Here is a 56,186-nt window from a genome sequence, read left to right on the forward strand (position 1 = left end):
GTGGACCGCTGCCGAAGGTCCCGTCCCGCGTTCCGTCCCATTCGTCGGGATACGCGAATCACCACAAAGGCCATCTGAGCCGCTTTACGCTCGGCAGACGCCGATCAACCGGCGGCACGGGAGGTCGGGAGGATGTGGGCAGCGCAGCAACCGGACACCGGACCGGCCGTCCCCGACGGTGCCCGGGACGACGCGTACGGGCTGCTCCGGGACGAGCGGGCGTGCATCGTCACCGCGCTACGGCTGGGCTGGTGGCTGGCCGACGCGTACCAGCACGCGCAGACCGCCGACCTGACCGTCGACGGGCGTCCCGCCACCGCACCGGCGAAGCTGTCCAACGTGACCGAGATGCCGGGCCGGGACCGGCTCCGGATGTATCTCGACGGGACCGAGGTGGCGCTCGGCCAGATCGCCGCGCTGACCGGCCCGGACCGGCCCGTACCGTCGACCGCCGGGGCGTGCGCCGCCACCGGCGGGGACCGGGAGCCGCTGCTGCTCGCCCTGGACGAGCTGAACGTCGACCTGCTCCGCTGGACGATGGCCACCAACCACCGGGTCGGGTTGGCCTACCGGCTCGGCCGGTCGCTCGCCGACACCGTCCGGCACGGCGACCCCGACCAGCTCCTCCGCCGCTTCGGCGGCCGAGAGATCCAGCTCAGCCGGTGGCTGGACGAGTTGGCCAGCGTGCTGCCCGCGTACTCAGCGGCGGTGGTGCGCCGGTCGCTGGCCGACTGGGCCGGCGCGGTCACCCGGGGAGGCGTCGGCGACCCGACCGAGGCGGCCCTGCCCGAACTCGCCCGGGAGCTGCGCAACCAGGGCGACCTGTGGCGCAGCGTGCTGACCGGCGGGCTGCACCCGGGCGACCTGCTCGACGAGGAGAACTGGGCGGTGGTCGCCCGGAACCTGATCATCCGGGACCGGAAGCTGGTGGTGCAGGCGGCCCGGGGGATCTTCTGGCCGGTGCTCGTACCCCTGCTGGTGGTGCTGTTGGCCGTGGTCGGGGTGAGCGCCGCCGCGGCGGCCGGCTCCCCCACCACCCGGGCGGCCGTGGCCCTGGTCGGCCTCGGCGCGGGACTGACCGCGATCTGGCGCTCCGTCTCCGGCCCGGCCCTGTCGGTGGCCGCCGAGGTGAACCGGCCGCTGCTGGAGAGCGAGCTGACCGTGCAGATGGCGGCCCGGATCAACCGCCCGCTGGCCGCCGCGCGGGCCGCCGGCCGGGCCCGCCGGCAGCGCCACCCGGTCCCCGGCGGATCGAAATCTGTTGCCGGCCTCACCGGCGCGGACCTACGGTGACCGGGCAAGGTCAACCACCGCTCCGGGAGCCGTCGATGTCGCTACCGCACGTCACCACCGTGCCGTCGTGGCTGCCCACCGACGGTTGCCGAGCCGAAGGTCCCGCCGTCGGGTGGCCCGACTGACGCGTGCGCCCGCACGCGTCCCCGCCGCCCGTCCGATCGCCGGACCGGGCGGCTTTTCGCTGTCCGGACCGCACCGCACGTGAGAAGGGAGTGCCCGGTGGACGCCGTCCTCGTCGTCAACGCCGACCTCGGCCCGCTGCACCGGGTCACCGTCCAGCACGCGATCCGGATGCTCTGCCGGCGGGTCGCCGAGATCCACGAGGCCGAGCCGGACCAGGTGATCGGCGTCTTCCCGATGCCACGGGTGGTCCGCCTCGTCCGCTACGTGGTGACCCGTTGGCGGTTCAACGCCGGACCGGCCTGGTCCCGGGCCGGGGTGCTGCGCCGCGACGGCCGGCGCTGCGCGTACTGCGACGCCCCGGCCAGCACCGTCGACCACGTCCTGCCCCGCTCCCGCGGCGGCCGGAACACCTGGAAGAACACCACCGCCGCCTGCTACGGGTGCAACCAGCGCAAGGGCGACCGGACCCCGGCCGAGGCGGGCATGCCGCTGCGGCGGGAGCCGGTGACGCCGAGCTGGGCCGCGCTCGCCGGGCGGTGACGGACCGGCCGGCGGGCACAGGGGGCCGCGTCGGAGGTACGCCTCCGGCGCGGCGCCCGCCGGCCCTCACCCCGTCCGACCACCGGGCCCGAGGCTCGGTCCTGCGATCGGCGCAGGTGCCGTCATGCCGTCGGGCCGGTGCCGGTCGGGGCGTCGTGGGCTGCGGGGGAATCGGCCGGGTGGGCCCGCAGGAACGCCTCACCCCGGCGGGCGTCACGCAGTAGCTGCCAGCAGGCGAGGACGAACAGGACGCCGGTCAGCACGAAGAGCGCCAGGAAGGCCGGCGAGAACTGGAGCAGCGCCTGCCCGAGGTGCATCGTCACCAGGCCGCCGAACAGCGGCACGACCCAGCGCTGCCGGGTCAGCTGCGCGGCGACGGCGCGCAGCGCCGGCAGGTCGTGGTCACTGGGCACCACCCCGTGCCGGACCGCCCGGAGCAGCTCGCGGCGGCGCGGCCCGGCCACCAGCAGCGGCGACTCCCGGGCGGCCCGGTAGCTGCCGTTGCGCGCGGCCCGGACCAGGGCGGCCACCTCGATGACCAGGCCGAGCACGGCGAGTACGCCACCGGTCACCGCGACCGGTGCGGGTGGGTCGCCGTGCCGCAGGAACGAGCGCGGAATGCCGTACGCGGCCAGGAGGCCGACCAGAAGGGAGAGTACGGCGAAGGCGGAGACGCCCACCAGGATCCGGCGCAGCAGGCGCCGGCGGTCGTTCCGGAACTGCCCGGCACCGTCCATCATGGTCCCCCGTCGGTCGTCGACGGGTTCGACGTACCCCGGAACGCGGCCGGGCACACGGCGGTCAGTGGGTGGCCGGCGGGGTCCAGCCGAAGCGCGGCGGGCGGCGCTCGTTGGCCGCCGCCACCCCCTCGCGGGCCTCGCCACTGGCCCGGACCTGCCCGTGCCACCAGGCGATCCGCTCCTCGTCGGCCCGGCCGTCGACGATCTCCTTGGCCGCCGCCACGGTCAACCGTGAGCGCTGCGCGATCGCGGCGGTGATCGCCCCGACCCGGTCCCGCACCGCGTCGCCGGGCAGCACCTCGTCGACCAGGCCGACCCGCAGGGCCCGCTCGGCGTCGATCAGCTCGCCGGTGAAGAGCAGGTGCTTGGCGGCCGACGGGCCGACCAGCCGGGCCAGCCGGTGGGTGGTCGGCGCGGGATAGACCAGACCCAACCGCGCCGGGGGTACGCCGAACCGGGCGTCCGCCGCGGCGATCCGCAGGTCGCAGGCGACGGCGAGCTGGCAGCCGCCGCCGACGCAGGCGCCCTGGATCTCGGCGACGGTCGGCTTGCCGAAGCCGGCCAGCCGCTCCTCGGCGGTGACCGCGATGCTGGCGTCCCCGGCGTCCAGCAGCTCGTCCAGGTCGCCCAGGTCGGCCCCGGCGCAGAAGGTGCCGTCGGCGCCGGTGAGCACCAGCGCATGCACCGCCGGGTCGGCCTCCAGCGCGTCGAGGAGCACCGGGAGCTGCCGCCACATGGCCGCGGTCATCGCGTTGCGGCGGGCCGGGTTCCGGATCACCACCGTCGCCACCGGGCCGGTCACCTCGACGGTCAGCTCCGCGTCCGACATGTCTCCCCCTCGCGCCGCCGGTCGGGCCGACCATAACGGCGGGGCCCGGTGGCCACCCGCGTGGGGTGGCCGCCGGGCCCCTGGTCGGGCGGCTACGTCAGGAGACGTTGACCGCGGTGTCGTCCACCACGAAGGAGGTCTGCAGCGAGACGTCCTCCGCACCGGTGAACTTCAGGGTGACGGTCTGGCCGGCGTACGGGGCCAGCGAGAAGGACTTCAGGCTGTAACCGGTGGCCTTGTTCAGGTTCGAGTACGTGGCCAGGGTCGCCAGCACCGTCCCGGCCGAGTTGACCACCTGCACCTTGAGCGTGTCGTACGCGGTGCCGGTGGTGGTCTCCGCGCTGTCGATGTGCAGCCAGAAGCTGAAGTTGTAGCTGGTGCAGCCGCTGGGCAGGCTCACCGACTGGGAGAGCGTGTCGGTGTGGGTGCTGCCGTAGCCGTTCAGCCAGGCGTTCCAGGTGCCACCGTGGGTCGGCTGGCTGGCCCCGTTCTGGCCGATGACGCCCGAGGTGGACGACCAGACGGTGTTGCCGGACTCGAAGCCGGGGTTGCCGAGCTTCTGGCCGGCGCCGGTGCAGCCGCCGCCGGTGCCGTTCACGGTCAGCGTGTAGCTGGCCGAGTGGCTGCCCGAGGTGGCGGCGCCGGTGACGGTCACCGTGTACGTGCCGGACGGGGTGCTCGCCGAGGTGGCGATGGTGAGGGTGGACGAGCCGCCCGAGGTCACCGAGGTCGGGTTGAACGACGCGGTGGCGCCGCTCGGCAGGCCGGTCGCGGAGAACGACACGGTCTGCGCGGTCCCGCTGGTGGTCGCGGTCGACACGGTGGTGGAGACGGAACCACCGGCGGTCACCGAGCCGGAGGTCGGCGAGAGCGCCACGGAGAAGTCGTTACCGGTCGACGAGCAGGGCGCGTCGTTGCCGGAGACGGCCACCGCGGTCCACGCCGCCTGGACGGCCTTGTACTCGGTGGAGCAGTTGCCGTACAGGTCGGTCGCCGCCTTCAGGGTGTACGCCCGGGCGGTGTTCGACGGGGTGGTGGTGTTGACGTACGAGGTGTTCGAGGTGAAGTACACGTCGAGCGCCCGGTACCAGATCTTCTCCGCCTTGGCGCGGCCGATGCCGGTCACCGCCGGGGCGGAGCCGCAGACCGGCGAGGTGCCGTACGACGTGGCGCCGGTGCCCTCGGCGAGGTCGAAGAAGAAGTGGTTCGCCACGCCGGAGGAGTAGTGCACGTCCTTGTTCTTCGTGCTGGTGGTCCAGCAGGAGTCGGACGAGCCGTCCAGCGACGGGTTGTACATGTAGCGCAGCGGCGTGCCGTTGCCGTTGATGTCGATCTTCTCACCGACCTGGTAGTCGCCCGGGTCGCTCGGCGCGTTGGAGTAGAACTCCACCATGTTGCCGAAGATGTCGCTGGTGGCCTCGTTGAGACCGCCGGACTCACCGGAGTAGGTCAGGCCGGCGAGCGCCTCGGTGACGCCGTGGCTCATCTCGTGGCCGGCCACGTCGAGCGAGACCAGCGGCTTGGCGTTGCCGGAGCCGTCGCCGTAGGTCATCTGGGAGCCGTCCCAGAAGGCGTTCACGTAGTTGCTGCCGTAGTGCACCCGGCTCGGCACGCCGGTGCCGTTGCCGAAGATGCCGTTGCGGCCGTGCACGTTCTTGTAGTAGTCGAAGGTCTCGGCGGCACCGAAGTGCGCGTCCACGGCGGCGGACTGCCGGTTGGAGTTCGACCCGTTGCCCCACGCGTTGTCCGCGTCGGTGAAGGTGGTGCAGGTGCCGCTGGTGGTGTTGTTCATGTCGCAGGTACGGCCGCTGCCGTGCGACGGGTCCACCATCGAGTAGGTGCTGCCGGAGAGCGTCGTGTCGATGCTGACCGTGCCCGTGTAGATGCCCTGGCCGCTGCCGACCACCGTCTCGATCTCGTCGTACGAGCCGATCACCTTGCCGGTGGTGGCGTCGGTGATGACGTGCAGCTTCGACGGCGTCTGCTTGTCCGCCTTCATGCCCGAGGCGACCGTCTCCCAGGCGAGCCGGCCTCGGCCCGAGCTGGCGTCCACGAAGAGCTCCGGGGTGCCCACGGCGGTGAGCGAACCGGAGAACGCCTTGCGCGCGCTCGCCTGCGCCGCCGACTTGCCGACCTTGGCGGTGGTGGCGAGGGTCAGCGGTGCGGCCAGACCGACCGAGGTGCCGGCCAGGTTGCCGTCGGGAGCGGTGTGGATGACGAAGTCACCGCCGTAGACCCGCAGACCGTGGTAGGTCCGGGAGTAGCGGGTGTGCGCCGCGCCGGTGGCGTCGACCTTCGTGCGGACGGCCTGGTACGCCTCACCGCTGACGCCCTGGACGGCGCCCGGGTGGGCACGGAGCAGGCTGTCCGCCCGAGCTGTGGCGGACGAGGGTGCGGGGGCGCTGGGGGTTGCCGCGTACGCCGTGGTGGTGACGCAGGTCAGCACGCCGCTGGTGAGCAGCGCTGCGCTGACGGCCGCGAGGGGTCTTTTCACGGGCCCTCCTGACGGGGGTAAGTTGTGACGGGGGTAGTCACGCATGTAGATATAGCGATACACGGAGAGGAGTGGAAGGGGGCAGCGCTTTCCTGCCGGAGACACTGGCCGAACGGATGAGGCGGCGCAGGTGTGGGAACCGGGCGGCACTGTCGTGCGTCCGATCCGGCATGAGACCGACCCCCGCCGTGGTGGCCACCGCCGCCGCTCTTCTCATCGCACTGACCGGTTGCGCCACGACCGATGCCACCCCCTCGGCCCCGATCGCCGCCTCGTCCACGGCCACCGCCGTCCGGGTGGTGCTGACGAAGTCCGGTGGCATCGCCGGCCTGCGCGACACGGTCACCGTCGAGCCGGACGGCCGCTGGACCGTGGCCGACAAGACCGGCGCCACCCGCTCCGGGCAGCTCTCCCCCACCGACCTCGACACGCTGCGCCGGCTCACCACCGACCCGAAGCTGGCCGCCGAGCCGACCGACACCGCCGCCCCGACCAACTGCGCCGACGCGTTCACCTACCAGCTCACGGCGGGCAGCCACACCACCGGCTACGTCGACTGCCCCACCGACCCCGACCGCCCGCCGACCACGGCCGCCGTGGCCGACCTGCTCACCCGCGCCACCTCGTGAAAGGAGGGGCCCCTCTCTAACGCCTCCGGTAGAGGAGGGGCCCCCTGTTAACAGCTCACCAGGCGTCGTCCGTCGCGGCGAGCAGGGCGCGGCGGACGGCCTGGACCTCCCGCCGGCCGGCCACCGCGGGACGAGCGGCGAGGAAGAGCGTGTTGAGCGGCGACACCGACGGCGTCAGCAGCGCGCGCAGCGCGCCGCCGGCCAGCTCACCCCGGCAGAGGTACGTCGGCAGCACGCTCACCCCGGCACCGGCCAGCACCGCCGCCCGTACCGCCCGCAGGTCGGCCACCACGAGACTCGGCGCGCGGGTGAGCCGGGTGTCGAAGACCGTCCGCCAGTACCGGCGCAGGATCGGCGCCTCCTCGGCGTACGCGATCAGCGGCACGTCCCGCAGCGCCTGCGGGGTCACCGGCGCGGGCAGCCGCTCCGCCCAGCTCGGCGCGGCGACCAGCACGAACTCCTCGTCGTAGAGCGGCTCGACGGTCAGCCCGCGCCGCCGCGGGCGGACGCTGGTGACCGCCAGGTCGAGCCGGCCGGCGACCAGGTCGTCCAGGAGCTGGTCCGGCAGCCCGGCCGAGACCCGCAGCTGAAGCCCGGCGCCCACCAGGCCCGCGACCGCGGGCACGGCCCGCTCGGCGAGGAACTCGGCCGGTCCGCCGAGGAACACCGTCCGGGGGTACGCCGAGGTGGTGTCGTCGGCGAGCACGACGGCCAGCCGGTCCAGCGGCTCGGCGACCCGGCGGGCCAGTTCGTCGCCGGCCGCCGTGGGGGTCACCCCGCGGGGCAGCCGGTCGAAGAGCGGCCGGCCGACGACCTCCTCCAGGGCACGCAGCTGGGCGGTGACCGTCGGCTGGGCCAGCCCGAGCAGCTCGGCGGCCCCGGTCACCGAGCCGGACCGGTACACGGCGAGGAAGCTGCGGAGCAGGTCCAGGGACGCCTTCACATCAGCAAACCTATCGCCGCTGTGTTGTTCGCCTATTGGTCAGCTATGGATCCGCGAGCCAGAGTAGAGGGCATGACTCGTGCACTCATCGCTCTGACCAGCCACTCCAAGCTCGGCGAGACCGGCCGCGAGACCGGTTTCTATGTGGGCGAGGCCGCCGAGCCGTGGGAGGTCTTCCGGGCCGCCGGCTATGACGTGGACCTCGTCTCGGTGGCCGGCGGACAGCCGCCCCAGGACGGCCGGGACGAGAACGACAAGACGCAGAACGACTTCCTCGCCACCGCCGACGTGGCGAACACGCCGAAGGCCGCGGAGGTCGACCCGGCCGGATACGACATCCTCGTCTTCGCCGGTGGCCACGGTGCCATGTGGGACTTCCCGGGCAACCCGGACCTGGCCCGGATCGCCCGCTCGATCTACGAGCGCGGCGGCGTGGTGGCCGCCGTCTGCCACGGCCCCGCCGCGCTGGTCGACCTGAAGCTCGCCGACGGCAGCAACCTGGTCGCCGGCAAGCGGGTGGCCGGCTTCACCAACGCCGAGGAGGCGGCCGTCGGCCTGACCGACCAGGTGCCGTTCCTGCTCGCCGACAAGCTCACCGAGGCCGGCGCCCAGCACGTCCCCGCCCCCGACTTCACCGAGCACGTGGTCGTGGACGGCCACCTCGTCACCGGCCAGAACCCCCAGTCCGCCCGCGCCCTCGCCAACGCCATCGTCAACCTCACCAACGCCTGACCCACCGTCCCCGCGCCCTGCGTGCTGGGCGCACATTCACGGAAAGAGTGGCCATTCCACGCCGGATGGCCACTCTTTCCGTGAAAGAGGGGCCGAGACGAGGGCGGTCAGAAGGTGTAGTCGGGGGGTAGGCCGGTGGCGCGCAGGTCCGGCGGGAGGTGGGCGGCGTCGTTGAGGGCGATCAGGGTCGGCGGGCCGCCGGAGCTGTAGCGGATCACCGTCAGGCCGCAGTGGTGGACGTTGAGGCCCAGCCAGCGCGCCTCCGGCGCGTCCAGCGCGTGCCGGACCAGCCAGGCGATCAGGAAGGCGTGCGTGACCACCAGCTCACGGACGTCACCGTCGGCCGGCGGACCGGCGAACCGGGCCACCGCCTCCGCCGTCCGGCGCGGCCCGTCGATCCGGGCGCGCTCGTCGAAACCGGCCAGCAGACCGGCGTACGCCGGGGGCAGGCCCGTCGGGTCCGTGTCGTGCGGCAGGTGGTCACCGACCGTCTCGTCGGCGTACACCGGGACACCGGGCAGTGCGGCGGTGACCAGCCCGGCGGTCTCCACGGCCCGGCGGAGCGGTCCGTGGTGGACGGCCGTGAGCGGCGTCCGGCGCAGCCGCTCGCCCAGCAGCGTCGCCTGCCGCCGGCCCCGGTCGGTGAGCCCGGTGTCGGCGCCGGCCTCCGGCCGGTCCTGCTCGCCGTGCCGGACCAGATATAGCACCCGCGTCGCCACTCGCCACCCCGCCTGATCGGTGGGCGCGAGCCTAGCCCGCGCCCACCGGTCGCGCCGCCCCGCCGGCTCAGGCGCTCGCGAACATCTGGCCGATGCGGATCTTGTTGCCGAACGGGTCGCGGATGCCGAAGTCGATCCCGTACGGGCGCTCGGTCGGCTCGTCGGTGATGTCGACGCCCTTCGCCACCAGCTCCTCGTACGTCTTGTGGGCGTCGTCCGTGGTCATGAAGAGGAAGCCGCCCAACGCCCCCTTGGTGAGCAGTTCCCGGACCTGCTCGGCGGTGGCCGGGTCGAGGGCCGGCGGGCCGGGCTTCTCCAGCAGGATCTCCCGGCTCGGGTCACCGGGGAGGTTGACGGTGAGCCAGCGCATGAAGCCGAGGTCCTGGTCGACGCTGACCTCCATGCCGAGCTTGCCGACATAGAAGTCGAGCGCCTCGTCCTGGTCGAGGACATAGATCTGGGAGCGGGAAATCGAGTTCATCGTCATGCCGAGAACGCTAGACCGGGGCCCTGAGCTGGTGCTTATCCAAAACTGACCAGTCAGCCGACGCTGCCGGGGCCGGCCACTCGGCGGGCGCTGGTGGGGCGCATCCAGGCCTTCGCGAAGCAGCTCGGCACCGCCGTGGCCGGTGCCCGGCGCCGCCGGTGCTCCGACGGCGACTCGCCGACGATGTCGCGGAACGTCCGGCTGAACGTGCCCAGGCTGCCGAAGCCCACCGCGTAGCAGATCTCGGTGACCGACTGCTCCGTCTGCACCAGCAGGTCCATCGCCCGCTCCACCCGGCGCCGCTGCAGATAGCGGTGCGGTGTCTCGCCGAAGGTGGCCCGGAAGGTGCGGATGAAGTGCGCCTCGGAGACGTGCGCGATGCGGGCCAGGGCCGGCACGTCCAGCGGCTCCGCGTACGACCGGTCCATGGCGTCGCGGGCACGCAGCATCGCCCGGTTGGACTCCTCCACGGCGCGGCTCATCGCCCGTCAGGTTACCGCCCGGCCGGGCCGGTGCCGGTCTCCACGACCAGGTCGAGGGCGGCGAGGCGGGCCGGGTCCCCGATCACCTCGATGGCGAGGATCCGGTCGGTGACGACGAAGCTGAGCGCGAAGCGGACCTGACCACCGAGGACCACCACCGCCCCCGGGGCGCCGTCCACGAACGCGGGCACGGCGGCCTGCGCCTGCCCGTTGAAGAACCGCGCCACCGCCGAGGAGCCGTGCAGCCGCTCCGGCGAGCCGGCCCGGGCGGCGACGGCGTCGGGGCGTACCACGACGTGCGGGTCGAGCAGGGTGAGCAGATCCTCGAAGCGCCCCTCGCGGGCGGCGGCGAGGAATGCCTCGACCACGCCCCGCTGCCGGACCGGGTCGGTCTCCGGCGCGGTCGGACCGTTCCGCACCCGGCGCCGGGCGCGGCTGGCGATCTGGCGTACGGCCTCGGTGCTGCGATCGACCACCGGGGCGATCTCGTCGAAGGAGACGGCGAACATGTCGTGCAGGACGAACACCAGCCGCTCGGTGGGGCCGAGCGAGGTGAGCACCACGTCGAGCGCCCGCCCGACCGACTCGGTGAGCAGTGCCTCCTGCTCCGGATCGCGTCCGCCGGGCCGGTCGGCGATCGACTCGTCGCCGGCCACCTGCGCCGGCTCCTCGTGCCGGACCCGGGCCGACCGCAGTCGGTCGAGGCAGACCCGCCCGACCGTCGTGGTGAGCCAGCCCGGCAGGTTGTCGAGGGTGTCCGCGTCGACGCGGCTGAGCCGCAGCCAGGTGTCCTGCACGGCGTCGTCGGCCTCGGCGGCGGAGCCGAGCATCCGGCTGGCCACCGCGTGCAGGCGCGGGCGCTCCTCCTCGAAGCGCCGGGCCAGCAGATCGGTGTCGCTCACGACCTCGCCATCCTGACCGCTCCCACGGTTCGAAGTGACCGTCGTCACGTCTGTCACGCCGCCCGTCCGGACCTCGACATCCGGGTGACGGCACACGAGCGGCGGCGCGAGACGGCGCCGACCACCCTAACAGGACAGGACGAACCAGAAATGACTCACGAAGCGCGCATCCAGAATCCCGCGGCCCTGCTCCCCGACGCCGTCAAGGCGATCAACCTGCTCTACCGGGCCGCGCACTCGGCGGGGGTGCCCGGTAACACGCTGGAACTGGTCCACCTGCGGGCCAGCCAGATCAACGGCTGCAGCGCCTGCGTCGACTCCGGGGCCCGCGGCGCCCGCAAGGCCGGGGAGACCGAGGAGCGACTGTTCGCGCTGGCCGCCTGGCGGGAGACGCCGTACTTCACCGACGCGGAGCGGGCGGCCCTCGCCCTGGCCGAGGCCGCGACCCGACTGGCCGACCGGAGTGACCCGGTGCCGGACGCGATCTGGGCCGAGGCGGCCAGCCACTTCGGCGAGCAGGAGCTGGCGGCACTGGTGCTCTGGATCGCCACCACCAACCTCTTCAACCGGATCAACGCCACCACCCGCCAGCCGGCTCCGCAGAACTGGGGCTGACCGGGACCGGCGCGGGTGGCGACCACCGCCACCCGCGCCGGCGTTCTGCCCACGGCCGATCCGGATGGTGCCGGCGGATCCGGCCGGTGAGACTCACCGCATGGGAGCAGACCAGATCGACCGCCGGCACCGCCTCCAGGGGCTCTACGCGGCCTTCAACCGGCGTGACCTGCCCAGCCTGCTGGCCGCGCTGGCACCGGACGTGACCTGGCCGAACGGCTGGGAGGGCGGCACCGTGCACGGGCGCCGGGAGGTCGCCGACTACTGGACCCGGCAGTGGGCCGAGATCGACCCGACGGTGTCACCGGTGGCATACGAGGCGGAGGACGACGGCCGGACCAGCGTCACCGTTCACCAGGTGGTCCGGGACAGCACCGGGGCGATCGTCGTGGACGAGAGGGTCCGGCACGTCTACCGCTTCAGCCACGACCTCGTAGCCGACATGGAGATCCGCCGCTGAGCACGGCACACGGGTCGACGTGGCGGCACCCGTCGGGAGCAACCTGATGGAATTGGAGCCCCCGGCCGGGATCGAACCGGCGACATCTCGCTTACAAGGCGAGTGCTCTGGCCAGCTGAGCTACAGGGGCGTGCGGCGTCGAGGTCAGCATAGCGACTGACGTCCGGATTTCCCGCTCGGCAGGGGTCCCGAGCACGGGAAACGTCAATTTACCGACCCCGTACAGCCCTTCCGGCGCCGGGAGCGGCGGGTGGGCGTGGGGATTGATGCCCGGGAGTGCCCGGCTGACCGAAATGCGTATGCCGTCCGTCCCACCCCATGCTCCCCGTCTTGGCAGGTACGCAAAACCCGTTTACCGTGCAGTGACACGGACGACACTCCGGCCGGCCTCGGCTGCCCGGGTGCCGCCCGCCTGGCCGGCACCACGGGTGCCGGTCGCTCCTTCACTCGGATCGTCCGGCACGTTCCTGCCGGTGAAAGGAAGCGCTCCAGCATGGCTACGGTCACCTACGCCAAGGCGTCCCGCATCTACGCGGGCACCGAGCGGCCCGCCGTCAACCAGCTCGACCTCGAGATCGGCGACGGCGAGTTCCTCGTCCTCGTCGGCCCCTCGGGTTGTGGCAAGTCCACCAGCCTGCGCATGCTCGCCGGCCTGGAGGACGTCGACGAGGGCGCGATCTACATCGACGACCGCGACGTCACCCACCTGCCCCCGAAGGCCCGCGACATCGCGATGGTCTTCCAGAACTACGCCCTCTACCCGCACATGACGGTGTACGAGAACATGGCGTTCGCGCTCAAGCTGCGCAAGACCTCGAAGTCGGAGATCGACCGGCGGGTCAAGGAAGCGGCCGGGCTGCTCCAGCTGGAGGAATACCTCAACCGCAAGCCGAAGGCGCTCTCCGGTGGTCAGCGCCAGCGGGTCGCGATGGGCCGGGCGATCGTCCGCGAGCCGCAGGTCTTCCTGATGGACGAGCCGCTGTCGAACCTCGACGCCAAGCTCCGCGTGCAGACCCGTACGCAGATCGCGTCGCTGCAGGCGAAGCTCGGCATCACCACCGTCTACGTCACCCACGACCAGGTCGAGGCCATGACCATGGGTCACCGGGTCGCGGTCATGCTGGACGGCGTGCTCCAGCAGGTGGACACCCCGCGGGCGCTCTACGACACCCCGGCCAACGTCTTCGTCGCCGGCTTCATCGGCTCCCCCGCGATGAACATCAAGACCGTGCCGCTGACCGAGCACGGCGCGGCCTTCGCCGAGATGTACATCCCGCTCACCCGGGAGCAGGTCGCCGCGGCCCAGGCCGAGGGCGGCAACGGCAAGGTGACCGTCGGCTTCCGCCCGGAGGACTGCGACATGGTCAGCCCGACCGAGGGCGGCATGCCGGTCGTGGTCGAGCTGGTCGAGGACCTGGGCTCCGACGCCAACGTCTACGGCCACGCCGCGCTGGAGGGCCACAACGAGCGCTTCGTGGTCCGCACCGACCGGCGCAGCATGCCGAACATGGGTGACACCGTGTTCGTCAAGCCGCGGGCCGGCCAGAGCCACATGTTCCACGCCACCACCGGCAGCCGGATCTGACGTACGCGAAAAGGGGCGGCCCGCTTCGGCGGACCGCCCCTTTTCGTGTCTGCCTGCGGGTCAGCCCTCGACGGCCCGGCGGCGGGCGACCTCCGCCAGGGTCACCGCGGCGGCGACGCTGGCGTTGAGCGACTCGACGTCGGAGACCATCGGGATGCTGACCGTGAGGTCACAGGTCTCCCCGACCAGGCGGGACAGGCCCCGCCCCTCGGAGCCGACCACCACGACCAGCGGCCCGACCGCGGCCTCCAGGTCGTAGAGGTCGGTGTCGCCGTCGGCGTCCAGCCCGACCACCATGAACCCGGCGTCCCGGCACGCCTTCAGCGACCGGGTCAGGTTGGTGACCTGGGCGACCGGCACCCGCGCGGCCGCGCCGGCGCTAGTCCGCCAGGCGGTCGCGGTGATCCCGGCGGCCCGCCGCTCGGGTACGAACACACCCTGCGCGCCGAACGCGGCGGCGGAGCGGATCACCGCGCCGAGGTTGCGCGGGTCGGTGACCCCGTCCAGCGCGACCAGCAGCGGGGCGGCCTGCTCCAGCGCGGCGGCCATCAGGTCCTCGAACGGCTCGTACGCGAACGGCGGCACCTGGAGGCCGACGCCCTGGTGCAGCACGCCACCGGTCATCCGGTCCAGCTCGGCGCGGCTGATCTCCAGGATCGCGATGCCCCGGTCGGCGGCGGTCCGGACGATCTCGTTGACCCGGTCGTCGGCGTCGATGCCCTGCGCGGTGTAGAGCGCCGTCGCCGGCACCTGCGCGCGCAGCGACTCCAGCACCGGGTTCCGACCGACCAGCAGCTCCGGGGTGTCCTTGGCCGGGTTGGACTTGCGTCCCGGCGCGACCCGCGGACCGGAGCGGCCGGTGGGCTTGCCACCACGGTTACCGGCGCCACCCCGGGTCGGGGCGACCCCCTTGGTGCCCTTGCCCCAGGTGGTGTCCTTGCTGCCCGGCTGCCCGATCTTGGGGGCGCGCCCCTCCTCGGCCGCCGCGCGGCGCTCCTTGTCCTGCTTCCAGGCGGTGCGCTGGGGCAGCTTCTCGGTGCCCGAGTACGCCTTGTGCCAGGGCCGCTCGTCGGCGGGCAGCGTCCTGCCGCGCCCGGCGAGCGAGTCCTTGTTCTTGCCTCCGGAGCCCTTCGGGGCACCCGCCTTCGGCGTCAGTCGCCGGCCACGGCGCTGCGAGTTGCCGGCCATCAGTCCTGCTCTCCAATAGTCCAACGGGGGCCCTGGGGGGTGTCCTCGACCACCACGCCGGCCTGCTTGAGCTGGTCACGCACGGCGTCCGCGGCGGCCCAGTCCTTGCGGCTGCGGGCCTGGGCGCGCTGCTCCAGGGCCAGCGCGATCAGGGAGTCCACCACGCCGCGCAGGTCGTCGGCGCGGCCGGCACCGGTCCACGCCGGGTCGAGGGGGTCGACACCGAGGATATCCAGCATCGCGCGGGCGGCGGCCAGAGTCGTGCGGACGGTCACATCGTCGCCGGTGGTCAGCGCGGTGTTGCCGTCCCGGATCACCTCGTGCAGCACGGCGAGCGCGGCGGAGGTGTTGAGGTCGTCCTCCATCGCTGCCACGAAGCCGCCCGGCAGCTCGCCGAGCTGTCCCGCGCCGACCCGTTCGGCGGCCCGCTGCACGAAGCCCTCGATCCGCCGGTACGCGACGGCGGACTCCCGCAGCGCGTCCTCCGAGTAGTCGATGCGGGACCGGTAGTGCGCGGCGGCGTAGTAGTAGCGCAGCTCCACCGGCCGCACCCCGAGCGAGGCGACGTACGTCAGGTCGAGGGCGTTCCCCAGCGACTTGCCCATCTTCGCCCCGCCGATGCTGAGCAGCCCGTGGTGCACCCACCAGCGGGCGAAGGGCAGGTCGGCCGCCTGCGACTGGGCCAGCTCGTTCTCGTGGTGCGGGAAGGTCAGGTCGAGCCCGCCGCCGTGGATGTCGAACTCGGCACCCAGGTAGCGCCAGCACATCGCCGAGCACTCGATGTGCCAGCCGGGCCGGCCCCGACCCCACGGCGACGGCCAGTAGGCGTCGGCCGGCTCGTCGGGCTTGGCGCCCTTCCACAGGGCGAAGTCCCGCGGGTCCCGCTTGCCCCGCTCGGGGGCGTCCCCGGCGGACTGCATGTCGTCGGGCGACTGCCCCGACAGCGAGCCGTAGGCCGGCCAGGAGGCCACGTCGAAGTAGACGTCGCCGGAGCCGTCGGTGGCCGGGTAGGCGTGCCCGGTCTCGATCAGCCGGGCGATCAGCTGGTGCATCTCCGGGATGTGCCCGGTGGCGCGCGGCTCGTACGTCGGCGGCAGCACGTTCAGCGCGCGGTAGGACTCGGCGAGGACCAGCTCGTTCGCGTAGGCGATCGACCAGAACGGCCGGCCCTGCTCCGTCGCCTTGACCAGGATCTTGTCGTCGATGTCGGTCAGGTTGCGGATGAAGGTGACCTCGAAGCCGGCGGCGAGCAGCCAGCGGCGCAGCACGTCGTAGTTGACCCCGGAACGAAGGTGACCGATGTGCGGCGGCGCCTGGAGGGTGAGACCACACAGGTAGACCCCCACCTTGCCGGCTTCCCGCGGGACGAAGTCCCGCACCGATCGGGTGGCGGTGTCATACAGGCGTAGCGTCACCGTACAAGGGTAGCCGTCCGTGCTTTTCGGGGTTGGCCGGAGCCGGGTCGTACGCTGCGTGCTGTGGACACGGCGGCGGGTGCGGGTGAGGCGGCGGTACGCGGCGGCGAGACGGCGCAGACGCTGGACCGGGGGCTGCGCCTGCTGCACCTGGTCGCCGACGCGCCCGGCGGACTGACCGTCACCGAGGCGGCGAACCGGCTGGGCATCGGGCGGGCCGCCGTCTACCGGCTGGTCGGCGCGCTGACCGGGCACGGGATGCTCCGCCGCGACGACGGCGGCCGGCTGCGCCTCGGTGCCGGGGTGCTGCACCTGGCCCGGCGCGCCCAGCCGCTGCTGGCCGAGGGGGCGCTGCCCGCCCTGCGGCGACTGGCCGAGCAGGCCGGGGCGACCGCGCACCTCACCGTCGTGGAGGGCGGCGAGGGGGTCGCGCTGGCGGTGGTGGAGCCGAGTTGGACGGCGTTCCACGTGGCGTACCGGACCGGGTCCCGGCACCCGCTGGAGCGCGGGGCGGCGGGGCGGGCCATCCTCGCCGGCCGGTCCGGCGTCGCCGGCCCGGTGGGCACCGCCGGGGAGCTGGAGTCCGGGGCGTACGGGGTGGCCGCGCCGGTGCTCGGGGTGCCCGGGTTGGAGGCGAGCGTCGGCGTGGTCTCCCTCTCCCCCCTCGACGTCGACCTGGTCGGCGCCCAGGTCACCACCGCCGCCGAGGCCATCGCCACCGCCCTTTCCTGACCGCAGGGCCCGTTGCCTTAGCACAGGAAACGGCCGTCGTGGCGGTTGTCCACAGGGGGCACCGCGGGGCGTGGCTCCGGTTTTCCACAGGGGTGTCGGTGCGGCGGCGACCGACGCCAGGCTGTTCGCATGCCTCCTCAACCGCATCGGCCGGCCGAGTTGGCCGGGCAGGTCTTCCGGGGTTCGGACGCGATCCGGCGTGGGCTGCTGACCCGGCACCAGCTACGCGGCGCGTCCTGGCTCCGGCTCCGCCAGGACGTCTACGCAGACGCCCGCCTCGACCGTGATCACCACCTCGCCTGTCGGGCCGCCCTGCTCCGACTGCCACCCGGGGCGCTGATCGCCGGGCCGTCGGCGGCCCACCTGCACGGCGTGGGCGACGCGGCCCGGTTCGACGATGAGGTGCACGTGCTGGTGAGCGGCTCGGCCCGGGTCGATCCGCAGACCGGGATCCGGGTGCACCGCTTCACTCCCGACCTGGTCGGTGGCCGCAACGGGCGATCGCCGGCTCGTCCTCCGGCCGACGGCGTGGGCGAATCCGGTCCGCTCCGGACGGGCCCGGCGGAATGCGCCTGGGAGACGGCGGTGTGGTCGGACCCCTTCCGGGCGGTCGCGATCGTCGACGCCCTCCTCGGTCGAGGACTGGTGCGGCGGGACGAGCTCGCCGAGGTGGCGGATCGGCGGGCCGGGCGGTCCGGAGGCCGACGCGCCGGGTGGATCTTCGGCCTGGCCGACCCCGCGTCCGGTTCGTCGGCCGAGTCGCACCTACGGGTCGGGCTGGTGCTCGCCGGGTTGCCCCGACCGGTCGCCCGCCACCCGGTACGACTCGGGCCCGACCTGGTGTTGCACCCGGAACTGGCCTGGCCGGAGTTCCACGTCGCGATCGAGTGCGGCGACCGCCGACGAGCGGTCGCCGACCACCCGGGGCTGGCCCGGCTGGCGGATGCGGGCTGGCTGGTGCTCTCCGTGGCGAGCCGGCGGCTGCACCGGGAGTTCCCCGCCGTCCAGGCCCAGGTGCTCGCCGCCCTCCGCGCCCGTGGCTGGCGTCGCCGCTGACCGGGGTGCTGAACACGGTGCGGGAGTTGCGGGCGCGAGGCTGCAGCCGGTGCGGGTCGTGGCGGCACCACCGCGCGGGCAGGACCGCGCGGCGGGACCGGCCCGCGGACGGGGCGGCCACCGGATACCGATGGCCGCCCCGGACCGCGAGGTGTCAGGCCGGCGTGGTGACGGCGATGATGTTGCTGTACGGGCCGGTCCCGACGGCGTTGTACGCCTGGATCCGGTAGTAGTAGGTGGTCGACCGGGCCCGGCCGGTGTCGCTGTAGCTGCGGGCCGTCCCGGGCAGCACCCGGATGGCGACGAGGTTGGCCGTGAACGTCGCGTTGGTGGCCCGCTGGAGCACGAAGCCCTCGACCACGCTGGCGGCGCTCTCCTGCCAGGTGAGGTTGACCGTGACGGTGCCCTGCGGCACCGGGGTCACCGTGGCCGCCAGATTGGTCGGTGCGGCCGGCGCGCCGTACACCGCCACGGAGGCCACGTTGGACCACGGTGACGAGCCGCCGTTGAACGTGGTCCGGACCCGGTAGTAGTACGTCGTCCCGGCGGGTATCGGCGTGTCGGTGTAGGTGGTGGCCCCGGCGGCCAGGGTGAACGTGACCACGCCGGTCGTGAAGGTGGCGTTGGTGGCCCGCTGCAGCTCGACGCTGGTCGAGTACGAGTGGAGCGTCCAGTTCAGGACCACCCGGATCGGGGTCGACGAGCCCTGCACCGCGGTCAGGCCGGTCGGCGCGGCCAGGTTGATCACGCCCGAGACCACGTTCGTCCAGGCGGAATAGGCTGCGGCGTTCTCCCGGCGGACCCGGTAGTAGTAGGTCACCCCGGGCACCGCGTTCGGGTCGGTGAAGCTGGTCAGGGTGGGTTGGATGACGTAGGTGGTCAGTCCGGTGGTGAAGGCCGCGTCGGTGGCCCGCTGCACGACGATCAGGGTGGCCGGCGGCGGACCGGTCGGGTTCGTCCAGTTCAGCACGATGGTGGGTTTCACCGTGAGCGACCCGGGATTGACCGTCAGGGTGAGGTTGGTGGGCGGTTGCGGGGACACCCGGATCACCACCGGCCGCATCATGTCGAAGTCCTCGTGGTCGACCATGTGGCAGTGCCAGACGTACTCCCAGCCGAAGTTGTAGGGCACGTTGGTGACCGTGGCCGGCTCGCCGGTGGCCGGGTCGATCTGGGCGAAGCCGTTGGTGGTGCCGGGGACCTGCGTCGGGTCGAGCAGCCGCACGCTGTCACCGATCTTGAACGGCAGGCTGGTCGGCAGGGCGGGCCGCATGGCGACGATGACGTCCTCCAGCGGGTTCATCCGGACGGTGTCCTTCCAACCCAGTTCGTTGGCGTCCGGCGGCTTGTAGGCGCCGTCCCAGCCCACCCGGTTGACCAACTGCACGTTGAAGTAGTGGAAGTGGACCGGGTGCGTGTCGACGCCGTTGTGCGTGATCTTCCACAGTTGGGTGCCGTCGCCGGTCGAGCCGACCGGGGTGGCCAGGTTGGACATGTAGAGGATCTCGGTCGGTGGGTTGATGTACGGCAGCGGAATGGACGTCTGGACGAAGGCGCTGGTCTTGGGCAGCTCCACCCCGAGGGTGGGCATCATCCGGCCGTAGACCGGGTCGAACTCCTCGACGATCGCCTTGGGCTGGAGGTCGAGGGTGACCGGGCCGGTGGCGTCCATCGGGGTGAAGGTGATCGTGGTGTCCTGGATGGCGACGTAGGTGTTCGGGAAGTCGGTGCCGAACGCGGTGTTGTACGCCTCCTCCGGCACGATCGGCTTGGGCTGGCTCTGCGCGTACGCCTGAGGAAGCCGGGTCTGCAGTTGCGCCAGGTTGAACGGCGCGGCCGGGGTGCCGTTCACCCGGATCTGCATGATGGTGCGGGTGTTGGGACCCCAGCCGGGTTGGGTGGTCGGGGCACCGCCGGTGTCGGTCTGGTCCGGGTCGCCGGTGTAGTAGTCGTACCGGGTGTCGTACGCGGGCATCGGGGCCGGGGCGTCGTTGTAGAGGATGAGGTTCGTGCCCGGCGGGACCGAGGAGAAGTCGACGATCACGTCGGCCCGCTCGGCCGGGCCGAGCAGCAGCGAGTGGTCGGAGACGTTCAGCACGGTGATCGAGCGGCGGTCGTACTCGTAGTTGATGGGCTGGGGCGGGATGACCGCAACGCCCGGCAGCAGGCCGCCCTCGTTGCCGATCTGGAGCCAGTCCGGCCCGACCGCGTCCGGGTCGGGCACCCCACCCTCGCGTCCGTCGGTCGGCCAGGTGGGTGGGAAGTCGGGGTTCGGGCAGGCCTCCACCATCGGCACCTCACCGGCGTCGCCGTCGGCCAGGCTGCCGTTCGGGTTCCACATGGTGCCGTTGGAGGCGGCGTAGTAGAGCTGGAGGTTGAGCATGCGGTCGTTGCACGCGTTGAGGATGCGGAACCGGTACGCCTTGGGTTGCACGTTGAGGACCGGATAGTCGCAGCCGTTGATCGCCGGGGTGTCCATGAACGCCTCGGGGGTGATCGTCGGCAGCGGTGTGCCCGGCTGCACCGGGGGCTCCCACGGCCGGTTGACCGGGTCGTAGTACGGGTTGGGCACCGGCCCCTGCTCGATGCCGGTGAAGGGCGGCCAGAACCACGGGCCGTAGTCCCAGCGGCCCATCGGGTTGGTGCCGGTCTCGTTGTACGGGTTCTGGTTCGGCATGTAGACGTGCGGGTACCAGAAGTTGCCCTTGCCGCCCCAGTTGGCGGTGTCCCAGGTCGGGTCCTGCGCGGCGAGCTGAGCGGGATCCGGCACGTAGGTCTTGTCCTGGATCACCAACGGGATCTGCTCGGCGGGGATCACCCCCTGGGTCACCAGTTGCTGTTCCACCGGGTCGTCCAGCAGCAGGAAGCTCAACTGCCCGCTGTACGGGTTGAGGTGGGTGGTGCCCTCGGTGTGGTCGTGGAACCACATCATCCGGGCGCTCTGCTGCATCGGGTAGTAGAGCGTGACCGCCCCGCCGCCCGGGGGCGGCATGTCCGGCACGTCGGCCACGCTCGCGCCCCGGGGGTACGAGGTGACCTCGCCGGCCGGGGTGATCCACTGCAACGGGGTGCCGTCGCTGATCCACGGCGTCTCCGAGCCGTGCATGTGCACCACGGCCCGGTTCTGGGTGTACAGCTCGGTGGGACTCAGCGGCCCGGTCCCGGCACCACCGATGGTGACGTCCACGGGCAGGAAGAGCTTGCCGGCCGGGCCGGTGGGCAACTGGTTGACGAACTTGATCCGGACCGGCCGGTTGCGGTGCGCGAGGATCACCGGGCCGAGGTAGTACGGCCGGGCCGGCGGCGCGACGGTGTTGTGGCCGGACGGGTCGGTGCCGTTGTTGAGCTGCTTGTAGCCCCGCAGCCGGGTCGCCGGCAGGTCGCGGTTCGTCTGCTGGCTGTACTGCTGCAGACCGATCTCGTAGTAGTCGCTGCCCGGGTAGGTGATGGTGTCGGGCGTGGCGACCGGGAGGTAGTTGCCCAGGTCGTTCGCCTTGGTCGGGCCGAGACCGGGCAGGGTGTCGATGAACTTGCGGATGCCGGTGCCGGGCTGGACGACCCCGCCGACCACCGTGGGCAGCGGGCTGTTGGCGTAGTTCGGCACGAAGCCGAAGTAGTCGGGTGGATCCGTGGGGCCCAGCGCCGGCGCCTCGGGGGTGGCCTGCTTCGGTACCGCCGCGCCTCGGGTGGTGGTCTCGTCCGACATGACTGCTCCTCCCCGCGCGGACCGACGGCCCACTCGCCCGCCCCCGGCGTCGGCGGTCCGCGCATCAAATCACTACCCTTCGTAGTCATCGAAGTCGTTGGTTCTCGTGATCGCCAGTGTCCGACACCCTCGACACCTGGCTTGAGCAGCACAAATGCCATAGCTCGCGAATTGGACTCTCCGCCACGACGGGATTACGCATGGCAACCATTGCCGCGGCATCAATCCCACCACGGGCACACGAAAGGGCCCGGGCGACCACTCGGTCACCCGGGCCCCACGCGGTGTCGTTACGGGCGGACGTTCGGCTTCAAGGGGGACTTGACCGCCGCGTACGCGTCGACGATGCCGTACCCGTAGAAGCCGTTGAAGTTCAGCGAGCCGGCGCAGTACGCGTCGAACTCCGCATCGCGGCCCTCGTTGGTGTAGGTCTGCAGCCGCGGCTCCGGGCAGGCGTGCTCGGCGGCGGTGCGGTACAGGTGCTGCTCGACGAGGTCCGGCGACATGCCGAAGCCGCCCCGGGCCTCCTTCTTTCCGTACCGGCTGACGATCAGCGCGGCGACACCGGCGGCGTGCGGGGACGCCATCGAGGTGCCCTGGAGGTAGGTGTAGTAGCCACACTCACCGGCGGCGGTGCACTGCTTGAACACCGAGTCCTCGAAGCCGGCGACGACGTTGCCGTCGGCGTCGACCGAGCCCTCCTCCTGGAGCACCTTCTTCGGGTAGGTGGAGAGGATCTCGTTGGCGGCGGTGCGGTAGCTGTCGGTGCCGAAGCCGTCCCGGAACCAGCCACCCGGCGCGGCGACCGAGATCTGCTCGGTGCCGTAGTTCGAGTAGTCGGCCTTCTTGCCGGACGGGCCGACCGCCGACACACCGATCACGTGCGGGCCCTCGGTGGGCAGGTCCCAGCAGCTGTCGTTGTCGATCGGCCGCTCGTACGGGTCCGAGCCGTAGTCGGGGCTGGAGGTGTCGGTGCGCGGGGCACCGAGGTCCTCGTGGTTGTTGCCCAGCGCGCCGACCAGGGTGACGCCCTTGGCGTGCGCGAAGTTGAGCGCCCGCTTCATGGCCTTGATGATCGCCCGCTGCTCGGCCTGCGCCTCCGGCGAGTCGGCCGGGTTGGCGGTGCAGTTGTAGAGCCACGGGTCGACATAGAACGACATGTTGACCACGTCCAGCCCGGACTTGCCGGCGTAGACGAGGGCGTTGACCACCGGGTTGAGGAAGAAGTAGCCGCTGTCCTGGCCACCCTTCAGCTCGACCAGGGAGACCTTCGGGGCGACACCGGAGAGGCCGAAGCCGTTCGCGGCGGCACCGATGGTGCCGGCGACGTGCGTGCCGTGGCCGCCGTCGTCGGTGCCGACCGGGTCGAGGCAGCTCGCCACCTCGCACGGGCCGTCGATGTCGGTCAGGTCGGGAGCGAAGTTGCGCGACAGCGACCAGCTGAAGTTCGGCGCCAGGTCGGGGTTGCTGGCGTCCACGCCGGTGTCCAGCACGCCGACGGTGACCCGGCGGTCGCCGGGCTCGATCTTGCGCGCCTGGTCGGCCCGGATCATCTCCAGGCCCCAGAGCTTGTCGTCCAGCGGGTCCATCTTCTTGGCGTGCCCGTTGGCGACGCCCTTGGCGGTCCTGGCCAGCAGGTGTTCCTGCTCGACCCGGTCCAGCTTCGGCTTGCGACCGATGGCCTTCTGCTCCGCCGCACCGATCAGGGCGTCGGCCGCGGTGGCCCGGCTGGCGAAGTCGGCCCGGTCGCTGGTGACCTGGAACAGCCCGACGTCGTCGGTACGGGAGACGACGGTGCCGCCGGCCGCGGTGATCGCGGCGACTGCCGCGTCCGCGGAGACGCCGTCCTCCGCGACCACGGTGAAGGTCCGGGAGCTGGTCCGCTCGGCGTTCGCCGGCGTGCCCAGCCCGGTCACCGTGAGTGCCAGCGCGGCTGCGGTCGCGACGGCACCGACGGTGAAGCGCTTACTCACCACATCAGATCCTCTCGTTGAGGGACGTGGTGGCAATCCCATACCACGGGAGCCGGTTGCGCCAGGGGACCGTCCGGATTAGACCGCTATCAGGCTTTCGCAGGCTGCCACGCGGCCAGCACCTCGGGCAGGCTGGCCAGCGTGAACACCTCGGCGTCCGGAGTGAGGCCGGTGGGACGCGGCAGTCGGGCGCGGTTGAGCCACACCGCCCGCAGCCCGGCCCGCTGCGGCGCGGACACGTCGTGCTCGGGCGAGTCCCCCACGTACACGACCTGTCGGGCGGGGAGCCCGGCTGCCTCGACCACCGCCCGATAGAACTCGGGTGCCGGCTTCTTCGGCAGGCCACCCTCGTGCGCGTACACCTCGAAGGCGAACTCGCCGGCCAGCCCGCAGCGTTCCGCGCGGCTGTTGCCGTTGGTGGCGAAGCCGAGCAGATGGTGCGGGCGCAGGGCGGCGAGTGCCGGCCGGGCGTCGGGGAAGGGGCGGCTGAGTGCGAAGCGACGGGCGAAGAAGAGGTCGGCGAGCTCGTCCAGGTGGTCGTCGAGCCCGGCGCGGGCGAGCGACCGGGCCAGCGCGGCCCGCCGGATCTCCTGCACCGGCGCCGCGCTCAGCGCGCCGAACACCGCACCCCAGTCCGACTCCAGGTCCGCGAGCCGGACCTCGGCCGCCGCCGGGGTCCGGCGCCGCATCTCCTCGAGTACGGCCACCAGCGCGCCGGTGACGGCCGGGCGCAGGTCGATCAGGGTCTCGTCGGCGTCGAAGACCACGGCGGTACGCATGCCGCCGAGCCTCCCACCCGGCACCGGACGGTCCCGTCCGCTCACCGTTCGGCCGCGAGGGCCGGCTCGGCCGGGGAGGCGGCCGGCTGCCCGGGGTCCGGGGTGCGCAGCTCGTCGATCCGGACCAGGGCCACCCCGGCCACGATCAGCGCGCCGCCGACGAGTTGGACGGAGCTGGGCAGCTCGCCGAGGACCAGCCAGGCGATCAGGACCGCGAACATGACCTCGGTCAGCCCGACGAACGAGGAGAGCCGCGCGCCGAGCAGCCGGGCCCCCGCGATCCCCGTGACGTACGCGACGACCGCGGCGATCAGGGAGAGGCCGGCGATCGGCACCAGCCAGCTCACCTGCTGACCGGCGAAGCTCACGTCGGCCGTGCTCGCCCGCAGGGGCAGCAGCCCGACCAGGCCGGGCAGGATCAGCACCAACGCACCCACGGCCATCCCGCCGCTGGCCATCACCACCGACGGCAGGCTCGCGTCGACCCGGCCGGCGATGACGAAGTAGCCGGCCAACCCCACCCCGGCGCCGAGGCCCCAGAGCACGCCGACCGGGTCGAGGCGGTCGGCGCCGGTCAGGTCGAGCACCAGGACCAACCCGCCGAGCGCGGCCACCGAGCCGACCACGGTCAGCTTCCGGGGCCGCTGGCCGTGGACCAGCCACATCCAGCCGACGACCAGGATGATGCCGAGGTATTCCAGCAGCAACGCGACGCCCACCGGCAGGTAGCGCACGGCGTTGAAGAAGCATGCCTGGGCGAGCGCGACGCCGAGCAGCCCGAAGACGCCGACGGTGACGGCGTTCCGGCGCAGCACCGCCCACCGGCCGCGCAGGGCCAGCACGGCGGGCACGGCGAGCACCAGCGCGGCGATGCCGACCCGGGCCGCCACCACCGCCTCGGCGGACCACTCGCCGGTGATGAGCGGACGGGCGAAGGTGCCCGAGGTGGCGAAGGTGAGGGCGGAGAGCAGGGCGAGGCCGAAACCGAAGCCGGGCCGTTCACGCATCGGTACGCTCCTCGACGGGGGCCAGTAATTAGCAAAAAGCCGTTATGCTGATGACGCTAGGCCGGCACCTCGACAGGAGTCAAGTTGCTCTTCGCTCATGACACCGAGTGCGCCCTGGTCGCCACCGCGGCACTGGTCAACACCGCCGGACCCGACCGGGAAGGGCTGCCGGACGTGAGCGCCCTCCACGAGTTCCTCGCCGCCCACTCCTACAGCGGTCGGCACGAGCACAGCGAGGCCGAACTGCGCTCCGTACGCGCCCTGCGGCCCCGACTGCGCCGGTTCTGGTTCGCCGACGACGACGAGATCGTCGACGTCGTCAACGGCCTGCTCCGCGAGTCGCACGCCCTGCCGCAGCTCATCCGGCACGACGACGAGCCCTATCACGTGCACGCCGTGCCCCGGGACGCACCGCTGGCCACCCGGATGGCGGTCGAGGCCGCGATGGCGCTGGCCGACCTGGTCCGGATGGGCGAGCTGAGCCGGCTGCGCACCTGCGACCACCCCGACTGCGCCAACGTCCTGGTGGACCTGTCGAAGAACCGCTCCCGCCGGTTCTGCGACGGCGGCTGCGGCAACCGGGTCGCCGTCAGCGCCTACCGGGCCCGCAAGGCGGCCGGCCGCTCCTGACCCTCGGGACGCCAGTCCTCCCGCCGCAGTTCGTACTCCACCTCACCGTGCTCGGTGCCGGGGATCGGGTCGTCGAAGACGAGGTGGAGCGTGCGGACGTGGCGCAGACCGACCCTGACCATGACCGACCGCGAGCGGCTGTTGACCGCCATCGTCTGCGCCCACACCCGCCGGACACCGACGACGGCGAACGCGTACCGCACCAGCGCCCGGGAGCCCTCGGTGGCGAGGCCGCGACCCCAGGCAGAGCGGCGCAGCCGGTAGCCCAGCTCGGCCTCGCCGCCGTCGTCGGACGGGTCCAGCGCGAACCAGCCCAGGAAGTCCCCGGTGGCGCGGTCGAGCGCCGCCCAACGACCGAGCGCGGGATGGCGGTCGTAGCCGGCGAGCAGCCGGGGCAGCTGCTCCTCCCGGACGGTGGCCTGTGGCGTGGGTTGCCCGCCGGTCAGGAAACGCATCACCTCCGGATCGCTGTCCAGCTCGACCAGGTGGTCCACGTCCGCCGTGGTGAACCGGCGCAGCCGCAGCCGCGCGGTCTCCAGCAGCACCCCGTCGCCGTCTGCGCTCATGGCCGGATGATGCCGCCCCGACACCGGCCCGGCCACGCATTTTCCATCAGGGATGGGTCATCCGGAGCAGGTCCAGGGCCTCGTCGAGCTGGGTCTCGGAGAGCTTGCCCGAGTCCACGTGACCGCGCGCGATCACCACCTCCCGGATGGAGACCTGCTTGGCCAGCGCCTCCTTGGCGATCGAGGCGGCCTCGTCGTATCCGAGGTGGCGGTTGAGCGGGGTGACGATCGACGGTGAGCCCTCCGCGTACGCCAGGCAGACCTCGGCGTCCGCGACCAGGCCGACCACCAGGCGGTCGGCGAAGAGCCGGCTGGAGGCGGCCAGCAGCTTGATCGACTCCAGCAGGTTGCGGCCCATCACCGGGAGCATCACGTTCAGCTCGAAGTCGCCCTGCGTGCCGGCGAACGCGACCGCCGCGTCGTTGCCGATGACCTGGGCACAGACCTGGCGCATCGCCTCGGCGACCACCGGGTTCACCTTGCCGGGCATGATCGACGAGCCGGGCTGGAGGTCCGGGATGCGCAGCTCGCGCAGGCCGGCGCGAGGGCCGGAACCCATCCAGCGGATGTCGTTGGCGATCTTGTAGAGGCCGACCGCGATGGTGCGGAGCTGGCCGGAGGTCTCCACCAGCGCGTCCCGGGCGCCCTGCGCCTCGAAGTGGTTGCGGGCCTCGCTCAGCGGCAGCCCGGTGGAGGCGCGCAGCTTCCCGATCACGGCCGCCGCGAACCCGAGCGGGGTGTTGATGCCGGTGCCCACCGCCGTACCGCCCAGCGGCAGCTCGGCCAGCCGGGGCAGCGTCGCCTCCAGCCGCTCCACGCCGTAGCGGACCTGGGCGGCGTACCCGCCGAACTCCTGACCCAGCGTCACCGGCGTGGCGTCCATCAGGTGGGTACGCCCCGCCTTCACCACCGTCTCGAACTCGGCCGCCTTCTCCTCCAGCGCGCCCGCCAGGTGCTGCAGCGAGGGGATCAGGTCGTCGGCCACGAACTGGGTGGCGGCCAGGTGGATCGAGGACGGGAAGACGTCGTTGCTGGACTGTGAGGCGTTGACGTGGTCGTTCGGGTGCACGTCCCGGCCCAGCTCGCGGCTGGCCAGGGTGGCGATCACCTCGTTGGTGTTCATGTTGGACGAGGTGCCGGAGCCGGTCTGGAAGACGTCGATCGGGAACTGGTCGTCGTAGCCGCCCTCGGCCACGTGCGCGGCGGCGGCGGCGATCGCGGCGGCCACGTCCGCGTCGATCACCCCGAGGTCGCCGTTCACCTCGGCCGCCGCCCCCTTGATCTGCGCGAGGGCCTTGATCTGGGCGGGTTCGATGCCCCGCCCGGAGATCGGGAAGTTCTGCACCGCGCGCTGGGTCTGCGCCCGCCACAGCGCCTCGGCGGGCACCTCCACCTCACCCATCGAGTCGCGTTCGATCCGGTAGCCCGCTGCCTCTGGAGTCGTCACGCGTTCCATCCTGCCGCGCGCCGCGGTGACCTGCTCGGCAGAAGCGCAGATCGCTCGACGGATCAAGTCGTATCGACTTGTTAGCGACCGTAGCGGCGAGTAACCTTGCACCTGCCAGGGGCAATAGCCGCTGGAAGTGGACCCGGCAGCCTTCCGGACGGTAGGTGGGCCGGGTTTCGCGCTTTCCGGCCCGGATCACACCTCGCGAACCTCGGCGACGATCGGCCGCACGGCCGCCCGCCAACGACCACCCTTCGCCCAGGACCAGGCAACCGCATCCGGGATCGCCAAGAGGCACTCCTCGTGGGCCCGCATGTGGTCGTACCGGAGCTGATCCGCGATCCCGGCCAGCCTTACCTCCCGAAAGAGCAGGTCACGGTCGGCCTTGTGAGTGGAGTCGTCCTGCTCCAGCACCAGACGGGCCGCAGCGATCTTTGCCAGGTCGGCGACGAGAGCGACCAGACACGCGTCCCGAGCGGCCTTGACGCTGCGATAGCTGGTCGCGTCGTAGATGGTGACCCGCACGCCGAGGGGACGCAGCGCGGTGAGGATCTGGACGCGGCGATCGTCCCTCTCCTTGTGGAAATGGATCCTCCGCTGGCCAGGGAGGATCAGCTTCCGCACCTCCCGGCGGACTCCGACGACATCGCTCTCGATGACCACTGCGGCGGCCACAAGGAGACCTCGCTCCTTGGTCTCATCGACGAACACGTGCGGCTTCATCAAGGCCGTCCCGCTCACACCGACCGGTGCCGCAGGCTCTGCAACGAAGCGCCGGTCGCCGCCACGAAGAAGAATCCCCAGCCGTTACGGTGCGGACTGACATCCGGGTTGTAGTGCTTGACGATCTCCCGCGCAGCTTGACTGGGGGTACGGAAGGATTGACCCGCGAGCGGGCCGGAGGTTATGTCTATCCGGCCCGGCCCAGGCACGAAGGACGCGTAGGTGCGGTGGCCGGCATAGTCCGCGTAGACCCGGACGGAGGCGGGCTCGGCCTCCTCCTCACCCGCCACAGGCGTGACCGTTGTCTGAGCCTGCGCCACCAGGCGGGCAACCACCTGCCCCTTGGTCATTCCCGCGATACCGGCAGCAAAGGCCAGGTACCTGTCGGTGGCGTCATCCACTTCAATCTGCGGCATGCGGCAGCCCCTCCCACTCGGGAGCAGCTTACCGTTCGCAGAACTTGAGAGGAATCAGCTCCCCTCTCAATCTCGAAAGAACTTAAAATTCTCTGTTCTCTAGGGTTGCCCGACGGTCGGCATCGGCCTGGTGACCTCGCCGGGTCTGACGCCTCGGTCGATACGGCCGTCCGAAAGTCCGGCGCGGTCGGGACAGTCATCTACTTAAGATCATGGAAGTCCACCACTCCCTTTCGGAGGCGAATCACCTTGCAGGTCAACGGGGGTTCTGCCGGCGTGTCCACGACACGTCGTCGGCGCGTGGCGCGCCGGTACCTCACCACGGGTCTCGCGGCCCTGCTCACCACCACGGGCGCCCTCGCGGTCACCACCGCGCCGGCGTCGGCCCTGCTCAACTTCGTCCAGCCGGTCACCACCGCCTGGACCGACAACGCGCAGCCCACCCGCTCGTTCGCCGCCGAGGACAGCGCGGTGCCGGTCGGCACCTGGCAGCAGGCGCCGGGCGACAAGCACACCTCCCGGGCGTACTTCACCTTCGACCTCAGCGGCTACCAGGGGCAGCGGATCGTCAACGCCCGCGCGGTCACCGGCGAGCGGTCCGTCACCAACTGCGACAAGCCGCGCGAGCTCCAGCTCTGGCTGACCGAGAACCCGGCCACCGCACCCACCTGGAAGGACGCGCCCAAGGCGGTCCAGAAGCTCGCCGACCTGAACATCACCGGCCCGGCCTGCCCGGCCAGTTACCTGTCCGCGGCGATCACCGAGGTGGTGAGCAAGGCGGTCGCGGCGAAGCAGGACAAGCTCACCCTCATGCTGCGCATCGGCGAGCACGAGGACGGCCTGCAGTGGGGCCGTCGGGTGAACACGCTCGGCCTCTCGCTGGAGCACAACACGGCGCCGGACGTGCCCACCCGGCTCGCGGCCGGCGGCATCGCCTGCCGCGACGACCTCTTCATCGGTACGACCCGGCCGGAACTCCAGGCCGTGCTGACCGACCCGGACGTCAACGAGACCGGCGGCGGCGACCAGCTCCGGCCGACCTTCGCCTGGTGGCCGACCGACCGGCCCGCCGACCGGACCGAGTTCGCGTTCACCTCCCCGCTGCCATCCGGGTCCCGCTTCCAGTACCGGGTCCCGGACGGCGCGCTGACCGACGGCGGCACGTACGCGTTCAGCGTCCGCGCCACCGACCAGTACGGGGACACCTCCGCCTGGTCGCCGGAGTGCCGGTTCACCGTCGACACGAAGGTGCCGCCGGCACCCACGGTCGCCTCCACCGACTACCCGTCCGGCTGGGACTCGCCGGGTCACGGCGGTCCGGGCATCCCCGGGAAGTTCACCTTCAGCGCCCCGGGCGCCGACGACGTCGTCGGTTTCAGCTACGGCCCCTACGGCCCGGTCACCTATGTGGCCGCCGACGCCACCGGCACCGCCACCGTCTCGGTGACGCCGACCCGGGCCGGCCCCAACCGGCTGTACGTCCGGGCGATCGACCGGACCGGCAACAGCTCCTCGGAGACGGTCTACGAGTACCGGGTGCGGAACACCGCACCGAAGATCACCGACGCGAACCCGACCGGTGGCTTCGGTGAGCCGCGCGAGCTGACCTTCACGCCGGGCATGGAGAACGTGGTCTCGTACACCTGGCGGCTCAACGACGGCACGCCGGCCACCGTGCCGGCCGCCGCGGACGGCACCGCGAAGGTGACGGTCACGCCCCGCCGGGGCGGCCCCAACACGGTCACCGTCACCAGCCGCACCTCGGACGACGTGCCCAGCGGCACCGGCGAGTACTACTTCTACCTGGCCAGCACGCCGACCATCTCCTCGCCCGACTTCCCGCTGGACGGCGGGGACGGCCCCCTCGCCGGCACGCCGGGCACGTTCACCTTCGCTCCCGGCATGCCCGGGGTGACCGAGTACGTCTGGTCGGTCAACGGCGGCGAGCAGCACACCGTCGCGGCGGGTCAGGACGGCAAGGCCACCGTCACGTACACGCCGACCGAGGCGGGCTTCCAGTGGATCGAGGTGTTCAGCCGGACCGCCGACGGTGACGAGTCGGAGACCGCCTCCGGGTACTTCGTGATCTTCTCGCACGCACCCGAGGTCAGCTCCACCGACTATCCGTCGTACTCGGAGTCCGGCGGCCCGGGGGTGACCGGCAGCTTCACCTTCCACCCGGCCCGCGACGGCGTCACCGGCTACGTGTACGACTTCGGTGACGGCCCGAAGACGGCGGCGGCAGCGGCGGACGGCACCGCGACGATCAGCTGGACGCCGCAGTCGTACCCGGTGGACACGCGGGGTCTGGTGCGGCTCAAGGTCCGCGAGAAGATCGGTGACGTCGTCTCCGACGAGACCGAGTACCTCTTCTACCTCGGCCAGCTCGCCCCGACCGTGACGAGTGAGGACTACCCGTCGAGCGGTGGGGGCGCGGGTGGACCCGGCATCGCGGGCAGCTTCACGCTGACCGCGCACGTGCCGGGCAGCACCGAGTTCGTCTACCGCTTCGGCACCGAGGAGAAGACCGTGCCGGCCGGCCCCGACGGTACGGCCACCATCACCCTCACCCCGACCGAGGTCGGCGACAACTACCTGTACGTCTCCAGCCGGACCGCCTCGGGTATCACCTCCGGGTTGGGCGCGTACTGGTTCCCGGTGGCCAACCCGGGCTGACCGGCAACCCCACGGAAAAGGGGCGCCGGGTGGGATCCCACCCGGCGCCCCTTTCGCGTACGTCGCGGGTCAGCGCCGCCCGACGGTCAGGACCGGCTTGGTGACCTCGGCGAAGAAGTCGTTGCCCTTGTCGTCGACGACGATGAAGGCGGGGAAGTCCTCCACCTGGATCTTCCAGACCGCCTCCATGCCGAGCTCCGGGTATTCCAGGACCTCGACGTGCTTGATGCAGTCCTGCGCCAGCCGGGCGGCGGGGCCGCCGATGGAGCCGAGGTAGAAGCCGCCGTGCTGCTGGCAGGAGCGGGTCACCTGGGCGGACCGGTTGCCCTTCGCCAGCATCACCTGGGAGCCACCGGCCGCCTGGAACTTCTCCACGTACGCGTCCATCCGGCCGGCGGTGGTCGGACCGAACGAGCCGGACGCGTAGCCCTCCGGGGTCTTGGCCGGGCCGGCGTAGTAGACGGCGTGGTCGCGCAGGTATTGCGGCATCGGCTCGCCCGCGTCCAGCCGCTCGGCGATCTTCGCGTGCGCGATGTCCCGCGCCACGACCAGCGGGCCGGTCAGCGAGAGCCGGGTCTTCACCGGGTATTTCGAGAGCTCGGCGCGAATCTCGTCCATCGGCCGGTTCAGGTCGACCCGGACGACCTGCTCGGCGTCCAGCGTCTCGTCGGTGACGTCCGGGAGGAAGCGGGCCGGGTCGGTCTCCAGTCGCTCCAGCCAGACGCCCGACGGGGTGATCTTGGCGACCGCCTGCCGGTCGGCGGAGCAGGAGACCGCGATCGCCACCGGGCAGGAGGCGCCGTGCCGGGGCAGCCGGACCACCCGTACGTCGTGACAGAAGTAGCGCCCGCCGAACTGCGCGCCGATGCCGAAGTTGCGGGTCAACTCCAGCACCTCGGCCTCCAGCTCCAGGTCACGGAAGCCGTGCGCGCTCATCGAACCCTCGGTGGGGAGGGCGTCCAGGTACTTCGCGGAGGCGTACTTGGCGGTCTTCAGCGCGTATTCGGCGGAGGTGCCGCCGATGACGATGGCCAGGTGGTAGGGCGGACAGGCGGCGGTGCCGATCAGCCGCAGCTTCTCCTCCAGGAACTGCATCATCCGCGTGGGGTTCAGCAGCGCCTTGGTCTCCTGGTAGAGGTAGGACTTGTTGGCCGAGCCGCCGCCCTTGGCCATGAAGAGGAACTTGTAGGCGTCGGGGTGGCCGTCCGGGTCCTCGGCGTAGAGCTCCACCTGGGCGGGCAGGTTGCTGCCGGTGTTCCGCTCGTCCCACATGGTCAGCGGGGCGAGCTGCGAGTAGCGCAGGTTGAGCTTCGTGTACGCCTGGTAGACGCCGCGCGAGATCGCCTCCGCGTCCGTGCCGTCGGTGAGCACGTGCCGGCCGCGCTTGCCCATCACGATGGCGGTGCCGGTGTCCTGGCACATCGGCAGCACCCCGCCGGCCGCGATGTTGGCGTTGCGCAGCAGGTCCAGCGCGACGAAGCGGTCGTTCGGCGAGGCCGCCGGGTCGTCGATGATCGACCGGAGCTGGGCCAGGTGCGCCGGGCGCAGGAAGTGGGCGATGTCGTGCATCGCCTCGGCGGTCAGCGCGGTCAGCGCGGACGGTTCCACGGTGAGGAAACGACGGCCACCCGGGCCGTTGACGACATCGACGCCCTCGTCGGTGACCAGGCGGTACTCCGTCTGGTCGGGACCGGTCGGCAGCAAGGGGGCGTACGAGAACGCGGCGGCACTGCTCATGAACGAAAAGCCTAGGGCAGACCCGTCGATCGGTGGCACCCGCCGGTCCGTGCTGGGACCCCGCTCTCACCCACCGTCGGGGCAGAGCTCCCGCTTGGGTCCGCAACTGCCCTCGTCGGAGGGGCGCCCGGAGGTGCCGCCGGGGTTCTGGCCGGGGATCTGGTCGGGGACACCGCCCTGCTCGGGCGGGGACTGGACGGCGGAACCGGCGCCCCAGCGGACGTACCCGATCTCCCGGCCCTCGCCGATGACCATGCCGCCCGGGCCGACCGCGAGCGCCTTCGCCGAGGTCCGCAGCTGCACCAGCTCCCGACCGGTACGCGGGTCCACCGCGATCAGCCGGGACGGCTTCTCCTCCGCGATCACCGCCGCGTACGGGGTCAGCGCCGCGCCGTTCCGGCCGCCCGCAGCCCGGCTCCACCGGGTCCGGTCGGCGGACAACTCCCGGCCGCTGATGGACCGCTTGTCGGCGCTGCGCACCAGCGCCCACCGGTCGTCGACGGCGAGCAGCTTCTCCCCGTCGGCGCCGACCTGGAGGAACCGGCCGTCGTACCCGTCGACCACCGCCTCCCGGCCGTCCGGCGCGACCCCGATCAGCACGTTCCGCGCGCCCTGCGGGTCCTCCCGTTGCACGCAGCCGGCGCTGTCGGCGGTCCGCAGGTTGAGCCCGGCCCGCCGCCACACCTCCTGGCCGGTGGCCGGGTCCCGGGCCGACACGGCGAAGTAGCAGGCACCGTCGCGGGAGGTCGCGGTGATCCGGAGCAGCCGGCCGCCGATCACCACCAGCCGTTCCTCCCGCCCCGGCTGCACGTTCTGCAGCACCCGGCCGGTGGCGGTGTCCACCACGTGCACCCGGCCGTCCACCGGGAACCCGAGCAGTGGCGGGACCGACTCGGGGCCGGCGACGCCCTGGTCGATCCGCTGGGCGGTGAGCCGGCGGGTGCCGAGCAGGTCGGGGTTGTCGGCGAGCAGCCCGGCGTGCACGCCGGGCAGGAAGGCGGTCCACAGTGGTTTCGTGCCGCGCGGCTCCCAGGCGCTCAACGTGCAGTCGGTGGGCTCCACGCAGTGCACGTCGAGCAGCAGGTTGCGGTACGTCCAGACGGCCACCGCGGCACCGTCGCGGCGGCGCACCACGCCGGTCGTCGGGTCGAGCAGCTCGTACCCCTTTTCCAGGAGCTTGCCCACGGCGACGACCGCGTCCCGGTCGCCGCCGGCCACCGCGGCCCAGTCCGCCTTGCGTTCCCAGAGCTGGGTGCCGGTGACCAGGCTGCGGGCCTCGACCCGGGTACGCTGCTCGACGATCACGGTGTCGCCGGCGATGGTGACGCTCCTCGGGGTACCGCCGACCCGCTGCTGCCAGACCACGTCCGGCTCGGAGATCGGCCGGCTGCGCCCGACCCAGTCCCACACCCCCGGGAACGGGTTCCACACCCCCGTCGCCGCGAGCACCACCACGGTGACGAGCCCCAGCAGCACCCACCCCCGCACCCCGAGCCCCCTCACCCCGCACACGCTAGCCACGAACTCCCCCACCCCCACCCCCCGCGCCCGCGTGTCGCCCACCATTCGCGTCGATCTTGGAGTTGTGGTCCGCGCTTCGTCCCATCGGCCCGTTATGCGCGGGGCCACCACCCCATGATCGACAGCAGGTCAGTGGGCGGCGGAGCGGACCAGGGGGAGGGTGCGGTAGGGGATCTGTTCGGCCAGGGCGATGATCGTGGAGGCGCGGCGGATCCCCTCCGAGGCGACGATCTGGTCGATGACGCGTTGGAGGTCGGCGTTCGATCTGGCCACGATGCGGCAGAGCAGGTCGCTGGAGCCGGTGATGGTGTGCGCCTCCAGCACCTCGGGGATGGCGGCCAGGTGGGCGGTGACCGGGTCGTGCCCGTGCCGCTGGCTGATCTCCAGGGTGACGAAGCTGGTCACCCCGAAGCCGATGGCGGCGGGTGAGATCTCCGGGCCGAAGCCGCCGATCACCCCGCGCTCGACCAGCTTGTCCAGCCGGGCCTGGACGGTGCCCCGGGCCACGCCGAGCCGGCGGGAGCACTCCAGCACGCCGATCCGCGGCTCCTCGGTGAGCAGCGCGATCAAGCGCGCGTCGAGCACGTCCAGCTGTACATCCTGACCAGCGTTCATGGGTCAACACTCTACTTATTGCGCAAGCTGACCAGCAAAAATGTGAAGGGTTGCCCAACCGGGCGAAGGCCGCAATCCTCGCCACACGAGCAACCAACGGCGGCCCACGAGGCCGGCCGGTACGCAAGGGAGGCCACCATGACCCAGGCGATCGACCGACCGACCGACGACGTCGATGTCGACGCACTCGTCGGCGCCGTCGACCACGACATCAGCCACGACCCGTTCCCGGTCAAGGGCCTCGACCACGTGCACTTCCTGGTCGGCAACGCCAAGCAGGCCGCGCACTACTACTCCACCGCGTTCGGCATGACCTGCGTGGCGTACCGGGGGCCGGAGCAGGGCTACCGGGACCACGCGGAGTACGTGCTGACCAGCGGTTCCGCCCGCTTCGTGCTGACCGGCGCGGTGCGCCCGGACGCCGACGGCGCCGAGCACGTGGCGAAGCACAGCGACGGCGTCTCCGACATCGCGCTGGAGGTGCCCGACGTCGACGCCGCGTACGCGCACGCCGTGGCGCAGGGCGCTACCGGCCTGGTCGAGCCGCACGAGCTGAGCGACGAGCACGGCACCGTCCGGCTGGCGGCGATCGCCGCGTACGGCGACACCCGGCACACCCTGATCGACCGGTCCCGCTACACCGGCCCGTTCCTGCCCGGCTTCGTGGCCCGTGGCCCGATCGTGGACCGCCGGCCGATGATCGACGCCGGCCTCCAGCCGAAGCGCTTCTTCCAGGCGGTCGACCACGTGGTCGGCAACGTCGAGCTCGGCCGGATGGACGAGTGGGTGGAGTTCTACAAGCGGGTCATGGGCTTCAGCAACATGGCCGAGTTCATCGGCGACGACATCGCCACCGACTACTCGGCCCTGATGAGCAAGGTCGTGGCCAGCGGCACCCGCAAGGTGAAGTTCCCGCTGAACGAGCCGGCCGTCGCCCGCAAGAAGTCGCAGATCGACGAGTACCTGGAGTTCTATCAGGGCCCGGGTGCCCAGCACATCGCCGTCGCCACCAACGACATCCTGGCCAGCGTCGACGCGATGCGGGCCGCGGGCGTCGAGTTCCTGGACACCCCCGACTCCTACTACGACGACCCGGAGCTGCGCGCCCGGATCGGCAACGTCCGGGTGCCGATCGAGGAGCTGAAGGCCCGCAAGATCCTGGTCGACCGGGACGAGGACGGCTACCTGCTGCAGATCTTCACCAAGCCGGTGCAGGACCGCCCGACCGTCTTCTTCGAGCTGATCGAGCGCCACGGCTCGCTGGGCTTCGGCAAGGGCAACTTCAAGGCCCTCTTCGAGGCGATCGAGCGGGAGCAGGAAGCGCGCGGCAACCTGTAACACTGTCGAGCGTGACGCAGCCTCCGAACACCACGCCGCCCGGCACCCCCCAGGGGTACGTCCCGCCGAGGCAGTCCGTCCCACCGACGTACGCCGGGATCCCGGCCTATCCGGCGGGCGGCCCGGCCCGGCCGCCGTACCCGGTCCTCGCCCCGCCCCCGGTGGCGCCGAACGGTCAGCCGCTGGCCAGCTTCGCCGACCGGCTGCTGGCCTGGATGATCGACACCGCGCTGGCGACCGCGGTCGCGGTCGTGCTCTTCGTGCCGGTGTTCATCTGGCTCTTCCAACGAATGTTCAGCGAGATGGACCGGCTCGACGCCGGCACCGAACCGGACCCGACCCGGTTCATGGGCGAGTTCCTCCTGCCCATGCTGATCGCCGAGTTCGCCGTGTTCGCGGTGCTCCTGGGCTTCTACTGGCTCTACCACGTGGAATACGCGCACCGGACCGGCCAGACGCTCGGCAAGAAGGCGATGAAGATCCGGATCGTGCCGCTGGACCCGGCGCAGACCCTCACCCGGGGGATGGCCGGCAAGCGCTACCTGATCGAGTTCGTGGCCGCCTCGCTGGTGCCCTTCCTCAACTACCTCGACGGCTTCTGGCAACTCTGGGACAAGCCCTGGCAGCAGTGCCTGCACGACAAGTTCGCCGGCACCGTCGTCGTTAAGGTTGCACCGTGAGCGTGAGGAGCGAGCCGGGTTTGCGAGCCCCGCAGTCGCGAACCAAGGAGGCTCAGTGAGCGTGAGCGTGATGACGCGGTGAGCGTGCAGCCTGGCTGGTACGTCGACCCCGCCGACCCGGAGACCCGACGGTACTGGGACGGCGAGGGGTGGATCGGTGCGCCGATCCCGGTCGACGCCACCCCGCCCGAGGGCCCGCCGCCGGCCGAACCGGCCCCGGTCCCCCGTCGGCTCCCACCTCCGCCCCGACCGGTGCCGGCCCGGCGCCGCACCCCGGCCACCCGACGGGACAGCCCGGCCCCGGCCACCCGACCGGCCCGGCCCACCCGACGGGTCCCGGCCCGGCTCAGGGGCATCCGCGGGGCCGCCGCCCGGCTGGCCCTACCCGGGCTGGCCGGGGCGACCGCCCGAGCCGCGCCCGCACGGGCTGCCGCTCGCCTCGTACGGGGCCCGGCTGGTCGCCCGCCTGATCGACTTCGGCGCGGTGTTCCTGCTCAACGCCCTGGTCAACGGCTGGTTCGTCTGGCGGTACGTCGAGGAGATCTCCCCCTACCTGCGCGAGTCGGTCCGCCGGTCGATGGCCGGCAACACCTCCACCGAGGGGCTGCCGCAGCCGGGTGAGCAGGCCGCCGGCCTCCAGATCGTCATCCTGCTGATCGCCACCGCGCTCTGGTTCGCGTACGAGGTGCCGTCGATGGCGGCCCGGGGGCAGACCTTCGGCAAGCGGGTGATGCGGGTCCGCGCGGTGCCGATCGAGGCCGACCAGCCGCTCGGCTTCGGCCGGGCGACCCGCCGCTGGAGCACCATGGGCCTGCCCACCCTGCTCTGGTACTGCTGCGGCTTCGGCCTGCTGCTCCAGTTCGTCGACGCCGTCTCCGCGCTCTTCGACCATCCGCTCCGCCAGGCGCTGCACGACAAGCGCGCCCAGACCGTGGTGGTGCAGGTGCCGCGCTCCGCCGGCCCCGCCACCACCCGTACCGCCCCGCACGATCGTGCCGACCCCCCGGGAGACACCCCATGACCGACGCCGGACGTCAGCAGCCGCCGCTGCGGCTGACCCGCGCCGACCTCGACGCGCTGCCCAACTACGTACCCGGCCGCAGCCCGGCCGACCTGGCCCGCGAGCTGGGCCTGCCCGAGGCGATCAAGCTGGCCAGCAACGAGGTGCCCTACGGCCCGCTGCCGGGCGTGGTGGAGGCGGTCGCCGAGGCGGTCGCCGGCTCGCACCGCTATCCGGACATGGGCGTGGTGGCGCTGCGCCAGGCCCTCGCCGACCGGTACGGCGTGGACGTCGACCAGGTCGCCACGGGCTGCGGCTCGGTGGCGCTGGCCGAGCACCTGGTCCGCTCCACCTGCCTCCCCGGCGACGAGGTGCTCTACTCGTGGCGGTCGTTCGAGGCGTACCCGATCATCGCGGCGACCAGCGGCGCGACCAGCGTGCGGGTGCCCAACGACGCCGGGCACGGCCACGACCTGGCCTCGATGGCCGCGGCGGTGACCGACCGGACCCGGATGATCCTGGTCTGCAACCCGAACAACCCCACCGGCACCTCGGTACGCAGGGCGGAGCTGGACCGCTTCCTCGACGCGGTGCCGGACGACGTGCTGGTCGTCATCGACGAGGCCTACCGGGAGTTCGTCACCGACCCGGAGGTGCCGGACGGCCTGACCTACCTGGACCGGCCCAACGTGGTGGTGCTGCGCACCCTGTCCAAGGCGTGGGGGCTGGCCGGCCTGCGGATCGGCTTTCTGGTCGCCGCGCCGGCCGTGGCCGCCGCCGTGCGCAAGGTTGTCACGCCCTTCTCCACCAGCATGGCCGCCCAGGCCGGGGCGCTGGCGGCGCTGGCCCAGGCCGACGAGGTCCAGCGGCGCTGCGCGCTGGTCGTCGCCGAGCGGGACCGGGTCACCGAGGCGCTGCGCAAGCTACTCCCGGACGTGCCGTCCAGCCAGGCGAACTTCGTCTGGCTGCCGCTGGGCGACCGGGCCGTGGAGTTCGGCAAGGCGTGCGAGGCGCGCGGCGTCATCGTCCGGCCGTTCGCCGGCGACGGGGTCCGGGTCACCATCGGCACCCCGGTCGAGAACGACGCCTTCCTGGCCGCCGCCGAGGCGGCGCTGGCCTGACCCGTGGTGGTGCCGGTCCGCCGTCGAGGCGACCGGCACCGCCCGCTCAGCCGGTCGACAGGGCCGGTCGGAAACGGTCGCGGCACCGTCGTGCCCGGCTCAGGTCAGGGCCAGCGTCACCGGCTCGGCCGTCAGGAACCAGCCCTGGTCGTCGTCACCCGGCCCGGCCTGCTCGCGCAACCGCTCGACGGCGACGTAACCACCGGACGCGTACGCCAGTCCCGGTTTCCAGCCGATCCCGTCCCGGCCCACGGCGAGCACGAAACGGGACCGCTGCGCTCCGGTCACCGGGTCCAGGGTGATCAGTTCCCGGGCGTCGGTCAGCACGTACACCCGGCCCGGCTCGGTCGCGAGGACCCGCACCGGGCCCAGGTCGCCGCGCCGCCACCGCTGGATGCCGGTACGCGCCTCCCGGCCGCCGAGCACCCCGCCGGTCACCCCCACGGCCAGCTCACCGGCGAGGGTCACCTCCGGCGCGTCCAGTGCGGGAGCAGCGATCGGCTCCCCCGCCCCGACCAGCCACCCACGGCCGGCCGGGTCACCCGGCCCGGCGGTACGCAACCCCCGGCACCGTGACCGGGGGGTCAGGCAGCCGAGCGGCGTCACCGTCAGCTCCGGACCGGCGTCCGGGGGCCGCCAGCGGGTCCGCACCGCGCCGGTGACCGCGTCGCGGAACTCGACCACCGCCGGCCCCGCGCCCGCGTCGACCGACACGACCCGGTCGGCGGCCGTGGTGCCCAGGTCGGTGCGGCACGCGCCGTCCCCGTCCACCCGCCAGAGCTCCCGCCCGTCGGCCATCGCGTAGCCGCGCAGCCGCCCCTGCCCCGAGACCACCAGCACGGCACGGCCGTCCGGGCCGGACGCGACGGAGATGCCCTGCGGGTCCCAGACCACCGCCGCGCCGGTGCGCCGGGCGACGAAACCCGCACCGGGTCGCGGCCCGTCGGCCCGCCACGCCACCTTCCCGGTACGCGCGTCCAACGCGACGAGCTTCCCGTCCGACCAGCGGCTCAGCACCGTGGTGTCCACCGCCAGCACCCCGTTGAGCTGGGCCGGCCAGCGCCGGTACGACCAGAACGGGGTGACCCGGTGCTTCCTGTCGACCGGCTGGTCGGCGTACACCTGGCGGGTGGCGGCGTAGACGCGCAGCCGGCCGTCCACGATCAGCGGCGCGACCGGCAGCCGGCCGATCACCCCGACCGGCGGGCTCGCCGCCGGCGGGTACGCGGTCCGGGCCGGCGTGTCGACCTCGGCGGGGGCGAGCACCCGGTAGGCGATGGCGGCGACCACCACGACGGTGAGCACCGCCGCGACCGCCACTGCGCCCCGTCGCCGTCCCGAGGTCATCCCCATGCCCCACCTCCGCCCGGCACCCTACCGACCGGCGACTCCGGTCCACCGCGCGGCGCGGGCTGTCGGGTCGGAGCCGGTCAGGCGGCCTCGGCGGAGTCGGCGGGGCTGACCGCGCGGGCCAGGTCGGCCAGGTCGCGCCGGAGGGCGCCCTCCACCGCGCGGGCGGCGAGCCCACCGAGGATGAGCGCCAGCACCCGACCGTACGGGCCGGTGGGCAGGGCCTCCTGCTCGACGGTGACGGCCGTGCAGCCGCGCCGCCGGCGCTCGACGGTCCGCAGTGACCAGGTGATCCGGTAGTCCACGCCGGCACCGGGCGAGCTGAGCACCAGCCGGGTCGGGGCGACCGCCTCGACCACCACGAACTCCTCCGGCTGTTCCCCGCCGTCCGGGCGGAGCCGGGTCTCCCGCCAGGCCGTGCCGGGGCCGAACCCGTCCCTGGTGAGCACGTCGACCGCGCGTACGGCCGACAGCCAGCGGCCCCGGGCGGCGGGCTCGGTGAGCAGCCGCCAGACGTCGACGGCCTGGGCCTCGATGAACTCGGTAACCGTCACCGTCGACATGGCACCTCCCGTGCCGTCCACGGTACGGCGGGTGACGGGCCGGCGGGGAGCCCACGGTGACATTTCCGCCGCCGGTGCCCCGATCGGGGCACCGGGATCGCGTGGAACCGGGTCAGCCGCCGAAGCGGCCGGTGCGGATCGCGTCGACGAACGCCGTCCAGCCCGGCGGGCTGACCGCGAGCGCCGGTCCCTGCGGGTCCTTCGAGTCGCGTACGCCGACCACGCCGTGGACGGCGACCACGTTGGCCGCCACCTCCACGCAGAGACCCTGGTCGTTGGAGCGGCTGCTGGTACGCCAGATCGCTCCGGTGAGATCGGTCATCCTCGTTGCCTCCTGTCCGTGTGCGCGCGCCACGGGCCGGCCCCGGGAGGCGCGGCGTGGCGGCGGAATCCGCGACGATCAACGCGGAAAGCGCCGTCCCCGGTCGCACAGCGGGTGCGACCGGGGACGGGTTGACGGACGGGCCGGCTCAGCGGGCTGCCGGACGGGCCCGGCTCAGCGGGCGGGGAGGATGGTGCCGGTGACCTCGCCGAGGGCGATCGTGGTGCCGTCCGGGCCGGGTGCGGTGGCCGTGACGGTCACCGTGTCGCCGTCCTCCAGGAAGGTGCGGGTCCCGCCGTCGGCGAACTTCACCGGCTCGGTGCCGCCCCAGGTGAGCTCCAGGAACGAGCCGACCTGGTCGCGCTCCGGGCCGGAGACGGTGCCGGAGGCGTAGAGGTCGCCGGTGCGCAGCGAGGCGCCGTTGACGCTGAGGTGGGCGAGCTGCTGGGCGGGCGTCCAGTACATGGTCGCGAAGGGCGGCTCGCTGACCCGCTCGCCGTTCCACTCGACGGCCAGGGCGAGGTCGAGGCCCAGGTGCGGGGTGTCGTGCAGGTAGTTCTGCACCGGCGGATCCTGGTCGGGCGCGGGCACGAACGCGTCGGCCAGCGCGTCGAGCGGGGTCACCCAGGCCGACACCGAGGTGGCGAAGGACTTGCCCAGGAACGGGCCGAGCGGCTGATATTCCCAGGCCTGGATGTCCCGGGCCGACCAGTCGTTGACCAGCACCACGCCGAAGACGTGGTCGGCGAAGTCGCCCACCGCCACCCGGTCGCCGAGCGCACTCGGCACGCCGACGACGAAGCCGACCTCGGCCTCGATGTCGAGGCGTACGGAGGCGCCGGTGGTCGGGCCCTGGGGGGTGGCCCGCTGCCCGCACGGGCGGACGACCGGGGTGCCGGAGACCACCACCGTGCCGGCCCGGCCGTGGTAGCCGATCGGCACGTGCTTCCAGTTCGGCAGCAGCGCCGGCTGACCGGGGCGGAAGATCTGCCCGACGTTCGACGCGTGGTGCTCCGAGGAATAGAAATCGACGTAGTCGGCGACCTCGAAGGGCAGCAGCAGCTCCACCTGACGCAGCGGCACCAGCAGCGACTCGACCGTCGAGCGGTGGGTCTCGTCGGTGAGCAGCTCGACGACCCGCTGCCGGACCGAGGTCCACTGCGGGCGACCGAGCGCCATGAAGTCGTTCAGCGTGGGCCGGCCGAGCGCGCCGCCGGCCAGCACCAGACCGGCCGCCTCCGCGCCGGCCAGGTCGAGGACGAAGTCCCCGATGCGTACGCCGATGCGCGGCTCACGGTCGCCGTGCCGGAACACCCCGTACGGCAGGTTGGTCACCCCGTACCCGGACCCGTCGGCACCAGACACCCAGCTCATTTCTCGAAACCCCCGTTCACCAGCCCCAGCCGGATCAGATCGGTCAGTGGTTCGGTCATGCTGCACGAGCCGTACCCGATCCACAGCGGACGCGCCGCGTCGCGGTCGGCCCGGACCTGCTCGACGGGCCGCACCGGGTCGGTGGCGGCGAGCAGTTCGGCCACGGTGTCCACCTCGGCGCCCTGCCGGGCGGCGAGGGTCGCGGCGAGCACGTTGACGAAGCCGTGGTGGGTGAAGCCGGTCTCCGGGTCCCGGTGGCGGATCGCGTGGTGCAGCCCGGCGGTCAGTTTGAACGGCAGTTCCCGGTCCCGGCAGGCGCAGATCACCGCGGCCAGCTCGACCGGGGTCGGGAAGAGTTCGGCGGCCAGCCCGCCGGTGCGGAACTTCGCGGCGACGGGCAGCCCGGCGGCGCGCGCCTCGGCGAGGGTGTCGAGCGCGCCCAGCAGCCCGAAGGTCAGCGGGATCTCGGCGTAGACCGGGGTGCCACCGAGCTTTTCGGTGAGCTTGATCAGCTCGACCAGCCCGGGCTGCGGATCCTCGCCGCGCTTGGCGACCGGCGCCTCGACCTGCCGGGCGGTCACCCCGTCGGGCGGCAGGAAGGAGAGCGCGAAGGGCAGCTGGTCGATGCCGGTGTCGCCGATGAGCCCGATGACGAAGCCCTCGGCAGGGTTCACCAGTGCGCCGAGTTCGCCGGCGGCGATCGCCGAGGCGGGCAGCAGCAGCGGACCGACCAGGTCGGTGTACCAGGCGGCGCGGTGGCGTCGGTGGGCGGCCACCGCGTCGGGCAGCGTCGCGCTGCCGGGCGGGAAGACGGCGGCGTCGTCGACGAGACCGGCGAAGAGGCGGGGCACCTGCGTTGACACGAGACAAGAATTTACGGGACGCTACAAGGAACGGACAACAGCGTCCGATTATCGGACGCCACCGGCCGGTGAACGGGACATAACGGAGGCGAAATGCCCTACTACCGCAGCGTCGGCGAGGTGCCCCGCAAGCGCCACACCCAGTTCCGCCAGCCCGACGGCAGCCTCTACGCCGAGGAGTTGGTCGGACAGGAGGGCTTCTCCTCCGACTCGTCCCTGCTCTACCACCGGTACGCGCCGACCGCGATCGTCGCCGCCGAGGAGTTCACCCCGCCCGCCGTCACCCGCGTGCCGAACCTGCCGCTCAAGCCGCGCCACCTGCGTACCCACAAGCTCGACGGCACGGGCGCGGACCCGGTGCTCGGCCGGCAGTACCTGCTCGCCAACGACGACGTCCGGATCGCGTACGTGCTGGCCGACCGGCCGTCCCCGCTCTTCCGCGACGCCACCGGCGACCACTGCCTCTATCTGGAGTCCGGCACGCTGCGGGTCGAGTCCCCGTTCGGTGTGCTCGACGCGGTGGCCGGCGACTACGTCGTCATCCCCACCTCGACCATCCACCGGCTGGTGCCCACCGGCGACGAGCCGGTCCGGCTGCTCGCCGTCGAGGCCACCGGTCACATCGGCCCGCCCAAGCGCTACCTCTCGGTACGCGGCCAGTTCCTGGAGCACTCGCCGTACTGCGAGCGGGACGTCCGGGGACCGGACGCGCCGCTGCAGGTCGACGGGGAGGACGTCGAGGTGCTGGTGAAGCACCGGCGCGGTTGGACCCGCTACACCTACGCCCACCACCCGTTCGACGTGGTCGGCTGGGACGGGCACCTCTACCCGTGGGCGTTCTCCATCCACGACTTCGAGCCGATCACCGGCCGGATCCACCAGCCGCCGCCCGTGCACCAGACCTTCCAGGGCCCGAACTTCGTGATCTGCTCCTTCGTGCCCCGCAAGGTGGACTACCACCCCGACGCCATCCCGGTGCCGTACAACCACCACAACGTCGACTCCGACGAGATGCTCTTCTACACCGGGGGCAACTACGAGGCCCGGCGCGGCTCCGGCATCGAGCAGGGGTCGATCTCGCTGCACCCGTCCGGCTTCACCCACGGGCCGCAGCCCGGTGCCGCCGAGCGCTCGATCGGCGTGGACTTCTTCGACGAGCTGGCCGTCATGGTCGACACCTTCCGCCCGCTGGACCTCTGCGACGCCGGCACCGCCTGCGAGGACGACGGCTACGCCTGGACCTGGGCGCGAAAGGGCTGACGTACGCCGAAGGGGCCGCGCCCGGCACGGACGCGGCCCCTCTCGGATCGGCTCAGAACGTCGAGGCGTCGATGACGAAGCGGTAGCGCACGTCGGAGGCGAGCACCCGCTCGTACGCCTCGTTGATCTTCTCGGCCGGGATGACCTCGATCTCGGCGCCGATGCCGTGCTCGGCGCAGAAATCGAGCATCTCCTGCGTCTCGGCGATGCCGCCGATCATCGAGCCGGCGAAGGACCGGCGGGCCGGGATCAGCGAGAACGCGTGCACCGACAGCGGGTCCTCGGGCGCGCCGACGTTGACCAGCGTCCCGTCCACCGCCAGCAGCCGCAGGTACGCGTCCAGGTCGATCTTGGCGCTGACGGTGTTGACGATCAGGTCGAACGAGCCCGCCAGCTTGGTGAACGTCTCCTCGTCGGAGGTGGCGTAGTAGTGGTCGGCGCCGAGGCGCAGCCCGTCCTCCTGCTTCTTCAGCGACTGCGACAGGACGGTGACCTCCGCCCCCATGGCGTGCGCCAGCTTGACCGCCATGTGGCCGAGGCCGCCCATGCCGATCACGGCCACCCGGCTGCCCGGCCCGGCGTTCCAGTGCCGCAGCGGGGAGTAGGTGGTGATGCCGGCGCAGAGCAGCGGCGCGGCGGCGTCCAGCTCGATGCCGTCCGGGATGCGCAGCACGAAGTCCTCGGTGACCACGATGGCCTGCGCGTAGCCGCCCTGGGTCGGCTGCCCGTCGGCGTCGACGGCGCCGTACGTGCCGACGTTGCCCTTGAGGCAGTACTGCTCCAGGCCCTTGCGGCAGTTGTCGCACTCCCGGCAGGAGTCGACCATGCAGCCGACGCCGGCGCGGTCGCCGACGGCGAACTTCGTCACCTCCGACCCGACCTCGCGGACCACGCCGGCGATCTCGTGGCCGACCACGATCGGGTAGGTGGTGGGACCCCACTCGCTGCGCGCGGTGTGGATGTCGGAGTGGCAGATGCCGGAGAACTTGATGTCGATCAGGACGTCGCGCGGCCCGAGGTCGCGCCGTTCGATGGTCGTGGGGACGAGCGGTTCGGTCGCGGACTGTGCCGCGTAAGCGTTGACGGTAAGCACGCTCTCGTCTTTACCCCGGGACCCGGCGTTCACCAACGTAGCGTCGGTCACGCCCCGGCCGGTCAGCGTCGGGCGAAGACCGCGAACTGCGCCAGCACCGTGACCGTGATCGCGGCGACCAGCGGCCACGGCGTACCGGCCAGCGCGTAGATCAGCAGCAGCACCGGGCCGGCCGCCACCGCGCCGACGGCCAGCGCCAGGGTGTGGTCCGAGCGGAGCAGGCCGGGCAGGATCGTCCGGGCCAGCCCCGGCAGCCCGGCGGCGAACCGCCACACCACCAGCGCACCGCCGACCGCGGCCAACGCGGCGAAGAGCCGGGAGGTGCCCGCACCGGCCGGGGCCAGGAAGGCCACCAGCACGGTGCCGATCAGCGACCAGCCGGCGCCGTAGAGCACCAGCCGCCGTAGGCCGTCGGAGATCGTCCGACCCGCGTCCGGCCGCGCCGGGTCCAGCGCGACCGCCTCCGCCAGGTGCTCCAGCGCCTCCGCGTAGCGGCGCTGCTCCAGCCGGATGACGCCCATGTCGTGCCGGGCCACGGCCAGCTGCGGGTCGAGCCGCAGCGCCTCCCGGTAGGCCCGTTCGGCCAGGTCGAACAGCTCCAGGCGGGCGGCGACCAGGCCGAGCACCAGGTGCGCCTGGGGCGCCTCGGGGGCCAGTTCGACCCCACGCCAGGCAGCGTCCAGCGCCGGCTGCCCGTTGCGCGAGCCGGCCAGGATCGCGGCGGCGCTGCGCTGGGCGTACGCGTCGGCGGGGCCCAGGGCCAGGATCTCGTCGGCGGTGGCGGCGGCGGCTCGGAACTCGCGCAGGTCGACCAGCGCGAGCCCGCGCGCCACCAGCGGAGGTATCACCCCCGGGGCAGCCGCCACGGCGGCGTCGGCGGCGGCCCGCGCCTCGGCGGACCGGCCGGCCGCCAGGTGCACCCGGGCCAGCATGGTCAGCGCGGAGGAGTCGGTGGGGTGCGCCGCGATCGCGGGGGCCAACTCCCCGGCGGCCTCGTCGTAGCGGCCCAGCTCGGCGAGGAGCTGCGCCCGCTGGAGGTGCCCGTCGGCGGCGAACTGGTCAGGGGCGGCGTCACTCGACATCCCGGCGAGCCTAGCCGGCACCCGCCCGGTCCGCCGAGCAGCCTGCGACGGGGCGTTCTCCCTGCCCGGCTTCCGGATCCCGCCCGTCCGCTACGCCGGGTCGGCGGTCGCGTCGGGTGCCTCGTACACCAGGGCCACCGCGATGCCGGTCAGGCCCTCGCCGCGCCCCGGGAAGCCCAGGCCGTCGGTGGTCGCGGCGGAGACCGTGACCGGCGCGCCCACCGCCGCGGAGAGCACCCGCTGCGCCTCGTCGCGGCGAGGCCCGATCTTGGGTCGGTTGCCGATCACCTGGACCGAGACGTTGCCGATCCGGAACCCGGCCGCCCGCACCCGCCGGGCGCTCTCGGTGAGCAGCGCCACCCCGGACGCGCCGGCCCACTCCGGCTGGTCGACGCCGAAGTTCGCGCCGAGGTCGCCGAGGCCCGCCGCGGAGAGCAGCGCGTTGCAGGCCGCGTGCGCCACCACGTCGGCGTCCGAGTGACCGGCCAGGCCGTCCTGGTCGGGCCAGTGCAGGCCGGCGACCCAGCAGGGCCGGCCGGCGGCGAAGGCGTGCACGTCCGTGCCGATGGCCACCCGAGGAACGATCATGAACCGAGCGTACGCGTCAGGAGTCGAGGGTCAGCAGGTGCTCGGCGAGGGCCAGGTCGAACGGTCGGGTGATCTTCAACGCCAGCTCCGACCCCGGCACGCAGACCACCGGTAAGCCCTGCTTCTCGACCAGCCCGGCGTCGTCGGTCAGCGGATCCCCTGCCGCGTCGTGCGCGGCGGCCAGCACGGACCGGCGGAAGCCCTGCGGAGTCTGCACCGCCCGCAACGCCGACCGGTCGACCGTGCCGAGGACCCGCTCACCGGCGTCGACCTCCTTGATCGTGTCGACCACCGGCAGCACGGGGATCACCGCGTCGTGGCCGGAGCGGACCGCCTCGGCGACCGACTCGACCAGCGCCGGCGGGGTGAGCGCGCGGGCGGCGTCGTGCACCAGCACGATCTGCGGCCCGGTGGGCACGGCGGCCAGCGCGGCGGCGACCGACGCCTGTCGTTCCGCGCCGCCGGGCACGACGGTCACCGGGGCGACCGGTGCCAGCAGCCGCCGGACGAAGTCGACCTCGGCGGCCGGGGCGGCGATCACGATGGTGTGCACCGAGGGTGCCGCGGCGATCCGGCGGACCGCGTGCACGAGCAGCGGTTCACCGGCCAACGGACGCAACGCCTTCGGGGCGCCGGGGCCGAGGCGTACACCGGCGCCGGCCGCAGGAACAAGGACCGCGACGTCACCGCGCGGATTGAGCTGCGCGGTCACGTCGCGGTCCTCGGAATTCTCTGCCACGTCGTGGGTACGACGATGCGGTGGGGACTAGGCCTCGCCCAGCACCTTGTCCAGCAGCGACTCCGCCTCGTCCTTGGTGCTCTTCTCGGCCAGCGCGACCTCGCCGACGAGAATGTCGCGGGCCTTGGCGAGCATGCGCTTCTCACCCGCGGAAAGGCCCCGCTCCCGCTCCCGGCGCCACAGGTCGCGGACGACCTCGGCCACCTTCAGCGGGTTGCCGGAGGCCAGCTTCTCCAGATTCGCCTTGTAACGCCGCGACCAGTTGGTCGGCTCCTCGGTGTGCGGTGCACGGAGCACGTCGAAGACCTTGCCCAGGCCCTCTTCGCCGACCACCTCGCGCACACCCACGATCTCGGCGTTCTCGGCGGGCACCCGGACCGTCAGGTCACCCTGCGCGACCCTCAGGACGAGGTACTGCTTGGGCTCGCCCTTGATGACCCGAGTCTCGATTGCCTCGATGAGTGCGGCCCCGTGGTGGGGGTAAACAACGGTCTCGCCGACACTGAAAACCATAGGTTCGAAACCCCTTTCGCTGTGTCTAGGGTAACACGCTCAGGCACCGATGTCTCACCGCTGTCCTGACCGTTGGCGCAGCTCAGGGGCCCTGTGAGAGGTATTTCTTCAGCTTGACAGGCGGTCAAACCGATGGTTTGAACACACTCCGTGACCACCAGATGACAACCCGGTACGGGTGATCGGAGCGTCGATATCTCCGCTACGTCGATATCCAGGGCATGCGCATCCCCATGGTATCCCGCCGATCCAGGGTGCGCCCAGGTGTAGCGGTACGCGGACCCGTGCGGGACGCTGGAGGAGGACGCTTGTCCGCTCACCGAGACGGTTCCTGGGGGTCCGATGGGCATGCCTGACAGCGAAGGCCACGGGCCCACCGACGGGCTGCCCGACCTGCCACCGGAGTGGGGTCGGGTGGTCGTACCGGACGACGCCGCCGCGCTCGCCGAGGAGGCCCGGCAGCTCCGCCGCGAGCTACGCCGGCAGGCCAGGACCCGCCGCTGGCGCCGCCGGCTCGGCCTCGCCCCCCGACCCGACGGCCGGCCACCGCTCGCCCTGCCGGTGCTGGTCCTGGTCATCTCCGTGCTCACCACGCTCGCCGGGTTGATGGCGGTCACCTGGCCCCGGGCCCCCCGATCGTCGGGCAGCCCCAGCGTGGTCCCGTACCCGACGGCGACCCTGGTCACCGACCAGCCGCTGCCGGCGCTGGACCTGGTCGACGCCGCCGACTCGCCCGTCTCCCTGCGCAGCCTGCTGCCGGCGGTGATCGTCCTGGTCGACGCCTGCACCTGCGGCGACCGGGTCGCCGAGGCGGCGGCCGCGGCCCCCACCGGGGTCACCGTGGTCACCGTGGCCGGCGGCCGGGACGTCGAGCCGGCACCCGCCCCCGGGGTACGCGCCCTGGCCGACCCCGCCGGTGGCCTGCGCGCCTTCCTCCACCTGCCCGCCCGCCCCGGTACGGCCACCGCCCTGCTGGTGGACCGGGAGAGCCGGCTGGTCCGGGTCGTGCCCGAACTCGGCACCGTCGAGGACTACCGCGCCGACCTGGCCCGGCTCGCCGGCTGACGGGCCGCTCAGGACAGCGTGGAGAGCCGCGCGTCGAGGTCCACCCCGCCGCCTGCGGCGACGAAGCGCACCTGCAACGGCCCGCCGGCCGCGGTCACGGCCACCGTGGTCGGTGCGCCCGTGCAGTCCACCGGCAACCCGGGGCCGCCGTCCCCGGTGCCCGAGAAGCTGACGGTCAGCTTCCCCGGCCCGGTGCAACCCACCAGGAGCAGGTGGCGCTCACCGGCCGACGGGTTCGTCTGCCGCACCAACGGCGGCCCGGTCCCGTCCAGGTGGGACCGCTCGACCCAGACCGGGCTCGGCACCTCCGCCCGGCCATCCGGCTCCTGGTGCAGCACCAGCGTCTCCTCGGGACCGGGCAGGACGCGCCCGTCCTCCGAGTCGACGGTCACCAGCAGCCGATCGAGCGGCGCGCCGGACGCCGGCGTCGGCTCGGTCCGTGCCGTCACCGGGCCGGTGGCCGGGGCGCACCCCCGCCACCACCAGCCGCCGACGGCCAGCACGGCCACGGCGAGCCCGGCCAGCAGCGCCCCGCGTACCCGATCCTCGGCCTGCACGCCCATCCGGCGAGCGTAACCGCGCGCCGCCGGCCGCACCGCCCGCACCGCTCAGCCGGTGCGCTCCAGCAGGGCCGCGTACAGGGTCAGGCCGGGGCCGAAGGCCAGCATCACGACCCGCTCCGGCGGCACCGGTGCCCGGCGCAGCCGGTCCAGGATCAGCAGCACCGTCGGCGAGGAACAGTTCCCCTGCTCGGCCAGTACGCCCCGGGACGCCGCCAACGCGTCCGCCGGCAACGCCAGTTCGCGCTCGACCACGTTGAGGATGCGCGGGCCACCCGGATGCACCGCCCAGCCGTCCACCTCGGACCGGGTCCGCCCGTGCCGGGCCAACAACTCGTCGACCAGCCCCACCACGTGGCGGGAGAGCACCTGCGGCACCTTCGGCGACAACCCCATCCGGAAGCCCGTGTCGGTGACGTCCCAGGTCATGTGGTCCGCCGTCGAGGTGTCGGTGACCGAGGCGACCTCGCGCAGCGCGTACCCCGGGCCGCCGGGCACGACCACGGCGGCGACCGCGGCGTCGGAGAAGAGCGCGTGGGAGACGATCTGCTGGGTGTCCACCCGGGCGCTCGCCGGCTGGATGTGCAGGCTGGTCAGCTCCGCGCAGAGCAGCAACGCCGGCCGCTGCCGGGCGGTGACGAAGTCACCGGCCGCGCCGAGCCCGGGCAGCGCCGCATAGCAGCCCATGTGCCCGACGAACATGCGCTGGGTGTCCGGCGCCATGCCGAGATCCCGGGCGAGCAGGATGTCCAGCCCCGGCGTCGCGTACCCGGTGCAGGAGCAGACCAGGAAGAGCCCCACGTCGCCCGCGTCCAGCCCGGCGGCCGTCAGCGCCCGCCCCACCGCCTCCTTGCCCAGCGGCAGCGCCTCCACCTGGTAACGGCGCATCCGCCGCTCGGTCGGCCACTCGGAGACGTCCTCCAGCAGCGGGTTGACCGCCGCCTGCCGCCGGGACACCCCGGAATTGGCGAAGATCCGCTCGGCCAGCGCCCGGGTGGTGCCGGAGAAGTGCTTCGAGAAGAAGCCCGTCCAGAGTTCGTCCTGTGCGGCACCGGGCGGCTGCGCCGTACCCAGACCCGCGATCACCGGCACAGCCATGATCCCCACCTCTCGTCGCCTGCTGCCTGCCCATTCCCCGCACTCACCGGGCCGCCGTTCGTTCGTGACTGCGGGGCTCGCAACCCCGGCTCACTCCTCGCACTCACCGAACCGGCCCCCGCTCGTGACTGCGGGGCTCGCAACCCCGGCTCACTCCTCGCACTCACCGAACCGGCCCCCGCTCGTGACTGCGGGGCTCGCAACCCCGGCTCACTCCTCGCACTCACCAACGAGGCGTCGAGGCGTCGCGGTCCGGGTCGCCACCGAGCGCGGCGATGCCCAGCCAGTCCGCGCAGACGTCCGACGTGGCCGGGTGCAGCGAGCCGCAGCGGGCGTCCCGGTAGAGCCGTTCCAGCGGATGCCCGCGGCGGGTCGCCGAGGTGCCGGCAGCCTCCAGCATGGACGCGGCCACCTCGGCGGCGGTGGTGCCGGCGAGCAGCTTGGCCCGCCAGACCCAGCGGTTGGTCTCCGCGTCGCCGGGGCCTCGTCCACCGGCGCGCCGCCTCGGCCACCACCAGCCCGGCCGCCGCCACCGCCGCGTCCGCCCGGCCCAGCCGGGCCCGTACCGCCGGCAGGCCGGCCAGGTTCCGGGCGGTCAGGTGCTCCGCCGCCGCGTCGATCGCCGCCCGGGCCACCCCGACGTAGACGGCGGCGTAGCTGGCCACCAACCAGTGCGGCATGAGCTGGGCGACCACCAGCGCCAGCCCCTCCACGCCGCCGAGCAGCCGGTCGGCCGGCACGGTGACGTCCAGGTGCAGGTCGTGCGAGCTGGTGGCGCGCATGCCCAGCGAGTCCCAGGTGGGCTCGACGGTGAGCCCGGCACCGGCCGGGACGAGGAACTGGGAGACCACCGACGGGTCGGTGGCGCTGCGGGCGGCCACCAGGTAGCCGTCCGGGTGCCCCGCGCCGGAGCAGAAGGTCTTGCTGCCCTTGATGTGCCAGCCTCCGTCGACCGGCTCGTAGACCGTGCTGAGCTGCGACAGCCGGGCACCCGCGCCGCGCTCGCTCATCGCCACCGCGTACCAGGAGCCCGCGGCCGCCGCGCGGAGCAGCCGGTCCCGGGCGGCCAACGCCTCGTCCGGTACGCCCAGCGCCTCGGCCAGTTCCTCGGTGACCGCGCCCAGCGCGCCGGTGACCGAGGCGTGCATGTTGAACACCAGCGCCGTCGCGCCATTGCCCCGGGCCAGTTCGGTGGCGACGGCGGCGTACTCGGCGAAGGTGGCGCCCAGGCCGCCCAGCTCCGGGGGCACCATCAGCCCGAAGAGCCCCGCCTCGCGCAGGTCGGCGAAGTCGTCGACCGGGAAGGAGCCCTCCCGGTCGTGCTCGGCCGCCCGGGCGGCCAGTCGCGGTGCCAACCGGCGGGCCGCCTCCAGCGCGTGCACAGTCATCTAGCCCCCTCCTCGGCGTCCCCTTTACCCCGGGTGGCCCCGGCTACCCGCCCCGGACCCCACGGCCCTGGTAGAGCACCGCGGTGGACCGGGCCGGCACGATCCTCGGCCCGGTCCGGCCCGGACGGTCGGCGGCGCCGCCCCGGATCCGCCGGAACAGCCAGCCCGCCGTGCCGCGCAGCTCCGGACGGATCCCCCGGACGCGCAGCTCGACGCCGTGCCGGGCGCACTCGGCGACCAGGGCACGGGCGTCCACGAACAACCGTGGATCGTGGATGCCGCGCGGCACGGTCGGCAGCCGCTCACCGATCTCCACCGCCACCAGCCGGGCCAGCAGCGTGTCGTTGAGGGTGTCCAGCACCAGCAGGCCGCCCGGGCGCAGCAGCCGGCACGCCTCGGCCACCGCCCGCCGCCAGTCCGGTACGTGTTCCAGCAGCTCACCGGCGGAGACCACGTCGGCGCAGCCGGCGACGAGCGGAACCGCGACGGCGTCGCCGTTGACCACGGTCACGCCGTGCGCGGCGGCCTGGTGCAGGGCGGACCGGGTGAGGTCGACCCCGACGTGCCGGTAGCCCTTGCCGGCCAGGTGCGGGGCGAGCAGACCGGCGCCGCAGCCCAGGTCCACCAGGAGCGCGCCGGGCCGGGTGGCCGGCGGCACCAGGGCGGCGCGGGCCCGGGCCAGCCAGTGCAGCATCGCGAACGCGCCGTCCGGCCGCCACCACTCGTCGGCGAGGTCGTCGTACTGCCGGGGGTCGTTGGGGGGCAGCACCCGGGGCGGGGTGGACACCGGGGCCGCGTCTCGCATGGACCGAGCGTGACACGGCTCCCCGACAACGGCCAGACTTCCTTTATGTCGTCAACGGTGTTAGGGCTGGTCAGGGCGAGTCACCCGGAGCCGGCCGCCGCGGTCACCACGGTGGCCGGGCTGCTGGCGTGGGGGGTGGGGCACCGCCCGGCCGGCGTCGCCGCCGTGGCGCTGACCGTGCTGGCCAGTCAGCTCGCCGTCGGCTGGAGCAACGACCTGATCGACGCCGACCGGGACGTTGCGGTGGGGCGTACCGACAAACCGGTGGCCACCGGGGCGCTGCGGCGGCGGACGCTCGCCCTGGCCGCCGTCGCGGCGGCGCTGGTCACCCCGCTGGTGGGGCTGACCACCGGTGTCCCGGCGGCGCTCTGCGTCACCGTCGGGCTGGTCTCCGCGTTGCTCTACAACCGGCCGCTGAAGTCGACGCCGGTCTCCGTGCTGCCGTACGCGATCTCCTTCGGGTCGCTGCCGGCCTTCGTGGTGCTGGCGCTGCCCGGCGCGCCGGCCCCGCCGGTCTGGCTGGTGGTCGCGGCGGCCTGCCTGGGCGCCGGGGCGCACTTCGCGAACGTCCTGCCGGACCTGGCCGACGACGCCCGGACCGGGGTGCGCGGGCTGCCGCACCGGCTCGGTGCCGCCGGCAGCCGGGCCGCCGCCGCCGGGCTGCTGCTGGCGGCCACCGTCACGCTGGTCGTCGGGCCGCCCGGACCGCCGTCGTGGGCCGGGCTGTCGGCGGTCGCCGCGGCCGTGCTGGTCCCGCTCGTCGGCGGGTACGCGGGCCGCGCGGCGGCCCGGACCGGCGGCCGACCGGTGGCCGCCTTCCGGTCGGTGCTGGTGGTGGCCCTCATCGACGTGGTGCTGCTGGTGGCGAGCGGACGGGTGGTCTGAGCAACCCGGGACGGTGGCATTACCGGGTCGGCGTGCGGCCCTCGATCAGCCCCAACTACCCTGGAGCGCGGTCTGCGCGGGTATGGCCACCGTGCCCGGCGTACGGCCGGGTGGGAACGTGACGAGGAGGACCGACGTGACGCGCTCGATCAGGGGTTCCGGACGGGCGGCCCTGCTGCTGGCCGGTACGGCCACGGCGGCGGGCCTGCTGCTGTCCGGGTGCGGCGCCGGCCAGGTGGCCGAGACCGCCAACAAGATCCCGTCGGTCCAGGGCGTCAACGTCCAGACTCCCGACAACAACTTCAAGGTGCGCGGCCTCTACGTCCAGTACCCGGGCGTCGAGGGCTACCAGGCCGGCGGCAACGCCGGGCTGAACGTGGTGATCTACAACGACAGCCGCGAGCCGGTCACCGTGACGGTCACCACCGACAGCGCACGGGAGATCGTGCTCGCCGGTTCGCCGGCGGCCGGTTCGCAGCCGACGCCGAGTTCGTCCCCGACCGAGCCGGCCTCCGCGTCGCCGACCCCGGCCGACCCCAGCGCGTCGCCGAGCCAGTCGCTCGGGGCGGGCGAGTCCGCTTCGGCCAGCCCGTCCGCCGGCGAGTCCGCCTCCGCCAGCCCGTCGGCGAGCGAGTCGGCCCCGGCCGGTCAGCCGGCCCGGCTGGAGATCCCGGCCCTCGGCTACGCGCAGCTCCTCGCCACCGGCGGCGGCCAGTACCTCCAGCTCGTCGGGCTG

Annotated in this window: 52 protein-coding genes, 1 tRNA gene and 2 pseudogenes (1 of these 55 only partly in view); 19 read left to right on the plus strand and 36 right to left on the minus strand. The window is 72.8% G+C overall.

The features are described 5' to 3' along the window. The first annotated feature begins 132 nt into the window (after positions 1 to 132). Together MRQ36_RS10825 and MRQ36_RS10830 are read left to right on the plus strand one after the other, a co-directional pair. The gene (locus MRQ36_RS10825) at positions 133 to 1,293 is read left to right on the plus strand and encodes a hypothetical protein (RefSeq protein WP_242794733.1); all 1,161 of its coding nucleotides are present in this window, start codon (positions 133 to 135) and stop codon (positions 1,291 to 1,293) included. A gap of 222 nt (positions 1,294 to 1,515) precedes the next feature. Then, positions 1,516 to 1,959, plus strand: a complete 444-nt coding sequence (locus MRQ36_RS10830) for an HNH endonuclease (RefSeq protein WP_242794734.1) — start codon at positions 1,516 to 1,518, stop codon at positions 1,957 to 1,959. Between the two features lie 122 nt (positions 1,960 to 2,081). On the opposite strand, the gene MRQ36_RS10835 is transcribed toward MRQ36_RS10830, so the two are convergent. The 3 genes from MRQ36_RS10835 to MRQ36_RS10845 form a co-directional block, all read right to left on the minus strand. Then, the gene (locus MRQ36_RS10835; protein WP_242794735.1) at positions 2,082 to 2,699 is read right to left on the minus strand and encodes a hypothetical protein; all 618 of its coding nucleotides are present in this window, start codon (positions 2,697 to 2,699) and stop codon (positions 2,082 to 2,084) included. 61 nt (positions 2,700 to 2,760) lie between these two features. Continuing rightward, on the minus strand, positions 2,761 to 3,528 hold the full coding sequence (locus tag MRQ36_RS10840; RefSeq protein ID WP_242794736.1) for an enoyl-CoA hydratase/isomerase family protein: 768 nt from the start codon (positions 3,526 to 3,528) through the stop codon (positions 2,761 to 2,763). A 97-nt stretch (positions 3,529 to 3,625) separates the two neighbouring features. Continuing rightward, positions 3,626 to 6,022, minus strand: a complete 2,397-nt coding sequence (locus MRQ36_RS10845; RefSeq protein WP_242794737.1) for a M4 family metallopeptidase — start codon at positions 6,020 to 6,022, stop codon at positions 3,626 to 3,628. 170 nt (positions 6,023 to 6,192) lie between these two features. On the opposite strand from MRQ36_RS10845, the gene MRQ36_RS10850 reads away from it, so the two are divergent. Then, positions 6,193 to 6,651 (plus strand): hypothetical protein, encoded by a 459-nt coding sequence (locus MRQ36_RS10850; protein WP_242794738.1) that lies wholly within the window; start codon positions 6,193 to 6,195, stop codon positions 6,649 to 6,651. A 55-nt stretch (positions 6,652 to 6,706) separates the two neighbouring features. Here MRQ36_RS10850 and MRQ36_RS10855 read toward each other — a convergent pair whose 3' ends face one another. Beyond that, positions 6,707 to 7,594: a LysR family transcriptional regulator gene (locus MRQ36_RS10855; RefSeq protein ID WP_242794739.1), complete on the minus strand. Its 888-nt coding sequence runs from the start codon at positions 7,592 to 7,594 to the stop codon at positions 6,707 to 6,709. Between the two features lie 72 nt (positions 7,595 to 7,666). Here MRQ36_RS10855 and MRQ36_RS10860 point away from each other — a divergent pair, with 72 nt between their 5' ends. After that, positions 7,667 to 8,326 (plus strand): type 1 glutamine amidotransferase domain-containing protein, encoded by a 660-nt coding sequence (locus MRQ36_RS10860; RefSeq protein WP_242794740.1) that lies wholly within the window; start codon positions 7,667 to 7,669, stop codon positions 8,324 to 8,326. 107 nt (positions 8,327 to 8,433) lie between these two features. Here the strand turns inward: MRQ36_RS10860 and MRQ36_RS10865 are convergent, their stop codons facing one another. The 4 genes from MRQ36_RS10865 to MRQ36_RS10880 form a co-directional block, all read right to left on the minus strand. Next, entirely contained in the window at positions 8,434 to 9,045 is a 612-nt protein-coding gene (locus MRQ36_RS10865) for a histidine phosphatase family protein (RefSeq protein WP_242794741.1), read from the minus strand. Between the two features lie 67 nt (positions 9,046 to 9,112). Further along, entirely contained in the window at positions 9,113 to 9,532 is a 420-nt protein-coding gene (locus tag MRQ36_RS10870; protein ID WP_242794742.1) for a VOC family protein, read from the minus strand. Positions 9,533 to 9,585: 53 nt separating this feature from the next. Continuing rightward, on the minus strand, positions 9,586 to 10,014 hold the full coding sequence (locus MRQ36_RS10875; RefSeq protein WP_242794743.1) for a helix-turn-helix domain-containing protein: 429 nt from the start codon (positions 10,012 to 10,014) through the stop codon (positions 9,586 to 9,588). 11 nt (positions 10,015 to 10,025) lie between these two features. Then, a complete protein-coding gene (locus MRQ36_RS10880) occupies positions 10,026 to 10,916 on the minus strand; it encodes a sigma-70 family RNA polymerase sigma factor (protein WP_242794744.1) in 891 nt (296 codons plus the stop codon). Positions 10,917 to 11,066: 150 nt separating this feature from the next. Here MRQ36_RS10880 and MRQ36_RS10885 point away from each other — a divergent pair, with 150 nt between their 5' ends. Further along, entirely contained in the window at positions 11,067 to 11,531 is a 465-nt protein-coding gene (locus MRQ36_RS10885; protein ID WP_242794745.1) for a carboxymuconolactone decarboxylase family protein, read from the plus strand. Positions 11,532 to 11,631: 100 nt separating this feature from the next. Then, a complete protein-coding gene (locus MRQ36_RS10890; RefSeq protein WP_242794746.1) occupies positions 11,632 to 11,991 on the plus strand; it encodes a nuclear transport factor 2 family protein in 360 nt (119 codons plus the stop codon). Positions 11,992 to 12,044: 53 nt separating this feature from the next. On the opposite strand, the gene MRQ36_RS10895 is transcribed toward MRQ36_RS10890, so the two are convergent. Next, positions 12,045 to 12,121: transfer RNA gene (locus MRQ36_RS10895), tRNA-Thr, on the minus strand. Between the two features lie 363 nt (positions 12,122 to 12,484). On the opposite strand from MRQ36_RS10895, the gene MRQ36_RS10900 reads away from it, so the two are divergent. Further along, the gene (locus tag MRQ36_RS10900) at positions 12,485 to 13,576 is read left to right on the plus strand and encodes an ABC transporter ATP-binding protein (protein WP_242794747.1); all 1,092 of its coding nucleotides are present in this window, start codon (positions 12,485 to 12,487) and stop codon (positions 13,574 to 13,576) included. A gap of 60 nt (positions 13,577 to 13,636) precedes the next feature. Here MRQ36_RS10900 and rlmB read toward each other — a convergent pair whose 3' ends face one another. Further along, complete coding sequence (gene rlmB, locus MRQ36_RS10905) at positions 13,637 to 14,764, minus strand: 23S rRNA (guanosine(2251)-2'-O)-methyltransferase RlmB (protein ID WP_242794748.1); 1,128 nt, start codon at positions 14,762 to 14,764, stop codon at positions 13,637 to 13,639. Continuing rightward, positions 14,764 to 16,179 carry a cysteine--tRNA ligase gene (gene cysS, locus MRQ36_RS10910; protein WP_242794749.1) on the minus strand — a complete coding sequence of 472 codons (1,416 nt, stop codon included), beginning with the start codon at positions 16,177 to 16,179 and terminating at the stop codon, positions 14,764 to 14,766. Before cysS ends, rlmB begins: the two co-directional genes overlap by 1 nt. A 63-nt stretch (positions 16,180 to 16,242) precedes the next feature. Between cysS and MRQ36_RS10915 the strand changes: the two genes are divergently transcribed. Next, positions 16,243 to 16,911, plus strand: a complete 669-nt coding sequence (locus tag MRQ36_RS10915) for an IclR family transcriptional regulator (RefSeq protein WP_242794750.1) — start codon at positions 16,243 to 16,245, stop codon at positions 16,909 to 16,911. A gap of 129 nt (positions 16,912 to 17,040) precedes the next feature. Then, positions 17,041 to 17,967 (plus strand): hypothetical protein, encoded by a 927-nt coding sequence (locus tag MRQ36_RS10920; protein ID WP_242794751.1) that lies wholly within the window; start codon positions 17,041 to 17,043, stop codon positions 17,965 to 17,967. Positions 17,968 to 18,121: 154 nt separating this feature from the next. Here the strand turns inward: MRQ36_RS10920 and MRQ36_RS10925 are convergent, their stop codons facing one another. The 4 genes from MRQ36_RS10925 to MRQ36_RS10940 form a co-directional block, all read right to left on the minus strand. Next, positions 18,122 to 21,673 (minus strand): multicopper oxidase domain-containing protein, encoded by a 3,552-nt coding sequence (locus tag MRQ36_RS10925; RefSeq protein ID WP_242794752.1) that lies wholly within the window; start codon positions 21,671 to 21,673, stop codon positions 18,122 to 18,124. Between the two features lie 290 nt (positions 21,674 to 21,963). After that, positions 21,964 to 23,646, minus strand: coding sequence for a S8 family serine peptidase (locus MRQ36_RS10930; RefSeq protein ID WP_242794753.1), 1,683 nt, complete (start codon positions 23,644 to 23,646; stop codon positions 21,964 to 21,966). Between the two features lie 89 nt (positions 23,647 to 23,735). Further along, positions 23,736 to 24,425, minus strand: a complete 690-nt coding sequence (locus MRQ36_RS10935) for an HAD family hydrolase (protein WP_242794754.1) — start codon at positions 24,423 to 24,425, stop codon at positions 23,736 to 23,738. Between the two features lie 41 nt (positions 24,426 to 24,466). Next, the gene (locus MRQ36_RS10940; protein ID WP_242794755.1) at positions 24,467 to 25,432 is read right to left on the minus strand and encodes a DMT family transporter; all 966 of its coding nucleotides are present in this window, start codon (positions 25,430 to 25,432) and stop codon (positions 24,467 to 24,469) included. Positions 25,433 to 25,516: 84 nt separating this feature from the next. On the opposite strand from MRQ36_RS10940, the gene MRQ36_RS10945 reads away from it, so the two are divergent. Beyond that, positions 25,517 to 26,062, plus strand: a complete 546-nt coding sequence (locus tag MRQ36_RS10945) for a CGNR zinc finger domain-containing protein (protein WP_242794756.1) — start codon at positions 25,517 to 25,519, stop codon at positions 26,060 to 26,062. Here MRQ36_RS10945 and MRQ36_RS10950 read toward each other — a convergent pair. From MRQ36_RS10950 to MRQ36_RS10965, 4 genes are all read right to left on the minus strand, one after another. Continuing rightward, on the minus strand, positions 26,029 to 26,628 hold the full coding sequence (locus MRQ36_RS10950; protein ID WP_242794757.1) for a GNAT family N-acetyltransferase: 600 nt from the start codon (positions 26,626 to 26,628) through the stop codon (positions 26,029 to 26,031). The genes MRQ36_RS10945 and MRQ36_RS10950 overlap by 34 nt on opposite strands. Positions 26,629 to 26,674: 46 nt before the next feature. Next, complete coding sequence (locus MRQ36_RS10955; RefSeq protein ID WP_374249969.1) at positions 26,675 to 28,075, minus strand: class II fumarate hydratase; 1,401 nt, start codon at positions 28,073 to 28,075, stop codon at positions 26,675 to 26,677. Between the two features lie 195 nt (positions 28,076 to 28,270). Continuing rightward, complete coding sequence (locus MRQ36_RS10960; protein WP_242794759.1) at positions 28,271 to 28,786, minus strand: hypothetical protein; 516 nt, start codon at positions 28,784 to 28,786, stop codon at positions 28,271 to 28,273. 26 nt (positions 28,787 to 28,812) lie between these two features. Beyond that, on the minus strand, positions 28,813 to 29,214 hold the full coding sequence (locus tag MRQ36_RS10965; RefSeq protein WP_242794760.1) for a hypothetical protein: 402 nt from the start codon (positions 29,212 to 29,214) through the stop codon (positions 28,813 to 28,815). A 300-nt stretch (positions 29,215 to 29,514) separates the two neighbouring features. Here MRQ36_RS10965 and MRQ36_RS10970 point away from each other — a divergent pair, with 300 nt between their 5' ends. After that, entirely contained in the window at positions 29,515 to 31,890 is a 2,376-nt protein-coding gene (locus tag MRQ36_RS10970; protein WP_242794761.1) for a hypothetical protein, read from the plus strand. A 69-nt stretch (positions 31,891 to 31,959) separates the two neighbouring features. Here MRQ36_RS10970 and MRQ36_RS10975 read toward each other — a convergent pair whose 3' ends face one another. The 3 genes from MRQ36_RS10975 to MRQ36_RS10985 form a co-directional block, all read right to left on the minus strand. Next, entirely contained in the window at positions 31,960 to 33,627 is a 1,668-nt protein-coding gene (locus MRQ36_RS10975; protein ID WP_242794762.1) for a fumarate hydratase, read from the minus strand. A gap of 66 nt (positions 33,628 to 33,693) precedes the next feature. Then, entirely contained in the window at positions 33,694 to 35,103 is a 1,410-nt protein-coding gene (locus MRQ36_RS10980) for a hypothetical protein (protein WP_374251108.1), read from the minus strand. A 174-nt stretch (positions 35,104 to 35,277) separates the two neighbouring features. Then, positions 35,278 to 35,763 carry an Lrp/AsnC family transcriptional regulator gene (locus MRQ36_RS10985; protein ID WP_242794763.1) on the minus strand — a complete coding sequence of 162 codons (486 nt, stop codon included), beginning with the start codon at positions 35,761 to 35,763 and terminating at the stop codon, positions 35,278 to 35,280. Positions 35,764 to 35,901: 138 nt separating this feature from the next. On the opposite strand from MRQ36_RS10985, the gene hppD reads away from it, so the two are divergent. The 4 genes and pseudogenes from hppD (at position 35,902) to hisC (ending at position 39,902) form a co-directional block, all read left to right on the plus strand. After that, positions 35,902 to 37,101, plus strand: coding sequence for a 4-hydroxyphenylpyruvate dioxygenase (gene hppD / locus MRQ36_RS10990; protein ID WP_242794764.1), 1,200 nt, complete (start codon positions 35,902 to 35,904; stop codon positions 37,099 to 37,101). A gap of 11 nt (positions 37,102 to 37,112) precedes the next feature. Further along, positions 37,113 to 37,781, plus strand: coding sequence for an RDD family protein (locus MRQ36_RS10995; protein ID WP_242794765.1), 669 nt, complete (start codon positions 37,113 to 37,115; stop codon positions 37,779 to 37,781). Between the two features lie 78 nt (positions 37,782 to 37,859). After that, positions 37,860 to 38,802, plus strand: a pseudogene (locus tag MRQ36_RS11000) (RDD family protein). Then, positions 38,799 to 39,902: a histidinol-phosphate transaminase gene (gene hisC / locus MRQ36_RS11005; protein ID WP_242794766.1), complete on the plus strand. Its 1,104-nt coding sequence runs from the start codon at positions 38,799 to 38,801 to the stop codon at positions 39,900 to 39,902. Before MRQ36_RS11000 ends, hisC begins: the two are co-directional and overlap by 4 nt. Before the next feature lie 99 nt (positions 39,903 to 40,001). Here the strand turns inward: hisC and MRQ36_RS11010 are convergent, their stop codons facing one another. The 5 genes from MRQ36_RS11010 to MRQ36_RS11030 all read right to left on the minus strand — a co-directional run bounded on the left by MRQ36_RS11010 (position 40,002) and on the right by MRQ36_RS11030 (position 44,374). Then, positions 40,002 to 41,255, minus strand: coding sequence for a PQQ-binding-like beta-propeller repeat protein (locus MRQ36_RS11010; RefSeq protein ID WP_242794767.1), 1,254 nt, complete (start codon positions 41,253 to 41,255; stop codon positions 40,002 to 40,004). A 77-nt stretch (positions 41,256 to 41,332) separates the two neighbouring features. Next, entirely contained in the window at positions 41,333 to 41,815 is a 483-nt protein-coding gene (locus MRQ36_RS11015; RefSeq protein ID WP_242794768.1) for an SRPBCC domain-containing protein, read from the minus strand. 112 nt (positions 41,816 to 41,927) lie between these two features. Continuing rightward, on the minus strand, positions 41,928 to 42,137 hold the full coding sequence (locus MRQ36_RS11020) for a DUF397 domain-containing protein (RefSeq protein ID WP_242794769.1): 210 nt from the start codon (positions 42,135 to 42,137) through the stop codon (positions 41,928 to 41,930). A 174-nt stretch (positions 42,138 to 42,311) separates the two neighbouring features. Beyond that, positions 42,312 to 43,511, minus strand: a complete 1,200-nt coding sequence (gene fahA, locus MRQ36_RS11025; RefSeq protein WP_242794770.1) for a fumarylacetoacetase — start codon at positions 43,509 to 43,511, stop codon at positions 42,312 to 42,314. Next, entirely contained in the window at positions 43,508 to 44,374 is an 867-nt protein-coding gene (locus MRQ36_RS11030; RefSeq protein WP_242794771.1) for a hypothetical protein, read from the minus strand. Before MRQ36_RS11030 ends, fahA begins: the two co-directional genes overlap by 4 nt. Positions 44,375 to 44,467: 93 nt before the next feature. On the opposite strand from MRQ36_RS11030, the gene MRQ36_RS11035 reads away from it, so the two are divergent. Then, positions 44,468 to 45,634: a homogentisate 1,2-dioxygenase gene (locus tag MRQ36_RS11035; RefSeq protein ID WP_242794772.1), complete on the plus strand. Its 1,167-nt coding sequence runs from the start codon at positions 44,468 to 44,470 to the stop codon at positions 45,632 to 45,634. Positions 45,635 to 45,686: 52 nt separating this feature from the next. Here MRQ36_RS11035 and MRQ36_RS11040 read toward each other — a convergent pair whose 3' ends face one another. From MRQ36_RS11040 to MRQ36_RS11060, 5 genes are all read right to left on the minus strand, one after another. Further along, entirely contained in the window at positions 45,687 to 46,727 is a 1,041-nt protein-coding gene (locus tag MRQ36_RS11040; protein WP_242794773.1) for an NAD(P)-dependent alcohol dehydrogenase, read from the minus strand. 62 nt (positions 46,728 to 46,789) lie between these two features. After that, entirely contained in the window at positions 46,790 to 47,809 is a 1,020-nt protein-coding gene (locus MRQ36_RS11045) for a tetratricopeptide repeat protein (protein WP_242794774.1), read from the minus strand. A 90-nt stretch (positions 47,810 to 47,899) separates the two neighbouring features. Continuing rightward, positions 47,900 to 48,397 carry a 2-C-methyl-D-erythritol 2,4-cyclodiphosphate synthase gene (ispF, locus tag MRQ36_RS11050; protein ID WP_242794775.1) on the minus strand — a complete coding sequence of 166 codons (498 nt, stop codon included), beginning with the start codon at positions 48,395 to 48,397 and terminating at the stop codon, positions 47,900 to 47,902. Between the two features lie 16 nt (positions 48,398 to 48,413). Then, positions 48,414 to 49,109 carry a 2-C-methyl-D-erythritol 4-phosphate cytidylyltransferase gene (ispD, locus tag MRQ36_RS11055; protein ID WP_242801017.1) on the minus strand — a complete coding sequence of 232 codons (696 nt, stop codon included), beginning with the start codon at positions 49,107 to 49,109 and terminating at the stop codon, positions 48,414 to 48,416. A 54-nt stretch (positions 49,110 to 49,163) separates the two neighbouring features. After that, positions 49,164 to 49,649: a CarD family transcriptional regulator gene (locus tag MRQ36_RS11060; RefSeq protein WP_089012187.1), complete on the minus strand. Its 486-nt coding sequence runs from the start codon at positions 49,647 to 49,649 to the stop codon at positions 49,164 to 49,166. Between the two features lie 342 nt (positions 49,650 to 49,991). Here MRQ36_RS11060 and MRQ36_RS11065 point away from each other — a divergent pair, with 342 nt between their 5' ends. Then, positions 49,992 to 50,714, plus strand: coding sequence for a hypothetical protein (locus MRQ36_RS11065; RefSeq protein ID WP_242794776.1), 723 nt, complete (start codon positions 49,992 to 49,994; stop codon positions 50,712 to 50,714). 8 nt (positions 50,715 to 50,722) lie between these two features. On the opposite strand, the gene MRQ36_RS11070 is transcribed toward MRQ36_RS11065, so the two are convergent. From MRQ36_RS11070 to MRQ36_RS11085, 4 genes and pseudogenes are all read right to left on the minus strand, one after another. After that, complete coding sequence (locus MRQ36_RS11070; protein ID WP_242794777.1) at positions 50,723 to 51,277, minus strand: hypothetical protein; 555 nt, start codon at positions 51,275 to 51,277, stop codon at positions 50,723 to 50,725. Between the two features lie 45 nt (positions 51,278 to 51,322). Next, a complete protein-coding gene (locus MRQ36_RS11075) occupies positions 51,323 to 52,381 on the minus strand; it encodes a 3-oxoacyl-[acyl-carrier-protein] synthase III C-terminal domain-containing protein (RefSeq protein ID WP_242794778.1) in 1,059 nt (352 codons plus the stop codon). Between the two features lie 214 nt (positions 52,382 to 52,595). Continuing rightward, positions 52,596 to 53,760: pseudogene (locus tag MRQ36_RS11080) on the minus strand (acyl-CoA dehydrogenase family protein). Between the two features lie 43 nt (positions 53,761 to 53,803). Next, positions 53,804 to 54,565, minus strand: a complete 762-nt coding sequence (locus tag MRQ36_RS11085; RefSeq protein ID WP_242794779.1) for a methyltransferase domain-containing protein — start codon at positions 54,563 to 54,565, stop codon at positions 53,804 to 53,806. A 45-nt stretch (positions 54,566 to 54,610) separates the two neighbouring features. Between MRQ36_RS11085 and MRQ36_RS11090 the strand changes: the two genes are divergently transcribed. Continuing rightward, positions 54,611 to 55,450 (plus strand): UbiA family prenyltransferase, encoded by an 840-nt coding sequence (locus MRQ36_RS11090; protein ID WP_242794780.1) that lies wholly within the window; start codon positions 54,611 to 54,613, stop codon positions 55,448 to 55,450. Positions 55,451 to 55,586: 136 nt separating this feature from the next. Further along, positions 55,587 to 56,186: the 5' portion of a hypothetical protein gene (locus MRQ36_RS11095; RefSeq protein ID WP_242794781.1), read on the plus strand. It continues 174 nt past the right edge of the window; the window shows 600 of its 774 coding nt (coding positions 1–600); its start codon is at positions 55,587 to 55,589; its stop codon lies beyond the right edge, outside the window.

This window comes from Micromonospora sp. R77, from assembly GCF_022747945.1.
Classification (GTDB): Bacteria; Actinomycetota; Actinomycetes; order Mycobacteriales; family Micromonosporaceae; genus Micromonospora.

Excerpts from the sequence above, each read along its gene's own strand:
- MRQ36_RS10825 (WP_242794733.1), top strand. The coding sequence starts at position 133 with ATGTGGGCAGCGCAGCAACCGGACACCGGACCGGCCGTCCCCGACGGT.
- MRQ36_RS10835 (WP_242794735.1), bottom strand. The coding sequence starts at position 2,699 with ATGATGGACGGTGCCGGGCAGTTCCGGAACGACCGCCGGCGCCTGCTG.
- MRQ36_RS10840 (WP_242794736.1), bottom strand. The coding sequence starts at position 3,528 with ATGTCGGACGCGGAGCTGACCGTCGAGGTGACCGGCCCGGTGGCGACG.
- MRQ36_RS10850 (WP_242794738.1), top strand. The coding sequence starts at position 6,193 with ATGAGACCGACCCCCGCCGTGGTGGCCACCGCCGCCGCTCTTCTCATC.
- MRQ36_RS10860 (WP_242794740.1), top strand. The coding sequence starts at position 7,667 with ATGACTCGTGCACTCATCGCTCTGACCAGCCACTCCAAGCTCGGCGAG.
- MRQ36_RS10870 (WP_242794742.1), bottom strand. The coding sequence starts at position 9,532 with ATGACGATGAACTCGATTTCCCGCTCCCAGATCTATGTCCTCGACCAG.
- MRQ36_RS10875 (WP_242794743.1), bottom strand. The coding sequence starts at position 10,014 with ATGAGCCGCGCCGTGGAGGAGTCCAACCGGGCGATGCTGCGTGCCCGC.
- MRQ36_RS10885 (WP_242794745.1), top strand. The coding sequence starts at position 11,067 with ATGACTCACGAAGCGCGCATCCAGAATCCCGCGGCCCTGCTCCCCGAC.
- MRQ36_RS10890 (WP_242794746.1), top strand. The coding sequence starts at position 11,632 with ATGGGAGCAGACCAGATCGACCGCCGGCACCGCCTCCAGGGGCTCTAC.
- MRQ36_RS10900 (WP_242794747.1), top strand. The coding sequence starts at position 12,485 with ATGGCTACGGTCACCTACGCCAAGGCGTCCCGCATCTACGCGGGCACC.
- rlmB (WP_242794748.1), bottom strand. The coding sequence starts at position 14,764 with ATGGCCGGCAACTCGCAGCGCCGTGGCCGGCGACTGACGCCGAAGGCG.
- MRQ36_RS10920 (WP_242794751.1), top strand. The coding sequence starts at position 17,041 with ATGCCTCCTCAACCGCATCGGCCGGCCGAGTTGGCCGGGCAGGTCTTC.
- MRQ36_RS10925 (WP_242794752.1), bottom strand. The coding sequence starts at position 21,673 with ATGTCGGACGAGACCACCACCCGAGGCGCGGCGGTACCGAAGCAGGCC.
- MRQ36_RS10935 (WP_242794754.1), bottom strand. The coding sequence starts at position 24,425 with ATGCGTACCGCCGTGGTCTTCGACGCCGACGAGACCCTGATCGACCTG.
- MRQ36_RS10940 (WP_242794755.1), bottom strand. The coding sequence starts at position 25,432 with ATGCGTGAACGGCCCGGCTTCGGTTTCGGCCTCGCCCTGCTCTCCGCC.
- MRQ36_RS10950 (WP_242794757.1), bottom strand. The coding sequence starts at position 26,628 with ATGAGCGCAGACGGCGACGGGGTGCTGCTGGAGACCGCGCGGCTGCGG.
- MRQ36_RS10965 (WP_242794760.1), bottom strand. The coding sequence starts at position 29,214 with ATGCCGCAGATTGAAGTGGATGACGCCACCGACAGGTACCTGGCCTTT.
- MRQ36_RS10975 (WP_242794762.1), bottom strand. The coding sequence starts at position 33,627 with ATGAGCAGTGCCGCCGCGTTCTCGTACGCCCCCTTGCTGCCGACCGGT.
- MRQ36_RS10985 (WP_242794763.1), bottom strand. The coding sequence starts at position 35,763 with ATGAACGCTGGTCAGGATGTACAGCTGGACGTGCTCGACGCGCGCTTG.
- hppD (WP_242794764.1), top strand. The coding sequence starts at position 35,902 with ATGACCCAGGCGATCGACCGACCGACCGACGACGTCGATGTCGACGCA.
- hisC (WP_242794766.1), top strand. The coding sequence starts at position 38,799 with ATGACCGACGCCGGACGTCAGCAGCCGCCGCTGCGGCTGACCCGCGCC.
- MRQ36_RS11010 (WP_242794767.1), bottom strand. The coding sequence starts at position 41,255 with ATGGGGATGACCTCGGGACGGCGACGGGGCGCAGTGGCGGTCGCGGCG.
- MRQ36_RS11015 (WP_242794768.1), bottom strand. The coding sequence starts at position 41,815 with ATGTCGACGGTGACGGTTACCGAGTTCATCGAGGCCCAGGCCGTCGAC.
- MRQ36_RS11020 (WP_242794769.1), bottom strand. The coding sequence starts at position 42,137 with ATGACCGATCTCACCGGAGCGATCTGGCGTACCAGCAGCCGCTCCAAC.
- fahA (WP_242794770.1), bottom strand. The coding sequence starts at position 43,511 with ATGAGCTGGGTGTCTGGTGCCGACGGGTCCGGGTACGGGGTGACCAAC.
- MRQ36_RS11035 (WP_242794772.1), top strand. The coding sequence starts at position 44,468 with ATGCCCTACTACCGCAGCGTCGGCGAGGTGCCCCGCAAGCGCCACACC.
- MRQ36_RS11045 (WP_242794774.1), bottom strand. The coding sequence starts at position 47,809 with ATGTCGAGTGACGCCGCCCCTGACCAGTTCGCCGCCGACGGGCACCTC.
- ispF (WP_242794775.1), bottom strand. The coding sequence starts at position 48,397 with ATGATCGTTCCTCGGGTGGCCATCGGCACGGACGTGCACGCCTTCGCC.
- MRQ36_RS11060 (WP_089012187.1), bottom strand. The coding sequence starts at position 49,649 with ATGGTTTTCAGTGTCGGCGAGACCGTTGTTTACCCCCACCACGGGGCC.
- MRQ36_RS11065 (WP_242794776.1), top strand. The coding sequence starts at position 49,992 with ATGGGCATGCCTGACAGCGAAGGCCACGGGCCCACCGACGGGCTGCCC.
- MRQ36_RS11070 (WP_242794777.1), bottom strand. The coding sequence starts at position 51,277 with ATGGGCGTGCAGGCCGAGGATCGGGTACGCGGGGCGCTGCTGGCCGGG.
- MRQ36_RS11085 (WP_242794779.1), bottom strand. The coding sequence starts at position 54,565 with ATGCGAGACGCGGCCCCGGTGTCCACCCCGCCCCGGGTGCTGCCCCCC.
- MRQ36_RS11090 (WP_242794780.1), top strand. The coding sequence starts at position 54,611 with ATGTCGTCAACGGTGTTAGGGCTGGTCAGGGCGAGTCACCCGGAGCCG.